General features: G+C 57.4%; 51 protein-coding genes and 1 tRNA gene (2 of these 52 only partly in view). 33 read left to right on the top strand and 19 right to left on the bottom strand.

Annotated elements, in window-relative coordinates:
• Positions 1–662, top strand: the 3' portion of a protein-coding gene (locus CJ187_RS05155; protein WP_233187412.1) for a 4-hydroxy-3-methylbut-2-enyl diphosphate reductase. 349 nt of this gene lie to the left of the window's left edge; 662 of the gene's 1,011 nt are visible here — the last part of the coding sequence; the start codon falls outside the window, past its left edge; it ends in the stop codon at positions 660–662.
• Between the two features lie 29 nt (positions 663–691).
• On the opposite strand, the gene CJ187_RS05150 is transcribed toward CJ187_RS05155, so the two are convergent.
• A complete protein-coding gene (locus CJ187_RS05150) occupies positions 692–1,705 on the bottom strand; it encodes a DNA recombination protein RmuC (protein WP_102217136.1) in 1,014 nt (337 codons plus the stop codon).
• A 119-nt stretch (positions 1,706–1,824) separates the two neighbouring features.
• On the opposite strand from CJ187_RS05150, the gene ychF reads away from it, so the two are divergent.
• Positions 1,825–2,910, top strand: coding sequence for a redox-regulated ATPase YchF (ychF, locus tag CJ187_RS05145; RefSeq protein WP_102217135.1), 1,086 nt, complete (start codon positions 1,825–1,827; stop codon positions 2,908–2,910).
• A gap of 187 nt (positions 2,911–3,097) precedes the next feature.
• On the opposite strand, the gene CJ187_RS05140 is transcribed toward ychF, so the two are convergent.
• A complete protein-coding gene (locus tag CJ187_RS05140) occupies positions 3,098–4,993 on the bottom strand; it encodes a potassium transporter Kup (protein WP_102217134.1) in 1,896 nt (631 codons plus the stop codon).
• 245 nt (positions 4,994–5,238) lie between these two features.
• Between CJ187_RS05140 and CJ187_RS05135 the strand changes: the two genes are divergently transcribed.
• The 5 genes from CJ187_RS05135 (at position 5,239) to CJ187_RS05115 (ending at position 11,190) form a co-directional block, all read left to right on the top strand.
• Complete coding sequence (locus CJ187_RS05135) at positions 5,239–6,222, top strand: ABC transporter permease (RefSeq protein WP_102217133.1); 984 nt, start codon at positions 5,239–5,241, stop codon at positions 6,220–6,222.
• Positions 6,223–6,224: 2 nt separating this feature from the next.
• Complete coding sequence (locus CJ187_RS05130) at positions 6,225–7,190, top strand: ABC transporter permease (RefSeq protein ID WP_102217132.1); 966 nt, start codon at positions 6,225–6,227, stop codon at positions 7,188–7,190.
• A complete protein-coding gene (locus CJ187_RS05125) occupies positions 7,187–9,334 on the top strand; it encodes an ABC transporter ATP-binding protein (protein WP_102217131.1) in 2,148 nt (715 codons plus the stop codon). The genes CJ187_RS05130 and CJ187_RS05125 overlap by 4 nt, the downstream gene beginning before the upstream one ends.
• A gap of 175 nt (positions 9,335–9,509) precedes the next feature.
• Complete coding sequence (locus tag CJ187_RS05120; RefSeq protein WP_199171126.1) at positions 9,510–11,009, top strand: ABC transporter family substrate-binding protein; 1,500 nt, start codon at positions 9,510–9,512, stop codon at positions 11,007–11,009.
• Positions 10,969–11,190, top strand: a complete 222-nt coding sequence (locus CJ187_RS05115) for a hypothetical protein (RefSeq protein ID WP_199171125.1) — start codon at positions 10,969–10,971, stop codon at positions 11,188–11,190. Before CJ187_RS05120 ends, CJ187_RS05115 begins: the two co-directional genes overlap by 41 nt.
• 169 nt (positions 11,191–11,359) lie before the next feature.
• Here CJ187_RS05115 and CJ187_RS05110 read toward each other — a convergent pair whose 3' ends face one another.
• Complete coding sequence (locus CJ187_RS05110; protein ID WP_102217130.1) at positions 11,360–12,010, bottom strand: PH domain-containing protein; 651 nt, start codon at positions 12,008–12,010, stop codon at positions 11,360–11,362.
• 128 nt (positions 12,011–12,138) lie between these two features.
• Between CJ187_RS05110 and typA the strand changes: the two genes are divergently transcribed.
• A complete protein-coding gene (gene typA, locus CJ187_RS05105; protein ID WP_102217129.1) occupies positions 12,139–14,058 on the top strand; it encodes a translational GTPase TypA in 1,920 nt (639 codons plus the stop codon).
• A 111-nt stretch (positions 14,059–14,169) separates the two neighbouring features.
• Here typA and CJ187_RS05100 read toward each other — a convergent pair whose 3' ends face one another.
• A complete protein-coding gene (locus tag CJ187_RS05100) occupies positions 14,170–14,460 on the bottom strand; it encodes a putative acetyltransferase (protein ID WP_233187410.1) in 291 nt (96 codons plus the stop codon).
• Positions 14,461–14,554: 94 nt separating this feature from the next.
• On the opposite strand from CJ187_RS05100, the gene fdxA reads away from it, so the two are divergent.
• The gene (gene fdxA, locus CJ187_RS05095) at positions 14,555–14,878 is read left to right on the top strand and encodes a ferredoxin (protein WP_102217128.1); all 324 of its coding nucleotides are present in this window, start codon (positions 14,555–14,557) and stop codon (positions 14,876–14,878) included.
• A gap of 109 nt (positions 14,879–14,987) precedes the next feature.
• Complete coding sequence (locus tag CJ187_RS05090) at positions 14,988–16,343, top strand: citrate synthase (RefSeq protein ID WP_102217127.1); 1,356 nt, start codon at positions 14,988–14,990, stop codon at positions 16,341–16,343.
• A 96-nt stretch (positions 16,344–16,439) separates the two neighbouring features.
• On the opposite strand, the gene CJ187_RS05085 is transcribed toward CJ187_RS05090, so the two are convergent.
• Positions 16,440–17,153 carry a Maf family protein gene (locus tag CJ187_RS05085; RefSeq protein WP_102217126.1) on the bottom strand — a complete coding sequence of 238 codons (714 nt, stop codon included), beginning with the start codon at positions 17,151–17,153 and terminating at the stop codon, positions 16,440–16,442.
• Positions 17,146–18,912 (bottom strand): DUF885 domain-containing protein, encoded by a 1,767-nt coding sequence (locus tag CJ187_RS05080; RefSeq protein ID WP_102217125.1) that lies wholly within the window; start codon positions 18,910–18,912, stop codon positions 17,146–17,148. The genes CJ187_RS05085 and CJ187_RS05080 overlap by 8 nt, the downstream gene beginning before the upstream one ends.
• Positions 18,913–19,219: 307 nt before the next feature.
• On the opposite strand from CJ187_RS05080, the gene CJ187_RS05075 reads away from it, so the two are divergent.
• The 3 genes from CJ187_RS05075 to CJ187_RS05065 all read left to right on the top strand — a co-directional run bounded on the left by CJ187_RS05075 (position 19,220) and on the right by CJ187_RS05065 (position 21,830).
• The gene (locus CJ187_RS05075) at positions 19,220–19,504 is read left to right on the top strand and encodes an HU family DNA-binding protein (RefSeq protein WP_102217124.1); all 285 of its coding nucleotides are present in this window, start codon (positions 19,220–19,222) and stop codon (positions 19,502–19,504) included.
• Positions 19,505–19,665: 161 nt separating this feature from the next.
• Complete coding sequence (locus tag CJ187_RS05070; RefSeq protein ID WP_102217123.1) at positions 19,666–20,028, top strand: DUF3039 domain-containing protein; 363 nt, start codon at positions 19,666–19,668, stop codon at positions 20,026–20,028.
• A complete protein-coding gene (locus tag CJ187_RS05065; protein WP_102217122.1) occupies positions 20,025–21,830 on the top strand; it encodes a DEAD/DEAH box helicase in 1,806 nt (601 codons plus the stop codon). Before CJ187_RS05070 ends, CJ187_RS05065 begins: the two co-directional genes overlap by 4 nt.
• A 4-nt stretch (positions 21,831–21,834) precedes the next feature.
• Here the strand turns inward: CJ187_RS05065 and CJ187_RS05060 are convergent, their stop codons facing one another.
• On the bottom strand, positions 21,835–23,172 hold the full coding sequence (locus CJ187_RS05060; protein ID WP_102217180.1) for a nicotinate phosphoribosyltransferase: 1,338 nt from the start codon (positions 23,170–23,172) through the stop codon (positions 21,835–21,837).
• A 58-nt stretch (positions 23,173–23,230) separates the two neighbouring features.
• Between CJ187_RS05060 and clpS the strand changes: the two genes are divergently transcribed.
• The 4 genes from clpS to CJ187_RS05040 all read left to right on the top strand — a co-directional run bounded on the left by clpS (position 23,231) and on the right by CJ187_RS05040 (position 25,831).
• Positions 23,231–23,539: an ATP-dependent Clp protease adapter ClpS gene (clpS, locus tag CJ187_RS05055; RefSeq protein WP_102217121.1), complete on the top strand. Its 309-nt coding sequence runs from the start codon at positions 23,231–23,233 to the stop codon at positions 23,537–23,539.
• 64 nt (positions 23,540–23,603) lie between these two features.
• Complete coding sequence (locus tag CJ187_RS05050; protein ID WP_158237761.1) at positions 23,604–24,212, top strand: DUF2017 family protein; 609 nt, start codon at positions 23,604–23,606, stop codon at positions 24,210–24,212.
• Between the two features lie 24 nt (positions 24,213–24,236).
• A complete protein-coding gene (gene murI / locus CJ187_RS05045; protein ID WP_102217119.1) occupies positions 24,237–25,037 on the top strand; it encodes a glutamate racemase in 801 nt (266 codons plus the stop codon).
• A complete protein-coding gene (locus CJ187_RS05040; RefSeq protein ID WP_102217118.1) occupies positions 25,034–25,831 on the top strand; it encodes an MBL fold metallo-hydrolase in 798 nt (265 codons plus the stop codon). Before murI ends, CJ187_RS05040 begins: the two co-directional genes overlap by 4 nt.
• A 38-nt stretch (positions 25,832–25,869) precedes the next feature.
• On the opposite strand, the gene CJ187_RS05035 is transcribed toward CJ187_RS05040, so the two are convergent.
• Positions 25,870–26,619, bottom strand: coding sequence for a non-canonical purine NTP pyrophosphatase (locus tag CJ187_RS05035; protein WP_102217117.1), 750 nt, complete (start codon positions 26,617–26,619; stop codon positions 25,870–25,872).
• Positions 26,619–27,422, bottom strand: a complete 804-nt coding sequence (rph, locus tag CJ187_RS05030) for a ribonuclease PH (protein ID WP_102217116.1) — start codon at positions 27,420–27,422, stop codon at positions 26,619–26,621. Before rph ends, CJ187_RS05035 begins: the two co-directional genes overlap by 1 nt.
• A 36-nt stretch (positions 27,423–27,458) precedes the next feature.
• Here rph and nudC point away from each other — a divergent pair, with 36 nt between their 5' ends.
• Together nudC and CJ187_RS05020 are read left to right on the top strand one after the other, a co-directional pair.
• Complete coding sequence (gene nudC, locus CJ187_RS05025) at positions 27,459–28,421, top strand: NAD(+) diphosphatase (protein ID WP_158237760.1); 963 nt, start codon at positions 27,459–27,461, stop codon at positions 28,419–28,421.
• A 134-nt stretch (positions 28,422–28,555) separates the two neighbouring features.
• Positions 28,556–30,565, top strand: coding sequence for an ATP-dependent helicase (locus CJ187_RS05020; RefSeq protein ID WP_233187409.1), 2,010 nt, complete (start codon positions 28,556–28,558; stop codon positions 30,563–30,565).
• Between the two features lie 91 nt (positions 30,566–30,656).
• Here the strand turns inward: CJ187_RS05020 and CJ187_RS05015 are convergent, their stop codons facing one another.
• Both CJ187_RS05015 and CJ187_RS05010 read right to left on the bottom strand, forming a co-directional pair.
• A complete protein-coding gene (locus CJ187_RS05015) occupies positions 30,657–31,616 on the bottom strand; it encodes a hypothetical protein (RefSeq protein ID WP_102217113.1) in 960 nt (319 codons plus the stop codon).
• A 106-nt stretch (positions 31,617–31,722) separates the two neighbouring features.
• Positions 31,723–33,177: a zinc-dependent metalloprotease gene (locus CJ187_RS05010; RefSeq protein WP_158237759.1), complete on the bottom strand. Its 1,455-nt coding sequence runs from the start codon at positions 33,175–33,177 to the stop codon at positions 31,723–31,725.
• A gap of 61 nt (positions 33,178–33,238) precedes the next feature.
• Between CJ187_RS05010 and CJ187_RS05005 the strand changes: the two genes are divergently transcribed.
• A complete protein-coding gene (locus CJ187_RS05005; RefSeq protein WP_233187408.1) occupies positions 33,239–34,432 on the top strand; it encodes a YlbL family protein in 1,194 nt (397 codons plus the stop codon).
• An 80-nt stretch (positions 34,433–34,512) separates the two neighbouring features.
• Here CJ187_RS05005 and CJ187_RS05000 read toward each other — a convergent pair whose 3' ends face one another.
• Positions 34,513–35,157 (bottom strand): PPA1309 family protein, encoded by a 645-nt coding sequence (locus tag CJ187_RS05000; RefSeq protein ID WP_102217110.1) that lies wholly within the window; start codon positions 35,155–35,157, stop codon positions 34,513–34,515.
• 90 nt (positions 35,158–35,247) lie between these two features.
• Here CJ187_RS05000 and CJ187_RS04995 point away from each other — a divergent pair, with 90 nt between their 5' ends.
• Positions 35,248–38,286 carry a UPF0182 family membrane protein gene (locus tag CJ187_RS04995; protein ID WP_102217109.1) on the top strand — a complete coding sequence of 1,013 codons (3,039 nt, stop codon included), beginning with the start codon at positions 35,248–35,250 and terminating at the stop codon, positions 38,284–38,286.
• 197 nt (positions 38,287–38,483) lie between these two features.
• Here CJ187_RS04995 and CJ187_RS04990 read toward each other — a convergent pair whose 3' ends face one another.
• Positions 38,484–40,313, bottom strand: coding sequence for a BCCT family transporter (locus CJ187_RS04990; RefSeq protein WP_102217108.1), 1,830 nt, complete (start codon positions 40,311–40,313; stop codon positions 38,484–38,486).
• Between the two features lie 545 nt (positions 40,314–40,858).
• On the opposite strand from CJ187_RS04990, the gene nrdD reads away from it, so the two are divergent.
• The 7 genes from nrdD (at position 40,859) to CJ187_RS04955 (ending at position 48,642) form a co-directional block, all read left to right on the top strand.
• Positions 40,859–43,021, top strand: a complete 2,163-nt coding sequence (gene nrdD / locus CJ187_RS04985) for an anaerobic ribonucleoside-triphosphate reductase (RefSeq protein WP_102217107.1) — start codon at positions 40,859–40,861, stop codon at positions 43,019–43,021.
• A gap of 15 nt (positions 43,022–43,036) precedes the next feature.
• A complete protein-coding gene (nrdG, locus tag CJ187_RS04980) occupies positions 43,037–43,645 on the top strand; it encodes an anaerobic ribonucleoside-triphosphate reductase activating protein (RefSeq protein WP_233187407.1) in 609 nt (202 codons plus the stop codon).
• Between the two features lie 108 nt (positions 43,646–43,753).
• Positions 43,754–43,827 (top strand) — tRNA-Met (locus CJ187_RS04975).
• Between the two features lie 170 nt (positions 43,828–43,997).
• The gene (locus CJ187_RS04970) at positions 43,998–45,260 is read left to right on the top strand and encodes an MFS transporter (protein WP_102217106.1); all 1,263 of its coding nucleotides are present in this window, start codon (positions 43,998–44,000) and stop codon (positions 45,258–45,260) included.
• Between the two features lie 479 nt (positions 45,261–45,739).
• Complete coding sequence (locus tag CJ187_RS09485; protein WP_434737344.1) at positions 45,740–45,982, top strand: IS3 family transposase; 243 nt, start codon at positions 45,740–45,742, stop codon at positions 45,980–45,982.
• Positions 45,983–46,417: 435 nt separating this feature from the next.
• The gene (locus tag CJ187_RS04960; protein ID WP_102217104.1) at positions 46,418–47,671 is read left to right on the top strand and encodes a Glu/Leu/Phe/Val family dehydrogenase; all 1,254 of its coding nucleotides are present in this window, start codon (positions 46,418–46,420) and stop codon (positions 47,669–47,671) included.
• A gap of 374 nt (positions 47,672–48,045) precedes the next feature.
• Positions 48,046–48,642, top strand: a complete 597-nt coding sequence (locus CJ187_RS04955; protein WP_102217103.1) for a pyroglutamyl-peptidase I — start codon at positions 48,046–48,048, stop codon at positions 48,640–48,642.
• A gap of 110 nt (positions 48,643–48,752) precedes the next feature.
• Here CJ187_RS04955 and CJ187_RS04950 read toward each other — a convergent pair whose 3' ends face one another.
• Entirely contained in the window at positions 48,753–50,390 is a 1,638-nt protein-coding gene (locus tag CJ187_RS04950) for an EndoS/ChiA family endoglycosidase (RefSeq protein WP_146003120.1), read from the bottom strand.
• Positions 50,391–50,604: 214 nt separating this feature from the next.
• On the opposite strand from CJ187_RS04950, the gene CJ187_RS04945 reads away from it, so the two are divergent.
• From CJ187_RS04945 to CJ187_RS04925, 5 genes are all read left to right on the top strand, one after another.
• Positions 50,605–51,102 (top strand): GNAT family N-acetyltransferase, encoded by a 498-nt coding sequence (locus tag CJ187_RS04945; protein WP_102217101.1) that lies wholly within the window; start codon positions 50,605–50,607, stop codon positions 51,100–51,102.
• Positions 51,103–51,296: 194 nt separating this feature from the next.
• Entirely contained in the window at positions 51,297–52,139 is an 843-nt protein-coding gene (locus CJ187_RS04940) for an ABC transporter ATP-binding protein (RefSeq protein WP_233187406.1), read from the top strand.
• Positions 52,136–52,789, top strand: a complete 654-nt coding sequence (locus CJ187_RS04935; RefSeq protein WP_102217099.1) for an ABC transporter permease — start codon at positions 52,136–52,138, stop codon at positions 52,787–52,789. Before CJ187_RS04940 ends, CJ187_RS04935 begins: the two co-directional genes overlap by 4 nt.
• Positions 52,786–53,481, top strand: a complete 696-nt coding sequence (locus CJ187_RS04930; RefSeq protein WP_102217098.1) for an ABC transporter permease — start codon at positions 52,786–52,788, stop codon at positions 53,479–53,481. The genes CJ187_RS04935 and CJ187_RS04930 overlap by 4 nt, the downstream gene beginning before the upstream one ends.
• A gap of 4 nt (positions 53,482–53,485) precedes the next feature.
• A complete protein-coding gene (locus CJ187_RS04925) occupies positions 53,486–54,436 on the top strand; it encodes an ABC transporter substrate-binding protein (RefSeq protein WP_102217097.1) in 951 nt (316 codons plus the stop codon).
• Here CJ187_RS04925 and CJ187_RS04920 read toward each other — a convergent pair.
• From CJ187_RS04920 to CJ187_RS04900, 5 genes are all read right to left on the bottom strand, one after another.
• Positions 54,429–54,950: a dihydrofolate reductase gene (locus tag CJ187_RS04920; protein ID WP_102217096.1), complete on the bottom strand. Its 522-nt coding sequence runs from the start codon at positions 54,948–54,950 to the stop codon at positions 54,429–54,431. The genes CJ187_RS04925 and CJ187_RS04920 overlap by 8 nt on opposite strands.
• Position 54,951: 1 nt before the next feature.
• The gene (locus CJ187_RS04915) at positions 54,952–55,746 is read right to left on the bottom strand and encodes a thymidylate synthase (RefSeq protein ID WP_199171130.1); all 795 of its coding nucleotides are present in this window, start codon (positions 55,744–55,746) and stop codon (positions 54,952–54,954) included.
• The gene (locus CJ187_RS04910) at positions 55,742–56,557 is read right to left on the bottom strand and encodes a hypothetical protein (RefSeq protein ID WP_102217094.1); all 816 of its coding nucleotides are present in this window, start codon (positions 56,555–56,557) and stop codon (positions 55,742–55,744) included. Before CJ187_RS04910 ends, CJ187_RS04915 begins: the two co-directional genes overlap by 5 nt.
• 142 nt (positions 56,558–56,699) lie before the next feature.
• The gene (locus CJ187_RS04905) at positions 56,700–57,107 is read right to left on the bottom strand and encodes an OsmC family protein (RefSeq protein ID WP_102217093.1); all 408 of its coding nucleotides are present in this window, start codon (positions 57,105–57,107) and stop codon (positions 56,700–56,702) included.
• Between the two features lie 85 nt (positions 57,108–57,192).
• Positions 57,193–57,671, bottom strand: the 3' portion of a protein-coding gene (locus tag CJ187_RS04900) for a DUF2505 family protein (protein WP_102217092.1). The gene runs 25 nt beyond the window's last position; the window shows 479 of its 504 coding nt (coding positions 26–504); the start codon falls outside the window, past its right edge; the stop codon is at positions 57,193–57,195.

Genomic DNA, 57,671 nt, shown 5'->3' with positions numbered 1-57,671 from the left:
AGAATGATTACGACATCATTTTGGTCGGCCACCAGGGGCACGAAGAGGTGGAAGGCACGCAGGGAGAAGCACCTGAACGCATACAGGTGGTTGGTACCCCTCAGGAAGTAGATCAGGTGCAGGTGCGGGACCCTGATCGGGTGGTGTGGCTGTCGCAAACTACGCTGAGTGTGGACGAAACGAAAGAAACGGTGGCGCGGTTGCGCCAGCGGTTCCCGAACCTGATTGACCCGCCCAGTGACGATATTTGTTACGCCACGCAGAACCGGCAGGAAGTGGTTAAGAGAATCGCCCCGAACGTGGATGTGATGATCGTGGTGGGGTCTGCGAACTCGTCTAACTCGGTGCGGCTCGTGGAGGTGGCGCTCGACGCGGGTGCCCCTGCGGCCCATCGGATTGATAAGGCCAGCGAGTTAGATGCGGATTGGCTTGCCGACGCCCGCTGCGTGGGGGTGACGTCCGGGGCTTCTGTCCCTGAGATCCTGGTGCGCGACGTAATCAAGAAACTACAGGGCTTAGGCTACCCGCAGGTGGAAGAGGTAAAGACCCGTACGGAAACCATTACGTTCCAGTTACCGCGCAACCTCCGGACAAAACTGCAAACTGCAGGGAAAACCGGGGCTGGGGCGAAACGCGTGCCGGGCCCCGACCACACCTGCTAAACAAGCAGCCACACCTGGGGGCGGGCTGGTTAGTTGTCGGTTTGCGGTTTCGGTTGGCGCAACGGCTCGTCCACATTCGGGGGAGTATCCGCAACCCGGTCTGAGACTGCTCGGATGCTGCGGGCGGTGACCAGTAGGCGACCTTCAAGCGACCCGATGGTTGCGTTGTAGTGTTTGGTGACGGCGCGGATACTGTCGCCTAGGCTCACCAGGTGGTTCGTCACCACATTTAAACGGTCAACGAGTGTGTTGCCGAGCTCGAGTAGAGCCTGCGCGTCGTCGTTAACTTCTTGTCGGGCCCATAGGCTACCTACTGAACGCAGCAAAATCATGAGGGAAGCGGGCCCGGCGATAATCACGCCGGCGCTCAGTGCTTGTTCAAACAGCGTGGGGTCTTCGTCGAAAGAGGCGGCGACAAGCGCTTCGGAGGGCAGGAACATGATGGTGGAATCCACGCTGCCTTCCACTAGTTGCGGGTAGGTGCGGCGCGCGAGTTCTTGCACGTGCCGGCGCACTGCCCGCACGTGTTCGCGCATGTAGGTGCCGGATTGCTCGTCGTCTTCACGGGCTTTCAGGTAGGCGTCTAGGGGGACTTTCGCGTCGATTACCAAGCTTGATTTTGCGGGGAGTTGCACCACCACGTCGGGGCGTTTCCCACCTGCAGAGACCTGCTGTTCGAAATCTATGTGGCGGGTTAAACCGGAAGCTTCCAGCACGCGCCGCAAACTAACTTCACCCCACGTGCCCCGTTTGGGGGATTGTCGCAATGCGGAGTCCAGCCCGCTGGTTGCCTCTAGGATCATCCGGTTGAGGTTCTGGGTTTGACGCAGTTGTTCCCCAAATGTGCCCATGCTCTGTCCTTGCGTGACTTCCATGTGTTGCACGTGTTGGCCAAGGGTGCGAATGGAGTCGTGAAGCGGGCCCAGGTCAACGGGTGGGGTTGGGGTGGTGTCGGTGTGGGGGCGGGAGCGTCCGAGCGCGTAGCCGACTGCACTGCCGATTAGCAGGCATATTAGGGCGATTATCCACGTTGCAGTTTCCATATGGTTATTGAATCAAGTTGGTCTAGTGGTGCCAAATAGGGGGGGTGGTTTGACGGCTGTTCCCAGTTTGGGGTGGGGGCGTTATTCGTGTTTTCTTATGTGGAGGGTAGACTGTTCGCGTGGCTTTAACGATTGGTATTGCAGGATTGCCTAACGTAGGCAAGTCGACGTTGTTCAATGCGCTCACCCGCGCAACCGTGTTGGCGGCGAACTACCCGTTCGCAACGATTGAACCGAACGTGGGGGTAGTGCCTTTGCCTGACGCGCGGCTCAGCCGGCTAGCGGAGATTTTTGATTCCGAACGGATCCTGCCAGCCACCGTGTCTTTCGTGGACATTGCGGGGATTGTGAAGGGCGCTTCCGAAGGTGAGGGGATGGGCAACCAGTTCCTTGCTAATATTCGTGAGGCACAGGCAATCTGCATGGTGACTCGTGCGTTCCAGGATGCTGACGTGACCCACGTGGACGGCAAGATTGATCCGAAGTCTGATATTGAGACGATTGAGACGGAACTGATTTTGGCGGATATGCAGACGTTGGAGCGGCAGATTCCGCGTCTTGAAAAAGAAGTGCGGGGCCACAAGACGGATGCGGCGGTGCTGTCGACGGCGCAGAAAGCCTTGCAGATCCTTGAGGATGGACAGTTAATTTCGCGGGCGCTACCGGGTTCGGATTTGGATCCGGAGGTTGTGGCCACGTTCCAGTTGATGACCGCGAAACCGTTCATTTACGTGTTCAACATGGATGCGGCCGGCATGGACGATGAGGCTGCGCAGGCGCAGTTGCGCGACCTAGTGGCCCCGGCAGAAGCAGTTTTCTTGGATGCTGAGTTCGAAGCGGAACTGGTGGAGCTCGACGAGGATGAGGCGCGGGAGATGCTACTCGAATCCGGGCAGGAAGAGTCTGGGCTAGACAAGTTGGCGCGCGTTGGGTTCGACACGCTGGGTTTGCAAACCTACTTGACTGCTGGGCCCAAAGAAGCACGGGCGTGGACGATTCACAAGGGGTGGACAGCACCTCAGGCAGCTGGTGTGATTCACACAGATTTTGAACGCGGCTTCATTAAAGCGGAAGTGGTTTCGTTTGAGGATCTGGATGAGCTCGGTTCGACCGCGCAGGCGCGTGCGGCTGGGAAGATCCGGCTCGAAGGTAAAGACTACGTGATGCAAGATGGGGACGTGGTCGAGTTCAAGTTCAACGTCTGAGCCGAACTTAACTACCCACGTTTTATCAACTCGATTATCCTCATTAACGCTCCCAGCGCGGTCGGCTGACGCAAGTAGCTTCACTAATGCGACCAGTGCGGCCGGCTAGCGCTGTTATGTCGTGATGCGGTTTGCACATACTTGCGCGTTAATCCCGCACGGGCTCATGCGCAAACTTGGGCACGCGTTAAACCTCCACTGACGCGCCCACTACGATGGTGCGGTCCAGTGGTAGTTTGAAACTTTGGGTTCGGTTCGCGCCCATGCGCTCTAACCAGCGGAACAGTTCACTGCGCGCGTACCTCACGCCCTTGTCCTTGCCCGGTTCAATCCGGTAGGTGGACAGCACGTACTGGGCAATCGTTGGGTCGATTCCGAACTCCGGGTGAGCACTACACATGAGCTGCACCGCGGCAGGTACGTTCTGAGAATCGTTGAAGCCCACCCGGTAGTTCATGTGGATAATCCCGTAGGTCTGGTCGCCGCGAGTCGTCACTTCCACTCGGCGGGTGTGGCGCACATGCGGAACCCCAATGTGTTTAATCGTCACAATCACAATGTGGTCGTGTAGCACGCGGTTGAACAGCACGCTTGAACGCAACGCTAAAGGCGCTGTGGTGGGGTTGCCGTGCGGGTAAATGGCGACGCCAGATACGCGTCGCACACCCCGGGCTTTAACGGTCGAAATGAAATCCGATAGGGGGCCTTCCAGTTCGGCGCGGCGGCTAAATACAATCTTGGAGCCCTTCTTCCAGGTCGTCATGATGATCACCATCATGATCGCCACCATGAGTGGGAGCCACCCGCCGGTCGCTAGTTTTGCGATATTCGCAAGGAAGATCGCAACCTCAACAGATCCAATTGCGAGCGCAACCAGGGCGATGCGCCAGATGGGCCAATGCCAGATTGTGCGTGCCATCAGCAGGAACAAGCTCATCTCTAAAATCAGTGTGCCAGACACCGAGAAACCGTATGCGGATGCCAAGTTCTGGGAACTTTGGAAGATCAAAACCAGGGCCATTACAGCGATCCACAGCATGTGGTTTACGGCCGGTAAGTAAATCTGCCCACCCATGCTCTTGCTGGTTTGCAGTACCTTTAAACGTGGCAGGAACGACAGGCGCGACGCCTGTCGGGACACAGAGAATGCCCCCGAGATCACGGCTTGTGATGCGATGACTGTGGCGAGGGTAGCGAGGATGACGAGTGGCAGCTGGCCCCAGCGGGGCGCGAGCTCAAAGAACGGGTTATTCAGCGCCTCGGGGTGTCGCAAAAGGTTCGCACCTTGCCCCAGGTAGTTCAAAATGAGCATGGGGAACGCGAGGGTGAACCACGCGATCACAATTGGGCGCCGCCCAAAATGCCCCATGTCGGCGTAAAGGGCTTCCACACCGGTCACAGTCAGCACCACGGCGCCAAGAGCTAAGAACGTGATAAACGGGTGCGAAACCGCCAGTCGAAGCCCCGGCATTGGGGAGAGTGCCCATAAAATCGATGGATTGTCAAGGATTGGGCCCAGGCCGAGCCCACCGAGGGTGAGGAACCAGCAGCACATGATGGGTCCAAACGCCACTCCAATGCGGCCCGTTCCCCAGCGTTGCACAAAAAACAGGAGCGAAAGAATCACGATCGACGCGGGGATCACCCAGTGGGAAAACTCCGGGTTCGCCACCTCGAGCCCCTCCACCGCACTCATTACGGAAACCGCAGGGGTAATCAGGGAATCACCATAAAATAATCCCGCTCCCATAATCGCTATGAACGTTGCAACTACGGCGCGGGGATCAGCTTTTCCAAGTCGATGTCGAATCAAAGAAACGAGCGAGAGAATACCGCCCTCACCTTTGTTATCGGCGCGCATAATAAAGGTCGCGTAACCAACCGACACGATAATAATTAAGCACCAAATAATCAGCGAAAGTACGGCAAGAATATCTTCTTCGGTAGGTTTTAAAGCCCCATTATGTAACGTAAATACTGCATGTAGGGAGTACAGAGGGCTCGTGCCCAAGTCTCCGAAGACTACGCCAAGAGCGCCTACCACCAGCAAGGGAAGAGGAGTTGACCCCTTTTTACTCAGCATGGAACAAAACTATACACCTGTGCCTGTAGAAAACATAGTGTGTAAATCATATGCAGAACTATCCGATTAATGGGAGTAAAAGGCGCGCCGTCCAATCGTGTGCTAGTCTGCAAAAAAACATCTGAAGAAGAGATGGATTCTTCTATAGATGTGCTTAGACAAGAAATGAAAATCCGTTGGTGCCCACGCACTCTCCCTTATACAATGTGGTGTTGCCAGGGGTGGCATATTTGAAGGACGGGCTTATGTTCTTCTATTTACTAAGAAGAATAGCGAACTATGCGGTGTTGCTTTTCGTTGCCGTGTCGCTCGCATACCTCATCGCGGCTGTTTCAATGGACCCGAAAGCAGCGTACGACCTGTCCAATCCCAACCTGGATTGGGCGTTAATTGAACGCACTTTGACTTCCTACAACCTTTCGGACAGCATCCCACTGACAGACCGCTACATGCACTGGCTGCAATCCATTGTGACCAGCTGGGACTGGGGGAAAACCCCGAAAGGAGAGTCGGTTAACGAGATCATTTCGATCCGCATTTGGGTGTCGGTTCGCCTCATCGTAATCGGATCGCTAATCGGCATGGTCGGTGGCGTGGCGGTTGGTGCGTGGACGGCTACGAAGCAGTACTCATTCGCGGACCGGTTGATCTCACTGCTTTCACTGGTGGTCATCTCCACTCCCGTGATTGTGCTCGCAACCCTACTGCAGGTGGGGGCCACACAAATCAACGCCGCTACCGGCACGCAGTTCTTCGAGTTCGTGGGGGAAACAGGGCAGATAGGCAGTTATCCGGGAGCGGCGATAGTAGATCGGCTCCAGCACCTGTTACTGCCCACCATCTCCATGTCCCTCACCGGTATTGCCAGCTATTCGCGGTATCAACGTAACCTCATGCTTGACACGCTGGGGGCCGACTACGTTCGCACTGCCCGCGCAAAAGGCCTGTTTAAAACGAAAGCGGTTATCCGCCACGCGCTGCGCACCTCCATGGTGCCGATGGCCACGTACTTCGCGTTCGCGGTTGCCACCCTGTTCCTGGGGGCCACGGTTACGGAAACGATTTTCGGCTGGCACGGCCTGGGCCAGTACTCGGTTGAATCAATTATGAAACAAGACATTAATGGGACGGCAGCGGTCGTGGCCTTCTCTGGGGTTTGTACGCTAACCGGTGCCATCCTCTCCGACGTGCTTGTAGTGCTCGTTGATCCGCGAGTGAGAGTGAGCTAAACATGTCCGAACAAGTAACTAGCGCAGCGCACGCGCAGCCCCCTTCAGCGGTGGAAGACGAGGCCGCTCAGGTAGTGGACCCCTCCACCCAAGAAGGCAAGCAGATGACCCGGCGGGCTCTGGTGATGCGGCGGTTCGCCAGGTCAAAAACAGCGGTGGTGGGCTTAATCGGGTTCTTCCTGATTGTCCTCCTAGCCATTATCGGCCCCTTCCTCAGCCCGTGGAACTTCGCGGATGTCGACAACGTCTCTTTCTTGCAACCCCCGTCGGGTGAGCACCTGTTTGGAACCACACAAGGGGGACGTGACGTGCTCGCACTAACCCTGGAGGGGCTGCGCAAATCCCTCCTAATTGGCGTGTGCGTATGTCTGATCCAAACCGTGGTCGCAGCCCTCGTTGGGTCCGCTGCGGCGTATTTCGGCAAAGTGGTTGACAAAGTCCTGCTATGGGTCGTGGACTTGCTGCTGGTGATCCCCTCGTTCCTGCTGATCGCTGTGATCTCGCAGCGCGGCGGCGCCTCGAAAGGTTCGATCGTGACGTTCATTATTCTGCTCGCCGCATTCGGGTGGATGCTCACCGCCCGCGTGGTGCGGTCGATGACGCTTGCGGTGAAAGATTTGGAGTACGTGCGGGCCGCGAAGTTCATGTCCGTCCCCTCGTGGGTGATTATCACGAAACACATTATCCCCAACGTGGCGTCCTACTTGATTATTGACTGTGCCCTGGGGTTCGTAACCGCTGTTATGAGTGAGACCGTCCTGTCTTACTTCGGTTTCGGGGTTCAGGCGCCAAACACGTCTTTGGGAAAGTTAATTGCTGAGGGTCAGGCGTCCGCCACGACGACCCCCTGGGTGTTCCTCGCGCCCGCCACAATCTTGGTGTGCACACTTATTTGTGTGAACTTCATTGGGGATGGGTTACGCGACGCCCTCGATCCCTCATCCAAATCAGGAGGTCATGCAGCATGAGCAGTAAAACTAAGCAGCAGGCCGCGACGGAAGCGGTTCCGCAGCGGCAAGAGGGCGTGCCTGTCCTCGAGATTGAAAACTTGAACGTAACTTTCCCCTCAGAAGACGGTAACGTGCACGCGGTGCGGGGGGTAAACCTGCACGTGAACGCCGGGGAAGTGCTCGGCATTGTTGGGGAATCCGGCTCGGGTAAGTCCGTGACGTCGATGGCGGTGATGGGCTTGCTGGAGGAGTCCGCGCGAGTTAAAGGCAGTGTCCGACTGCACGGAACGGAACTGTTAGGTAAGTCGGACCGGTGGATGTCGGATGTGCGCGGCAAGAAAGTGGCGATGGTGTTCCAAGATCCGCTGTCGGCCCTCACGCCCGTGTACACGATTGGTGACCAGATTGTGGAAGCCTTGCGGATCCACCAGAACATGACGAAGGCGCAGGCGGAAGAACGCGCGGTTGAGCTATTGGACCTGGTGGGGATTCCGAATCCGAAGGGGCGGGTGAAGTCGTTCCCGCACGAGTTTTCCGGGGGGATGCGCCAGCGCGTAGTGATCGCAATGGCAATTGCGAACGATCCGGATTTGATTATTGCGGACGAGCCGACCACGGCGTTGGATGTGACGATTCAGGCGCAGATTCTTGAGGTTCTAAAAACCGCGCAGCAAGAAACGGGTGCGGCGATCATTCTGATTACCCACGACCTGGGGGTTGTTGCGGGCTTGGCGGACCGGGTGGCGGTTATGTACGCGGGCCGGTGCGTGGAGTCGGGGACGGTGAATGACATTTTCTACCGTTCTTCGATGCCGTACACGATTGGTCTTCTGGGTTCTTTGCCGCGGCCGGATATGACGCGGGATGAGGCTTTGGTGCCGGTTGAAGGTAACCCGCCGTCTATGTTGACACCCCCTACGGCGTGCCCGTTTGTGCCGCGCTGCCCGTTGGCGAACGACGAGTGCCGCAAGGAGGAACCACCGTTGAAGGTGGCGCCGGAGGTGCCGGCGGAGCAGGCTGGGGAGCAGGACGTGCATCGGTTGGCGTGCGTGCGTGCCCCGGAAATTAGTGAGCACAACTGGCAGTACCGCGAGATTTTCCCGGTGCCGGAGGCGTACACTCCCTCTTCGCTCGATGAGGACCGTAATAAGCGTGAGGAAGTGCTGCGGTTAGAGAACGTCCGCAAGTACTTCCCCCTCATGAAGGGCGCGGTGTTTAAGAGGCGCGTGGGTACTGTGCATGCGGTGGATGGGATTTCGCTGGATATTAAGGCCGGGGAAACGCTGGGGCTCGTGGGTGAGTCCGGGTGTGGGAAGACCACCACGCTGCTTGAAATTCTGGATTTGAAGGCCCCGGAGGATGGTCGGATCGTGGTGCTCGGTAAGGATACGGGGCAGATGGACCGTTCGGAACGCAAGCGCGTGCGCCGGGATCTGCAGGTTGTGTTCCAAGATCCGATGGCTTCGTTGGATCCGCGGATGCCGATTTACGACATTATTGCGGAGCCACTTAAGTACAACGGGTGGAAGAAGAAGGATATTGACGAGCGGGTACACACACTGATTGAAACCGTTGGTTTGGAACCGTCGCACCTGAACCGGTATCCGCGCCACTTCTCAGGTGGGCAGCGTCAACGCGTGGGGATTGCCCGTGCGTTAGCGTTGCGTCCTAAGCTGCTGGTGTTGGATGAGCCCGTATCGGCCCTGGATGTGTCGATTCAGGCTGGGGTCATTAATTTGCTTGAGGAATTGCGGGCGAAACTGGATTTGTCGTACCTGTTTGTCGCCCACGACCTCTCGGTGGTGCGGCATATTGCGAACCGGGTGGCGGTTATGTACTTGGGACAGATTGTGGAGATCGGGGATGTGGATGAGGTCTTTGACCATCCGCGCCACCCGTATACGCAGGCGTTGCTGTCTGCGATTCCGATTCCGGATCCGAAGAAGGAACGGAGCCGTGACCGGGTGTTGCTGAAGGGAGATTTGCCTTCGCCTGCGAATCCGCCGTCGGGTTGCCGGTTCCGCACGAGGTGCCCCAAGTTCGCGGCTATGACGGATGAGCAGAGGCGGCCTTGCTTGGAGCAGATGCCGCAACTGAAATCTGTGGATCAGGCGGATAGTGCGAACGCGTGCCACTATCCGCAGACCGCGGATGTGTTCTAGCCGCAGTGCCGGTGGTGGGGAGCCACCGGCGCGTGAGGTTACATTTAGGTAAATTTCGATCAAAGAATGAGACAACGGCTTACAGGTGGCTGAACATTCTATACATTGCACCTAACGCGTTCCATCAACCCGGTGGGGTGCAGACGTGATTCATCGGTATGGAGGAGGTACTACGGTGAAACGAGTGACACGGGTACTGGCAGCAGCCGCAGCGGCGGGTGCGCTGGTACTGACGGGCTGCGCTAGCGGCGGTGGTTCTGGCAGCGGTAAAGGTTCCGGTGACGCCCCGGCAGCTAGTGATATTAACGCAATGGATCGCAGTAAGTTGAAGGAAGGCGGCAAACTGCGTCTTGAGATTGGCACGTTCCCCGCTAACTTCAACTACAACCAGGCGACGGGGAACACCGCTGATTACGGCACGATTCACGATTTCACGATGCCGACGAACTTTGATAACAGTGCGGACAATAAGCGGACCCCGAATCCGAACTTCATTAAGGATGTGAAGGTGGAGGACGGGCCGCCCCAGGTGGTGACGTTAACGCTGAATCCGGATGCGAAATGGGGCAACGGTGATCCCATTACCGCGAAAGATTACATTGCCACCTGGAAGGCGCTGAATGGTGAGAATGAGGGCTTTGAAGTCTCTAGTACGGACGGCTACCGCGAGGTTAAAGAAGTAAAACAAGGTAAGGACGAGTTTGAAGTAGTCACTACCTTCAAATCAACCTACCCGGACTGGCAAGCAATGTGGTCCACGGTAGAGAACGCGGAGGCTGTGAAGGACCCAGAGACGTTCAACACTGCCCGTCAGAAGGAGCCGCACCCGGAGTGGACTGCCGGCCCGTTCAAAATCTCTAAAGTGGATCAAGCGCAGAAGATGATTACGCTGGTGCCGAACGAGAACTGGTGGGGCGATAAACCACTACTGGATGAGATGACGTTCAAGGCCATGACGCCGGACCTGCGGGGGAATGCGTTTGCGAACAACGAAATTGACGTTGTGACCGCGATTGTCACGAAAGATGAGTTCGACAAGGTGCAGCAACGCAGTGGGGCGCAAGTGCGTGCAGCGAGTGGTTTGCAGTGGCGTCATATTACGTTTAATAACAATGCTGGGAACCTGAGGGACAAGAACGTGCGTCAAGCAATCGTGAAGGGCACGAACCGGAAGGCGATTGCCGCTTCCGACTTGGCGGGGCTTCCCGTTGACGTTGACAAACTGATGGTGGGCAACCACTTCTTCGCTCCCACCGACTCGGAGTACGCGGATAACTCCACGGACTTCAAGTACGATCCGAAAGCGGCCGAGAAGCAGCTTGACGACGCCGGGTGGAAGAAAGAGAACGGCAAAGATTACCGGATGAAAGACGGTAAGGAACTGGAGATTAAATACTCCATGCTGGTTGGGATCCCCACTTCGGAAAACGAAGGGAAACTCTTCCAAGACGACATGAAGAAGATTGGCGTTAAGGTCAACTTGGTGAACACGTCGCAAGAAGAGTGGCAGAATGTGCTGCAGAATCGGCAGTTTGAATCCGTGTCGTTCGCGTGGCAGTCCACGGTGTTCCCAATGAATAACATTACGCAGCTGTATGGCTGCGAGGCGCCTCAGAACTACTCGGATGCGTGCAATGAAACGATTAAGGAACCTCACACCGAAAGCAGATACTGAGCTGGATCAGAAGAAGCGTGCGGAAATTGTGAACGAGATCGATAAGGCAATTTGGGATGAAGTGATGGTTATGCCGCTGTACCGCCGCATGGACTTCACCGCTGTCCCATCTGACCTAGCGAACTTCGGTTCATTCGGGCTCGCTAGCCCGCGTGCAGAGAACATCGGGTTTGTTAAATAGGCCTGTTGTATAGGTTTGTTTATACAGGTTTGTTGAATGAACCCTAGGTTCATTTAGGTGCCCCGGGGTGCACAACTTGGTTTGCGATACTGCAGCCGGTTGAGTGCTCACCGGGGCACTTTTATTGCGCTAAGCATGGCACTGATTGAAAATCCATCGGGCCACCAGCTTAGATGAACCACAGGGAAGCCCAAAGAGCCGCCAGGGCAAGGCAGGCAAATAATGTGGGATAGTTTAAGCGCCGGCTCACGATGAATGGTGCGGGCGACCCAGGCTGGGAGTAACCCGCTTGTTCCGAGCGGGCGCGTTGTTGTTCATGCTCTTGCGTGCAGCGGATCTGCAACTGCTCGTGCTCACGCCTATACTGCAGGGTCGTCAGCAATTCCCGCCCCTGGTTCGCATCCAAATCGCACGTAAACTGTGGGCGTGATTCGTCAATATGAGGCACTGGCAGCGGAGTGCGATCCCCAATGCGGCGCAGGGAACTGGGAGGCTGGCAGGCAGACAAACGGTAGTGCTGACCGCTGGCGACAAGGACTAAGCCAAGCCGTACCTCTACTCCCTCAAGCGCATCCCAAGGAATAAACACGCGGGTCCAGACATTACGGGCCCACACGCCCTGCCCATCTACGACTAGCAGCGGAACCCACCACAGTAACCACGCGACAACTAAGACGGTGGCGATCACTGGAATGGAACGCCAGCCTTGACGAAACCCATCAGAAAACAAGAAAAACCCGCCGGCGAGCAGGCCAAAAGCAGCGAGCACCAGCACACCTATACGCGGCGTGCGCGCACGTGAAACAATGACGGGGAACATGCCAAGAGCATACCTATCGCGCCTGGCACGTGTCGAACGTCGCATCACAGTGGTTTCGGCATGACGCTGGCGAAAGACTAGAGTTATAACTGATTTTTAAGACAATGAGGAGCCCTGAGGAGATCCGTATGCACAGCCGTGAAGATATCCGTAACGTCGCTATCGTTGCCCACGTGGATCACGGTAAAACAACGCTGGTGGACGCGCTTTTGCGTCAGGCCGGTGCTTTCTCCGCCCACGAGGAGTCGAAACAAGAAGATCGGGTGATGGACTCTGGGGATCTGGAACGGGAAAAGGGCATCACGATTCTGGCGAAAAACACGTCGGTACACTACCGGGGGCATGCCGCGCAAAAACGTGGTTTGACCGATGGGGTGACCATCAACGTGATCGACACCCCGGGCCACGCGGATTTCGGTGGGGAAGTGGAGCGCGGCTTGTCAATGGTAGACGGCGTACTCCTGCTCGTCGATGCGTCCGAGGGGCCGCTGCCGCAAACCCGGTTCGTGCTGCGCAAAGCGCTAGAAGCGCGCATGCCCGTCGTGGTGGTAGTGAACAAAGTGGACCGGCCCGATCAGCGCATTAACGAAGTGGTGGACGAGACCACGGACCTGTTGCTTTCCCTCGCGGAAGACCTGGTTAATGAGGGGGTGGAGCTGGACCTGGATCGGCTGCTGGACGTGCCGGTAATCTACGCGTCCGCGAAACTGGGACGGGCCTCCCTGACGCAGCCGGAACCCGGCGAGGTGCCCGATTCAGACTTAGAGCCCCTGTTTGAAACCCTGCTTGAAACGATTCCGGGGCCGGTGGTGGACACGGATGCACCGCTGCAGGCGCACGTGACGAACTTGGATGCGTCTCCATTTTTGGGCAGGATTGCGCTGCTGCGCATCCACGCGGGCAAGCTAACTAAAGGGCAGAACGTGGCGTTAGCGCGCCGCGACGGCAGCATTGAAAACGTGCACATCACTGAGCTGTTGCGCACCGAAGGTCTGGAGCGGGTCCCAGCGCAAAGCGCGACCGCCGGTGACATTGTGGCGGTAGCTGGGGTTGACGACATCATGATCGGGGAGACGCTGGTGGATCCGGAGGATCCGCGGCCACTTCCGCTGATTCACGTGGACGATCCTTCCATTTCGATGACGATCGGTATTAACACGTCCCCCATGGCTGGGCGTGTGCGGGGAGCGAAGGTAACTGCTCGGCAGGTGAAAGACCGGTTACAGCGCGAACTAGTGGGCAACGTGTCGCTGCAGGTGCTGCCTACCGACCGTCCGGATGCGTGGGAGGTGCGGGGCCGGGGTGAACTGGCGCTCGCGATTCTCGTTGAGCAGATGCGGCGCGAAGGGTTTGAACTCACGGTTGGGAAACCGCAGGTGGTTACCCGCGAGATTGACGGGGTATTGAGCGAACCAATGGATGCGCTCACGGTTGACGTTCCGGAAGACTACCTGGGGGATGTGACCCAGCTTCTCGCGGCCCGCAAAGGCCGGATGGAAACAATGGCGAATCACGGAACCGGGTGGGTGCGCATGGAGTTCACCGTGCCGGTGCGCGGTCTGATTGGTTTCCGTACCGCGTTCCTCACGATCACGCGTGGCACCGGGATTGCGGCGTCGATCAGTGCGGGCTACGAACCGTGGCACGGGGTGATTGAATCGCGCAAAACCGGGTCTTTAGTTGCTGACCGGGCGGGGCAAGCGACCCCGTACGCCATGGTTAACTTGCAGGAACGGGCCACGTTCATCATTGAGGCCGGCTCCGAAGTTTACGAGGGGCAAGTGGTGGGGGAGAACCCGCGCAATGAGGACATGGACGTGAACGTGTGTCGCGAGAAGAAGCAGACGAACACGCGGGCTGCGTCTGCGGATAACTTCGAGGGCCTGGTGCCGCCGCGTCGGTTGACGCTGGAGGAGTCACTGGAGTTCGCCTCGAACGACGAATGCGTTGAGGTGACACCACACGACATACGGATCCGCAAGAACGTGCTTTCCGCCCAGGAGCGTTTCAAGATCGCAGCGCGGATCCGCCGGGGCGCACGCGGCTAGACAAAACGCGGGTCGGAACTCGGGCAGTAGGAGCTTGTACTACCACGCCGGTTTCCGCTGAACGCCATGGTTGCCTAAATACTGGCTGCGGCTAAGCCGCAGCCGGTGGGTTCACTGCCGCTGAGTGGGAGGCGCCGGTGGCACTCGTTTTCCTGTCACCATTGTTTGTGCCGGTACTGTAACTGGGCCGCGTTTAGTTTCAACGGTCACGGAGTGCGCATTTACGTCCGTTAGGTGCCCGAGTGCGTCGTGCAGACCGTCGGGCAGCCGGTAGCGCACCACTACGCGTTCGCCTACCTGCCACGCCATCCACGGTAATTGCGGGGCGGTCGCGTGATGTTCGCGCTGGGGCTTGGCTGCGCTGCGTTCTCTGCGGGGTCCAGTTGCGTTATGTTCGTTCATAAGTGAGATAATAGTAGACGCCGATTGAAGTGCTTTTTCTCCCGGTGCTTACGGCACCCGAAGTGCTTGGATCGATCGAGTAAGGAGTGGAGTTTTGACCTACATTATCGCCCAACCGTGCGTAGACGTTAAAGACCGCGCGTGTGTAGACGAATGTCCAGTGGACTGTATTTACGAAGGTAACCGTAGCTTATATATCCATCCTGAGGAGTGCGTTGACTGCGGTGCGTGCGAACCAGTGTGCCCGGTTGAAGCGATCTTCTACGAAGATGATGTGCCAGACGAATGGTCTGATTACTACCGCGCGAACGTGGATTTCTTCAAGGACTTGGGATCCCCCGGCGGTGCCATGGCGGTAGGCAAACAAGACTTCGACGATGAGATGATCGAGAACCTTCCACCTCAGAATCAAGATTAAGAAAAGAAGCGGCCTCGAACTATCGAAAAAACCTCGATTTCGAGATATTCTCACTATGAGGAGTGCCACAGCGGATCGTTGTGGCAACGATTTAGATGGGAGAGGCGTCATGGCTGACAAGAAGGTAGCTGACAAGGTGTCAGAAAAGAAATCTGATGCCCCAGTGGATGGCAAACTCATAGATGGGAAACAAGAGGTTCCTTTAACTCGGGTCCGTGGGAAGCGCGGCTCGGATGGTTTGAGTGTCGGTAAAGTACTGTCCACCACCGGTGATGTCGTGTACGACCCCGGGTTCACCAACACAGCTGCTTGTTCCTCAGCCGTCACTTATATTGACGGTGGTGCCGGCGTGTTGCAGTACCGCGGTTACCCCATCGAGCAGTTGGCGAAAAACTCAAGCTTCTTGGAGACCGCGTACTTACTGATCTATAAGGAGCTGCCTAAGGCGGCTACGCTCGAAGCGTTTTTGCGCAGAATTAAACGCCACCGGATGCTGCACGAAGATTTCAAAGCGTTCTTTACCGCGTTCCCACACAATGGGCATCCGATGGCTATCTTGCAAGCTGGGGTAGCGGGTTTAGCTACTTACTACCAAGAGACCTTGGATCCGGCGGACGATGAGGCTTTGGATTTAGCGTCGGTGCTGCTATTGGCGAAAATGCCGACCATGATTTCTTACATCCACAAGCGTGCAGTCGGCTTGCCACTGCTGTACCCGGACGCGCGTCGTTCGTACACGGAAGACTTCATCCGGATGACATTCGGCCTGCCTTACCAGTCCTACGATATTGATCCCACGATCGTTCGGGCCCTGGATATGCTGTTCATCCTGCATGCGGACCACGAGCAGAACTGCTCCACATCTACGGTGAGGGTGGTTGGTTCCTCGCACGCGAACTTGTACGCGTCTGTGGCGGCGGGGATTGGGGCCCTGTCTGGCCCGCTCCACGGCGGTGCGAACGAAGCCGTGTTGCGCATGCTCCAGCGGATTCGCGATTCGAAGCACGACGTTAAAGACTTCGTGAACCGCGTCAAAGACAAGGATACGAACGAGCGGCTGATGGGTTTTGGTCACCGCGTGTACAAGAACTACGATCCGCGTGCAGCGATTGTGAAGGATGTAGCGCACGACGTGCTGGATCGTTTGGGTCGATCCGATGAGTTACTTGAGATTGCCATGCAGCTTGAGGAGATTGCGCTTAACGACGATTACTTTATTGAACGCAAACTGTATCCAAACGTTGACTTCTACACTGGGTTAATCTACTCTGCGATGGGTTTCCCGATGAAGATGTTCACCCCCCTGTTTGCACTTGGACGCCTCCCCGGGTGGATCGCGCAGTACCACGAGATGGCGCGTGACCCGGAGACCCGGATTGGCCGGCCCCGCCAGGTGTACACGGGGGAGTTGGATCGCGAGTACGTGCCGCTGCGTCAGCGCACGATCCGCCCCGGCCAGGAATAAACTGATTCGCTCGCGGGCTAGTGCTTGTTATAAGGCGCTAGCCCGCGAGCTGATGTCAAGAGCCCATAGGCCGCTGGGCAAGTACGGACATGAGTGCTATCGACGCTCCGCTGCGAGTCTGGCTGCCCACAGTGAGGGCCAGGCTACCCCTAGTTGTCTCGCCATGGACCTCAAAAGTGGTAGGGAAAGGCCGACCACCGCATGGGGGTCACCTTCTACCCCGCGGATAAATGGGCCACCTAAACCGTCGATTGTGAAGGCGCCGGCAACTTCCAGCGGCTCACCCGTGTTGACGTATGCGCGGGCTTCCGCTTCGCTGATGTCCCCGAAATGCACCACAGTTTCCGCTTGCGCCACCACGTGGTCAACGGTTGAGACGCTGCCACTGGCGTGGTCAATGGACACCAGGTAAGCCGCGTGCCCCGTGTGCAGGCACGTGGATTTACCAGACTGCGCCCGGATCCGCTCGAGGGCAAGTTTAGGCGTATGCGGTTTTCCTACCAGCGCCCCATCGGTTTCCAACATAGAATCGCACCCAACCACCAGACCGCGGCTGGCTTTGGTCTGTGAAAAATCTATGCTCGTCAGTTCTGCCACCACCGCGCGAGCTTTTGCCTGCGCCAGCGCACACACTTTCTGCGCGGCCTGCTGAGCCCCATGCGGGTTCACGAACTGTTTTAGAATCGCCTCCTCATCCACGTGAGAGACGCGGACAATCGGGTCCAACCCAGCGCTGCGCGCCACCTGAGCCCGCCCGGGCGACTGCGACGCTAAAACAAACGCGACCGGGCCACTGAATGGGTTACTCATCGTTGTTCAACGCCCGGTCTAGTACGGATAGGGGTAAGCCACCCAAAGCGAGGGCCTCATCGTGGAACTGCCGTAAACTGCGGCGTTCACCCGTGACGGGGTCGGGCTGGGCCAAGTAGTGGTCGCGGGTTAGTTCCCACTGGTGTTGCCCCACCTTGTACGCCGACGCTTGCCCCGGCCACCCGAGGTAACGCGTAGTTTCGAACTGTAAGAACGCCGGTTGCATTGCGACGTTACTAGCCATGAACGCCCACAGGTGGTTGCGGTCCCACCCACCCGGCTGCGCGTCCACCTGCCCCAGGTTGCGGTACGGGGAGTCTTGCAAATGCGCCTCATATTCCCGTTCAGTTATCCCAATTTCTTGCAAATATGAGGTACTGGGCCGGCGCAGTTCGCAATGCAAGCCAATGTCGACCACCACCCGGGCCGCACGAAGACGCTGCGAATCGAGCATCCCCATGCGCTCACCGGGGTCCGTTAGGTACCCTAACTGGTCCATGAGCGCTTCCGCGTACAGGGCCCATCCCTCCCCGTGGCCGGGATACCAGCACACGTTTGCCCGCCACGTATTCAACCGGCCTTGCAGAGCGGTCGCTCGCCCCAGCTGCATGTGGTGGCCGGGCATGCCCTCGTGGTAAACGGTAGTTTTTTCTTGCCACGTGTGGAACACTTCTTGCCCAGGTGGAACCGACCACCACATCTGACCCGGCCGCGAAAAGTCCGCCGACGGTGCCGTGTAGTAGATCCCCCCGTCCGCAGACGACGCAATCATGCATTCAATGTGCCGGATCGGTTCAGTGACCGTGAAGTGCTTGCCCGCTAAATCTTCTATCGCTTGGTCCGCCACCTGCTGCATCCATTTCTTGAGGGCATCGGTGCCCCGCAGCTGATAGCGTTCCTCTTTGTCCAAGTTCGCCAGCGCCTGCGTCACAGTTGTGTTTGCGCCGTACAGTTCGCGCGCAATTTCTACCTGTTGCGCGTGGATGCGGCGCAATTCTTCTAAGGCCCAATCGTAAGTCTCCTCCGGGTCAATGCGCATTCCCAGAAACTCCATGGAATGCAGCCGGTAGTTTTGCCGCCCCACCGCATCCTGGTTCACCGCCACGGGCCGCACGCGCTCTTTAATCCACTGCGCGAACCCCGCGGTCGCTTCCGTAGCAGCAAGGCTTGCCTGCTGCAGCTGCGCATTCATGGGAGCGGGCGAGTTCGGGGTTTCAACCACTTTTTTGTACGGGTTAGAGTCACTTATTTGCGCCCTGAGGTCCTCTAGCAGAGCTTCGGTCTGCGTGCGGGTCGGCGCGTGGCCGTTGTCAATCGCAGTTTCAATCCCAGCGCGGTAGGTATCCAGCGCTTCAGGAACCGCGTGTAAGCGCCGCGAAATGTCCTCCCAGTCGCGCGTTGAAACAGTTGGCATTAGCGCGAAGGCGTCGCGGATACTCTGCATCGGGGTAGCTATGTTACCCACGTTCCCCACTGAAAGCCCGGCCTCATGCATAGCCAGTTCCCCGTTGAGGGACTGCACCAACGCCATCTTCGTCACCACATCGGTCGCGTCAGCGGTGGAAGTGTTCTGCACTTTCGACAGAGTGCGTTTGGCTAAGGTGGCGCGCTGCTCGGCTCCGAAGGCAGAATAATCCGCGAACGCCCGCTCTACCAGGCGATGGCCTAACCCGATCGCCAAGTCGGGTTCTAACTGTTGCAGCTGCTCCACGTACTGATCTGCAAGCTGGTCCAACGCGGACGGTTTACGACGACTCATAGCGCCCCTCAAGTACCTCAAGAATTAACCAAGTTATCACCGCCAGTTTAACCACCTACTTCTATCGCGGGAAACGCACGGAAAAACCGAGTGACATGGCGAGATTATGAGGAAAGGCTGGGGATAATAACAGAAAATGGGCGGCAACAGAATAAGCGCGTAGAAAAAGTTGCAATTTCTAACAAAAAGGCCACAGATTGAGCCTTAAACCTGACAACGAGCGCGAAAAGCTCTAATGTAACGGATGTGAGACGCGTTAAGCGTTCTTTCCCGATATTTAGATATCGTCTAATCGAAAGGTCTTTTCATGTCCGTTAACCGCACACAGCTCGTAGCTCAGATCGCAGAGAAAGCAAACCTCACCAAGGTGCAGGCTGACGCCGCCCTGGCTGCTTTCCAGGACACGCTCATTGAATCCCTGTCTGAAGGGGAGCCCGTAAAGGTAACTGGTCTTTTCTCGGTGGAGCGTGTTTCTCGTGCCGCCCGCACGGGCCGTAATCCGCAGACCGGTGAGAAAATCCAGATTCCCGCTGGCTACGGTGTGAAGATCTCCGCTGGCTCCACGTTGAAGAAAGCGGTTTCAAACAAGTAACACGGGTTTGAACTTGAACGCCTCGGGGTAATCCCCGGGGCGTTTTTGCGCGCCCAGCGCAGTGAGGCCGCCCGCAAGTGGTGCACCTGCAGGTGGTGCGCCCGCAAGTGATGCGTAGCCCCGGGGGTTGCCTCTGAGACAGCCTGCTTTAGGATGGAGGTATGTATGCCTCAGATAATCTCGACTCACCCGCCGCACCCGGTGGGCCAGACACCCCCGGTGCACCGCCGGTAGCGCCGCAAGGCGCCCCTCAGGGCGGTACATCCGTACTGGAACGCACGGAAACGAAAGAACAAAAAGACCCTGGTGACCGCGATCGGTTCGCTCATTTTGTGCGTAAAGACCGGGTTGGGCAGTCGATGATTTCTGGCCAACCCGTGATCGCCCTGTGCGGTAAGGTGTGGGTGCCGATGCGCGACCCCAGTAAGTACCCGGTGTGTCCGCGCTGTAAAGCGCTGCGCGACCAAATGGGGAAGTTCGGTAAGAACTGGCCGTACTCAGATGGAAACTCGGGGGATAAGTGAACGAAGGGGAGAACAAGCCCCACAGCTCCTACCCGCAACAAGCTTCAACTGCTGCTGCGCAGCAGCTACCACCCGCGTTCCCCGCGCGAGCCGCATGGGGGACTGCGGGTAATCTTCGTGCGTGGCAGGCACAGGCGCTGGCGCAGTATTTAGAATCTGGCGCAACCGATTTCTTGGCGGTAGCTACCCCCGGCGCGGGGAAGACAACGTTTGCGCTGCGCGTAGCGGTGGAGCTAATGGGCCGGGGCGTCGTTCGGAAAGTGACGGTGGTGTGCCCCACTGAGCATTTGAAAAGCCAGTGGGCGGATGCGGCGGCGCGTGTGGGCATCCACATTGACCCCGCTTTCACGAACTCGCAGGGTAGAGCCGGCGCTCATTTTGACGGCGTGGCCGTAACCTACGCGCAAGTGGCTGCGAACCCGCCGTTGCACGAGTTACGCACCCGCCAGTTCCCCACGCTGGTCATTTTGGATGAGGTTCACCATGCGGGGGACGCACTGTCTTGGGGTGATGGGATCGCGAAAGCATTCGGCCCCGCGGTGCGGCGCCTGTCCCTCACGGGCACGCCATTTCGATCGGACACCGCAGCAATCCCGTTTGTGCGCTACGAACGTGACGAGCAGGGAGTGCGCCGATCTAAAGCGGACTACGAGTACGGGTACACGCAAGCGCTAAAAGACGGGGTGGTGCGCCCGGTACTGTTCCACTCTTATTCGGGGCAGATGCAGTGGCGGACGCGACACGGTGACGAGGTCAGTGCTCGGCTGGGCCAGCCGCTGACCAAAGACATGATGAAGCAGGCGTGGCGCACCGCGTTGGATCCAAAAGGGGAGTGGGTTGCGTCCGTGCTGGCGGCCGCAGATCAGCGCCTATCCCAAGTGCGCCAGTCCGTGCCCGATGCGGGCGGGTTAGTGATTGCGTCCGATCAGAATGCGGCGCGGGCGTATGCGCGTCACCTGCGGATGATCACAGGTAGTCCCGCCACCGTAGTCATTTCTGACGACGAGGGAGCCTCCGACCGCATCGACGCGTTCGCTAACTCAACGGACCGGTGGATGGTTGCGGTTCGGATGGTGTCCGAAGGTGTGGACGTGCCCCGCTTGTCCGTGGGAGTGTATGCGACGAACGCGGCAACCCCTTTGTTTTTCGCGCAGGTGGTAGGCCGGTTTGTGCGCGCTAGGCGGCGAGGTGAAACCGCGTCTGTGTTCATCCCCTCGGTGATGGATCTGCTTGAACTGGCGGAGCAGATGGAGGTGCAGCGCGACCACGCGTTGGACCGGCCTGAGAAACAGGAAATGTTCGACGACGAAGTGGCGTTGCAGCAGGCTCAGAAAGAGGAACGAGCCAGTGAAGAACTACTGCCCGGCTTTGAGGCCCTGGGCGCGCAAGCGGAGTTCGACCGGGTGCTGTTCGACGGTGCCTCGTTCGGAGAAACCGCGGACGTGGGGTCTGTTGAAGAGCAGGACTACCTGGGGATACCGGGGCTGTTGGAGCCCGATCAGGTGACGCAGCTGCTGCGCGCCCACCAGGCGGAGCAGGCGCGGACGAAACGTCGTGAAGCCCGCAGTGCGCAAAAGCGAGCAGAGAACTCGGGGATGTCACTGCACCGGCAGCGGGCTGCTAAACGCAAGGAGCTTTCGCGTCTCGTGTCCACGTGGGCCCGCCGCTCCGGGCAGGCACACGCGAAAATCCACAACGAGCTGCGCCGCCGATGCGGTGGGCCAGAAGTACCTCAAGCGAGTGTGGAGCAGATTGATGCGCGCATAAACCTGCTGCGCTCCTGGTTCGTGGGCGGAAAGTAGGGCCTCACACGCGTTGGTAGCGGGTGGTGACGGCGGGTTCGCCCTGCGACAGTCGCCACCCCTGGTACGGCAGTTCGTTGCGGGCTTTAACGTGGCGTTCTTTCGCGGCTTGTAACGATTCTTTCGAACAGTACTCCGTTTGGATCTCACCGTCGATTACGAGCGGTACCTGCAGTGGACGCGCCCCCGCTTCTTTTAACGCCGCCATGGCCGCATCGCGCGGGCCCATCACGAGGAGTTCCTCGGTGGCGTACCCGTCTGCCCCGTAGACCCGACCGGCGTATTTACGGCCTCCCACAGTGGATTTTGAAGTGGAGTGCTTCGCTACGTCAACGCAGTTACCGTGCTCATCCCCACGAGCCACCATCTTGTAGACCAGTGCCGCAGTGGGCACCCCCGATCCCGTTACCAACCGGGTTCCCACCCCATAGGAATCGACGGGTGCCGCACCGAGTGCGGCAATGGAGTACTCATCCAGATCACACGTAACCGTGATCTTTGTTGACTTAGCGCCCAGAGAATCCAACAGGCCCCGCACTTTGAAGGCTTGTGCCACCAGGTCACCGGAATCAATGCGGACCGCTCCGAGTTCACCACCGGCCTCACGGGCAATACGAACAGCCCGCTCCACTCCCTCGTACACGTCGTAAGTATCTACCAGCAAAGTTGTGGAGGTGCCGAGCGCATCAACTTGTACTTTGAACGCGTCATCTTCTGTGTCGTGCAGCAAAGTGAACGCGTGCGCGGACGTGCCGATAGTGGGGATCCCGTAGCGGATCCCGGCTTCCAGGTCGGAGGTGCCCCCAAACCCACCGATCACTGCGGAACGGGCGGCAGAAACTGCGGCGCGCTCATGGGTGCGCCGCGCTCCCATGTCCATACACGGACGGCCGTGCGCGGCAATCGTCATGCGTGACGCAGCGGAAGCCACCGCGCAGTCGTGGTTAAAAACAGATAGCGCTAGAGTTTCGAGCATCACCGCTTCAGCGAACGTGCCCTCAACAGTGAGGATGGGTGACCCCTCAAAATAACACTCACCTTCCGCATACCCGTCAATGCGACCGCGGAACCGAAAATCTTTCAAGAAGTCTAGGCAATCGTCAGAAACAATGTGTTTTTCTGCGAGCCAATCGATCATCCTGGGGGTGAACTCGAAACGCTGCAGCGCTTCCAACACGCGTGCGGTACCGGCAACGACGCCGAAACGGCGGGTAGCGGGAAGCCTGCGGCCAAAAAGTTCGAATACACTACGACGTTCGTGGTGGCCGGATTTCAACGCGGCGTCCACCATCGTCAGCTCGTACATATCGGTTAGTAATGCAGTTGATTCTGAAGCAGCCATATATAAAGTATAGGCCGAAAGTGCCATAAATTGGTGATCCATTGCATAAGCTGAGATTATGCAGGTCGGTCCCCTTATCGATGAACAAAAACGCGAACAACCCGCAACCTCAGCATTCGAGCATGAGCAATGTGTAACTGTGGTGTGGGATGATCCGGTGAACCTAATGTCGTACGTAACCCGCGTGTTCCAACGCCACTTCGGGTATTCACCGCAGCGTGCCGAATCCCTCATGCTGCTAGTTCATAACGAGGGCAGAGCAGTGGTGGCGCGGGGCCTGCGCGAACACATGGAAGCGGATGCGCTGGCAATGCATGGGTACGGTCTGCAAGCAACGGTGGAACCTGCGGCCTCACGCGAATCTTAGAAAGACGCGCATTGACGAATCCGGCACGAGTAGATAGGTAGCGAAACGGGCAGTGTATATCAGCGTGTTTGAACGAGACGAACAGGGCTACCGGGCTGGGTTCGACGCGGATGTTGAAGCGATCTTCACCCAGCTTCTCGGCGAGGCACTGCAGGTATTAGACGCGCCGGTGGATCCGGTTACCAGCGTGCTGACCGCCACGGTGGAAGAAGAAGTGACTCGCCCTGAACCTCAAGATCCGGCGTTGCGAAAGCTGATTCCACCGCTCAGCTCGGACCCTCAAGAAGCGCAAAAACTTCGGGCTCTAACGGAAGAATCACTGCGGTACGACAAGAGCCAACGGCTCCACGCGCTCCTAGAGTGCCTGCAAGAGCGGGAATCACCAGACGAAATCTGGATCCCGCTGGGGCAAGAGTGGGAGTGGTTGGCTGCGCTGAATGACTTGCGGCTCGTGCTGTCCGCTCAACTGCCCGTGGATGACGCCGAGGTGATGGGCATTTTAACTACCCGGGCGGAGCAAATCCTCTTTGCGGGCGGGCCACCAAAGGCATCAGAGAATTCGGGGACGTGGTTGGATCAGGATCCGGATGCGCCGCAGCTTCAGTTCACCACCGTCATCTATGTCATGGTGTCTTGGTGGCAGGATTCACTCATTCAGATACTGCCCCAATGAGGTGCTTAACAGTACTCTAAGAGCATGGGGAACGCGCCGATTGGGATTTTTGATTCAGGCCTTGGGGGCCTTACTGTGGCGCGTTCTGTGATAGATAAACTTCCGCGCGAATCCATTGTTTACCTGGGAGACACTCGGCACACCCCGTATGGGGATAAGTCGCTTGAGGACGTGCGGTCACTAACGTTAAAGGCCCTGGATGAACTGGTTGAACGGGGCATAAAGATGCTCGTCATCGCGTGTAACACTGGGTCTGCAGCGGCTTTGCCGCAGGCTCGGGATCGCTATGACATTCCCGTTGTGGAAGTGGTGCAGCCGGCTGCGCGGCGCGCGGGCGCACTGACCCGCAACGGCCACGTTGGGGTATTAGCCACGGCCGCGACTGTGCGTTCCGGGGCGTACGAACGAGCGTTCTCAGCTTTCCCCGGGGTGTCCCTAACCCAGCAGGCATGCCCGCAGTTCGTGCCGTTTGTGGAACGAGGGGAAACGACCGGTGGGCGAATCCTACAGATAGCACGTGAGTATTTAGCGCCCGTGCAGGCAGCGGACGTGGACACCGTGATTTTGGGGTGCACGCACTACCCGCTGCTCACAGGGGTGCTGTCTTACGTGCTAGGGGAGGGCGTGAACCTCGTGTCCTCCTCCGAAGCCAGTGCCGACGAGGTGTATCACGTGTTGACGAACCGAGAAATGCTGCGCACCGAGCTGGACGCTCCCTCGTACGAGTTTTATGCCACTGGGCAAAGTGAAAGTTTTGAACCGTTGGCGCGCCGCTTTTTGGGGCCCGTTGTCTCTCACGTAAAACACTTGGAGGTACGTGAATGAAACTGACAGTTGTGGGATGCACTGGGTCGATGTCCGGCCCGTCCGCCCCCGCGTCGTGCTACCTGGTGCAGGCGCGCGGGATAGATGAGGTTTCGGGTAAAGACCGCACGTTCTCGGTGGTGCTCGACTTGGGGCCGGGTGCGTTTGGGCAGTTGTGGCGCTACATGGACGTGCGCAAGATCGATGCGCTCCTGCTTTCGCACACGCACGCCGATCACATGGGAGACATCATCTCAATGCACGTGCACCGCAAGTGGCATCCGGATGGGCCGCTTGGCCCGGTTATGCTCGCGGCCCCCGATGGGGTGTTAGATCGCGTGCGGGGCATTGATGGGGCCAGGCCCGAAGAGGAGTATGAGGGCGAGTTCGCGCCGTTCACCTTGGAAAATGAAGGGTCTTTTCAGGTTGGTCCGCTGAGGATAACGCCGTACTCGGCGCGCCACACGGTACCGGCGTTCGGGTTCCGCATCGAAGGGCCAGCCGAGGACGATCAGAATACTCGCGTCAGCCTCGCTTACACGGGCGACACGGACACGTGCAGCACGATTACGCAGATGGCGCGCGGCGTTGACCTACTGTTGTCCGAAGCGGGGTTCACCGACGCGGATGAGCCGCGGGGGATTCATCTAACCGGCGAACGCGCAGGGCAGCTGGCGCGTGAGGCGCAGGTGAAAACCATGGTCCTTACACATATTCAACCCTGGACTGAAGGCACCGTGGTGCTCGCGGAAGCGCGCCGGGCGTGGGACGGCCCCCTGTCCGTCGCCTATGCCGGCGCCACCTACGAACTGTAAGTACCCACGCGTTATTAGCCACTGAGGCAGTGGGAACGCTAAATATACTTCGCAATCGTTTTTGCTAACGCCCGGAATGCTTTCCCGCGGTGGGAGAGCTCGTTTTTGCGGGCCGCGCTGATTTGCGCTGAAGTTTGCTCGAGCCCCTCCGGCACAAAAATCGGGTCGTATCCAAACCCACCTTCCCCACGTGGCCGCTCGATTAGGTGACCGCGCATAATCCCGTGCTCCACTACCTCAACCGCACCTGACGGCTGGGCTTCCAACGGGTTTTGGGGCCCGTGTTGTGACCCTGGTTCCGTTATATCCTGAGGTTCGGTTATCTCTAGTTGTTTTGGTTTCTGAGCTGCGTTTGCCTCTAGTTTTTTTGGTTCCTGAGGCTCGGGTCGTCTCGGAACGACGAGTGCGGCTGCACAGTGGAACTGCGCGCCCCGGTGCGCTGGCGCAATGTCCGCGAGTTGGGCGAGCAGCAACTCCAGATTCGCCCCGTCGTCCCCGTGGGTGCCCGACCAGCGGGCAGAAAAAATCCCGGGCGCACCGCCGAGCACGTCCACGCACAACCCCGAGTCGTCCGCAACGGCCGCCAGTCCAGAAGCATTCGCCGCGGCCCGCGCTTTAATCAAAGCGTTCTGCTCAAACGTTAATCCGTCTTCCACAGGTTCTGGGTAACCAAAATCAGCGGACGTAACAATGTCCTCACGCGCTAAATCGGGAATCAACGGTTCCAAAATCGCGTGCAGCTCATCTGCCTTATGCGCATTATGCGTCGCCAGTATTAGCCGCGCCACTACTGCACCTGCTCCGCGGCAGCGTCATGCTGGGGAAAGCCGGACTCGGCCAGGGCCTGTGTTTGCAAACGCGTGAGCTCCGCACACCCCGTTTCCGCCAAATCCAACAGTGCCCCCAGCTCAGCACGGTTAAACGGCGCGTGCTCGGCCGTGCCCTGAACCTCAACAAAAGCACCCGAACCAGTCATAACCACGTTCATGTCCGTCTGCGCCCGCACGTCCTCTTCATACGGCAAATCCAAACGTGGCTGCCCATCAATAATCCCAACGGAAATCGCCGCAACAGAATCCTTGAGCACTTTCCGAGAAGCCGTATCGCGGCGAATCCACTTCTTCTTCTGCCCAAACGCAACCGCATCAGCTAATGCAACGTACGCGCCCGTAATCGCTGCGGTGCGCGTACCCCCATCGGCTTGAAGCACGTCGCAATCGAGCACAATCGTGTTCTCACCGAGCGCCCGCATATCTACCACCGCGCGCAGTGAGCGGCCCACTAAACGTGAAATCTCATGGGTCCGCCCACCGATTTTGCCCTTCACTGACTCGCGTGCGCTCCGGGTAGCAGTGGCCCGAGGCAGCATCGCGTACTCTCCCGTGACCCAGCCTTCACCACTGTCCTTACGCCACCGCGGCACCCCCTCGGTTAGCGACGCCACACACAAAACCCGCGTGCGGCCGAACTCAATCAACACCGAGCCTTCCGCATTGTCAATCCAGTTACGCGTAATCCTAACGGGGCGCAGCTGATCCACCTGACGGCCATCGGCCCGCACCGTTTTCTTTCCCTCATCTTGTTTAGCCATATGTTAAGACTATCGTTTTCCACTAGCGTGGTAAGTATGAGACTACAACTGCCGCTAGCGAGCGGAGAGTGGGAACCCTGTACCTACGCACGCGAGTACCTGGACCCCCGTGCGCTCGCCCAGAACCTCACGCAAAATAACGACCCGGAAGTCGAAACCGCGTTCCTGAACACGATTCGCACGCACTGCCCCGGACAGAACCCGCAACGCATCCGCGCGATCATAACCGCGGACAGTCACCGCTTCGCCATGGCGGGCCACGGGGTGCGTCACCGCGTACCAGACGTGGACTTGCGTTCAATCGCGCACGTGTTCTTCCTAGGCGTCGAACGAGACACCGCTATTTTGGGCATGGCGATGCGGCCGGGGAACACGGACGGATATTCGGATATTCGCCGCATGGGCCCCGACATGGATCCAACGGATGCGCAGCTGGTTGCAACCTGCTCCGGGCTGGCCTCCTGGCACGACCGCGCCCAGTTTTGCGCCCGCTGCGGAGGGCCCACGCGGTTCGAATTCTCCGGCTGGCAACGCACCTGCCGAAGCTGCGGTGCAACTGAATACCCGCGCACCGACCCGTCGATAATCACCGCTATAACCGACGCCTCAGACCGACTTCTAGTAGCCCACAACACGCTGTGGCGCCCCGGCTACGCATCTTTAGTGGCGGGGTTCATGGAAATGGGGGAAGCGCCCGAACAAACCGTGCGCCGCGAAACCAAAGAAGAAGTGGGGCTAGAGGTGGATCAGGTGCGTTACGTGGGGGCGCAAGCCTGGCCTTTCCCGCGTTCACTCATGCTCGGATTTACCGCGCGCACGACCACGAGCCAACCGGCCGTGCGGGTTGACGGCGTAGAAATCGACTGGGCCCGGTTCTACACCCGCGAAGAATACGCGGCTGCTCTAACCGCAGGGGAAGTGGGGGCTCCCGGCGCAATCTCAATCGCCCACGCGATGATCCGCCAGTGGTTCGGCGGGCCTTTGCCGCATGCGCACTAGTCTTGGCCTGCTACACGCGGCCTGTAAGGCGTGCGCTACCTCGATGCTCATCCGTGCAAGGGGCCGTGCCATAGTATTGGTTGGCGCTAAGTTTTGAACACCATCGCTCGAGCAGCATTTGAAAAGGAGTGGAAGTGGAAGCACAGCAGCTGCTGGAAGCCCTCGACGATCAGCAAAGGGCGGTGGCCCAGCAAGTAACTGGCCCCCTGTCGGTTCTCGCGGGCGCGGGCACGGGGAAAACCCGGGCGATCACGTACCGCGTGGCTTATGGCGTTGCAACCGGGGCGTTCGACCCCCACTCCGTCCTCGCGGTCACATTCACCACCCGTGCCGCCACCGAAATGCGTGCTCGCCTGCGCACACTCGGAGTGGGTGGGGCGCAAGCCCGCACGTTCCACTCCGCCGCGCTGCGGCAACTTCGGTACTTCTGGCCCCAAACCATTGGCGGGAACCTTCCGAGGATAATGGAACACAAAGCTCAGATAGTGGCGTCTGCAGCAGCGCGCCTAGGGATAAGGGTAGATAAAGTATCGGTGCGCGACATTGCTGCGGAAATCGAATGGGCAAAAGTCTCGATGATAAGCCCCGCCCAGTACGCACAGCAGCTTACCCGCCACCGCCGGGAACCACCCGCCGACCTGGATGCAACGACAGTGGCGGACCTGCTCACCGTGTACGAAGACGCCAAAAACGAGCAGGGAGTTATTGACTTTGAGGACGTCCTGCTGCTAATGGTCGGAATCTTGCAAGATAGCGAATGGGCTGCCCGCACCGTCCGGGCACAGTATCAGCATTTTGTGGTCGACGAGTTCCAAGACGTATCTAAACTTCAACACGAACTGTTGAACCTGTGGCTCGGAGGCCGCCACGACATCTGCGTGGTCGGTGACGTCGCGCAAACGATCTACTCGTTTACTGGGGCGAGTCCAAGGTACCTCGTGCACTTTGAAAAAGACCATCCCGGCGCGCGCCGCGTGGAACTTTACCGTAACTACAGATCCACGCCACAGATTGTCTCTATGGCGAACTCTGTGCTGCGGGGGCGGCGCGGCGCACTGCCCGATGGGGCGGTGAAACTGGAGTCTCAACGAAAATCCGGCAAAGCCGTGGCATTCAACACGTTCGACGACGTGACCGCGGAAGCTCGCGGCGTTGCCCGGCAGATCAAAGGTCTCCTCGAAACCGGGGTGGCCGCTCAAGACATCGCCATCCTGTTTCGCACAAACGCGCAGTCAGAAGCGTTTGAGGAAGCGCTCGCGGACGCGCAAGTTCCTTTCCAACTGCGCGGTGGGAAACAGTTTTTTGACCGTGACGAAATTAAGAAGGCAATTGTGCTGCTGCGCCAAATTGCCCGCACCACCGGTGATGCAGAAGACGCGCCCGTGGTGCAGATTGTGGAAGATATTGCCTCTGATCTGGGGTGGAGTGCGAAACCGCCGCAGACTCACGGGGCGGTGCGAGAGAAGTGGGATAACCTCGATGCCCTGGTGAGTTTGGCACACGATCGGGCAGAGCTGTCGCTTACGCAGTTCGCAGCGGAAATGCAAGATCGGCAGCAGACCCAGACGGCCCCCCAGATTTCGTCGGTAACGCTGTGTTCGCTTCATGCGGCGAAGGGGCTGGAATGGGATCACGTGTTCCTAACCGGGGTGTGTGAGGGGTTGATTCCAATTACGTACGCCAAATCTGCGGATGCACTTGAGGAGGAGCGGCGCCTGCTTTACGTGGGTGTCACCCGTGCCCGCGACCAACTGGTGATTTCTTACTCTCGGGCTCGTGGCCAGGGGCGGGCTGCGAATCAGAAGCCGTCCCGATTCTTGGAGCACGTGTGGCCGAATGCGCACACTAAGACGCGGTCGAAACCGCGGCGGCAACGCAAACGCGAAGAGATAGAAGAATTACCCGCCGATGCGAAACGCGTGTTTGACGCTTTGCGGCAGTGGCGCCTCATGGTAGCTAAAATCCGGTCCGTGCCCGCCTTCAAGGTGTTCACCGACAAGGTGCTGATCGAGATTGCGGTTGTGAAGCCGAAAACCATGACTCAACTGGGAACTGTCCGAGGGGTGGGGGCGACGAAACTAGACCGGTACGGTGGTGACGTGCTCGCCGTAATCCGCGAAACCGCAGCCGAATCCGAACCTTAAGACCGGCCGTATCTATCCGAACACCCGGATGGTCCGGCTGAACCGGAGCGCTAAGACCGGCCGGATCGATCCGAACACTATGACAGGGGCGTTAGGACACTAGGGTTTGGGCGCATTCGCAATCGGGGTTAGCGGGCCAGGCGAATACTTCCCACAGCAGGTCGCGACGCAGAAACCGAACTTGCCCCGGGGCAAGCCCACCACCATCAATCGCGTCCGTGCACGCGCGGGTCACTACAATGCGGGTGATTGCCTCTAACTGTGCTCCCGGACTGGGGAATGGCTGCGCGCTAATTTGCAGTAATAGCTGCGGCCAAGCGGAATCTACCGACGTGCAGTAAGCGTCAATACATTTCAAGCAGGGCCCGCGGTCGGGCTCCACCAGGGGGCCCACTTCTACGCCTTCCGATTGGAAGACCACCAACAGGTGGGGGACCACGGGTGGTTTCCAGTTGCATGCAGACGCCGCGTGCGCGAAGAAGGCAATCACAAAATCTGGCGCGTACACCCGGTCCCACTTCGCCGCCCCGCGCTCTCGTTCAGTCTCGGTAGGGGCGTCTGACGAACCTGCAAGTTCACCCAGGGCACTCAGTGGGAACCCGGGAATCTCCAGGCCCACCTGCCCGATCCCAGCGGCGCGTAAGTCATAGCGCAACCCCTCCAGAAAACCACGCAGTGCAACGGTTTCGCGCCTTGACTGCGACGGCTGTAGGTATAACTGCACGGCAAAAGCAGATCGCGCCCCCAAGGCCCGGTCTGTGCCAACGTCGCGTTGCAAACGCGCGCCCTCCTCAGACGGGCTCGGTACCTCATCAATGCGCAGCAAACCAGCATTGTGCAGGCGCGAGCGCAACGATTCTAAACGTTCCGCATCAATTCCCAGCCGTTTGGCGCGCGCAGCGAACCCAGCGGGGGAGCGTTCAGTGCGCAAGTCCAGCAGAATATCCCGTTCCTTCTCGGTTAATCCCGTGAAGTTAAGGCGAGAGTTAATCCCAAATTGAACTTCCCCATCGGGGCGGGTAAACACGGGAATCCCGGGGCGCAACTGCATGTGGGCTCCTAAGGTAAAACAGTCAGATTACGCAGGTTGGTTAGACAACTTCTACTGTGCCAAATCTGCGCGCTGCCCAAAAGAGCTCCCCAAGAGCTGTGGAAAACTACTCGTCGTCAGAATCGCTGGGTGGATGCGGATCCTGTTTCGCATCCCCCTCAGAATCCTGCCCGGGCTGCAGCCCCTCAGCCCACCCCAATGTGCCTTCCAGCAGCTGATTGAGCGCGTCATCGATCTCTTGATCTTCCGCATTGCGCTGCTCGCGCCGATCCAAGAACGCGGTGGGTTCCTCCAGGTCTTTTGCAGTCGGGGCCATATCCGGATGCTGCCACAGTGCATCCCGCGCTTCTTTCCCTTCCTTTTCGGCCACGTGCTGCCACAAGATCGCTGCGTTACGCGCCTGGCGGGGGCGCATCTGCAGGCCGATTAGTTCCCCCAGAATCTGTTCCGCAGGGGACCCGTCAATGCGACGCCGCCGCATAATCTCCCGCAACTGGTCCACGTGCGGTAGGTACGGACGCGCGGCCTCATGCGTTACGGTTTCCACCCAACCTTCCACGAGGGCCAGCAGGGTCTCTAAGTGCTCCAGCGCCTCGTTCTGCTTATCCGAACGCTGCCCGGCGAACAGGTTCGTGCTCATCGCGATCTCTAACTCATCGGGGTTAGTGGGGTTAACTGACATAGCGGCGTCCCGCATCGCTTCTTCATCAATCGTGATCTCACTGGCGTATTTGCGCACTGCCCCCAGGATTTCAACGCGCAACCAGGGGACGGAAGCGAACAGGCGCGCGTGCGCATCTTCTCGCAGCGCGAGGAACTGGCGGACCTCATCGGTTGGAATGTCGAACTCGTCCGCGAACCCATCCACGTTCGGAACCACCAGCGCCGTGCAGCCGCTGCGGCCGGGCACCCCCACGTCCGTGGCGCCCAACGCGGCGTGCGAAAGTTCACCCAGCGCTTTCCCCACTTGGGAACCAAACACGGCTGCCGACATTTTCTCAATCATCGGCCCAGCCTGGCCCATCAAAGAAGCCAGTCCCTCAGGCAAATCCGCCATTCCCGCGTTCGACATTTGATCCATCTGATCGTGCAACGTTTGCGTCAGCGCGTTCGCCAGATTTGACGCCACCGGTTCCACCATTTGCTTGAGGGTCTCGAGCGACTCATCCAACCAATCGCTGCGCCGCCACGCGTGGCGCTCACTCTTGGTCGGCTCCACGGTGGTTACCGCATCCAACCACAAGTCTGCGATCTGTAAGCTCTGCCGCACTTGCTCGCCTTGTGCGGAGTTGATTTGTGGATCCCCTTCACCCCACGCTTTCTGCCGCGCAATCTCGTGCGCCATCTTCCAGTTAACCGGGCCACTGTCGGTGCTCATGAAGTACTTGAACTGCGACATCATCTGCTGCATCTGGGCCGGATCCGTGGGGATAACCGCGCCCGACATCTGTGTCGGATCAATCCCCTGAGCCCGCATGGACGCCAACAGTTCATCAGCTGCCGCGTCACCGAGCAGTTCGCGGAGCATTTGTTCCCATTCAGGCTGCTTATTTTCACTCATAACCTCTAAACTACCGTGTTGCACCTTGGCGCGGGAAGTAGAACTGTCCGACAATAGGGGAGTGCACACGGAAGAACCTTTACAATCAGCCTCAACAGAGGGAACTGCCGGCGAATCTGACGCAGCAAATTCGCTAACCGCTAACCGCCTGCCCAACCAAGCCCCACGCCAATCGTTTCTGCGTAGGTGGCGCGGCGCACTCATCGCCACGGCAATAGTGTTCCTCGTTGTCGTCCTTGGGGTTGCGATCCCCATGCCGTACGTTGTGGAATCGCCCGGCCCCACGTTCGACGTGCTCGCCTCACGCGATAATGTCCCCATGATCGAACTGCAAACTAAAAATGTCGCGCCAAAATCAAATGGACAACTACGCATGGTGACAGTGTCTTCACACGGCGGACCCGGCCAGCACGTAACGGCCGCGGAAGTGCTGTGGGGGTGGTTGTCGCCCAAAGAAACCGTTACCCCCGTTTCCGAAATCTACCCGAGCGACATTACGCAACAGCAGGTAGAAGAACTAGCGAAAGCGCAGATGGTGAACTCCCAGTCCACAGCGGCAGCCGCAGCGCTGGAATACCTGGGGTACGACGTGCCTGCAAAAATCACCATCCGCGGGCCGGTTGCGGGCACCAAGTCGGAGGGCAAAGTGGAGGACGGAGACGTGCTCCAAGCAATCACCACACCAGATGGGGTGCGTCACCCGGTTAACCGCGCGTCCGTGCCATTCCAACTAAATCGCGAACTAAAACCCGGGCAAACCGTAACTATGCACGTGTTGCGAAACGGAAAAACTAAGGATGTGCGGATTGAAACTTATAAGCCCGACAATGTGCCGTCCGACTTTGTGGGCTCAAAGTTCGGCATGTACCTCACGGCGGATGTGAAACTTCCGTTCCCAGTGAAGATTCATTTGGAAAAAGTGGGTGGCCCCTCCGCTGGGACCATGTTTGCCCTCGGCATCATTGACCGGTTGACGGGCGGAAAAATGGTGGGGGACCACGTGGTGGCTGGTACCGGCACGATCTCCTACGCGGGTGAGGTGGGGCCGATTGGCGGGATCGTACAGAAAATGTACGGGTCCCGCGCCGATGGTGCCCAATGGTTTTTAGCGCCGCGATCCAACTGCGATGAAGTAGTTGGGAACGTGCCGGACGGCCTACAAGTTTGGCCTGTTTCCACGTTGGATGAGGCTGTGGATGCGGTCGCTAAGATCCGTACCGGTGACGTTGCGGGTCACCCGCAGTGCGCCCGGTAGGAAACTGATTCGCGGCGAGGCAGCTAGGTACAGCGTCGCGCTCGCCGTAGCGTGGATCGTTCTTCCCTAGAGGTGTAGTTCTAGCAGCCGCAGCCACCCGAACCGCAGCCGCAGCCACCGCCGCCGGAACCACAGCCACACCCGCCGGCGGCAGGCACGTCCCGGGCCTGCGCGGGAGCGAACGTGGCGAGTAGGGCGTCTACCAGGCCGGGCACCAGGTTCATGCCCTGGGCAACTTCGTCGTCCTCATCGTGCGAACGGGTGCGTACCGCACACCAGCTCTCCCCAGAACGCAGCACCCCGGTGACGATCCGCACTTCGTCGCGGTCCGGGTGGTTCGCAAAATACTCCACGGCCTCCTGCGGGTCCTCAGGTGCGGAATCTTGCACCTCAGGTGGCACCATTACCCGCTCGGTGCACACGGCGGCCCCCAAAACGGATTCGGGCCAGCCTAGTTGGGCGAGGGTTTCTTCAAGATCCGTTCCCGGCAGGTCCTCTTGAATCACGGCGGTGAGCGTGTGTGGTGAGTGATCCCACGTTGACTCCAACTGGTTGCGCATGTCTGCGGGGAGTTCGTCTAGTTCAAGTAGTTCCCCGGTCGGCACCAGGGCGTAAACCGTGCTGGCACGGTCCCATCCCAGTTGCGCGGCGGAACGTTCAATTTCTGTTACGGCAACTGTCAGGCCCTCTTCGGGGCTCGAAGCACCTAGTTGATTATCGTCCATGGTCGTATTGTTACCCCTTTAGCATTGGGTGCGCCAATCGGTAGAATAGAACGGTATAGGTGCAAGACCTCAAAGTTAGAAAGGTCTAACGTGACATTTTTTTCGTCTTTCCCACGTCCACCAGCCGGTGGGAGACCACCTTCTGGGCCGCGTAAACCCAGTGGTGGCAACCGTAAACGCAAGGGGCTCACGCCACTGCGACTCACCCTGCTGATTCTCGCGGTGGTGGCGGGGCTACTGTATTTAGCTTCCACGCTGGGGACGGAAGTGCTGTGGTTTAACCAGCTCCGTTCCGCGCGCGTGCTGTGGACTAAATGGTTATCAGTAGCCGCGATTGTGGTGGTGGCCACGGCGTGTATTGCCACGATCGTGGGTGTGAATATGACGTGGGCTTATCGCAAACGACCCCAGTCCACCCGCGGTGGGGTGGGGGCGTCACTGCGCGAGTACCAGCAGGTAATTGAACCGGCTCGGCGCGTGATCTTTTGGGGGATTCCCCTGGTTATCGGCCTGTTCACCGGCCTTGGGTTGGCGGTTGACTGGCGTCGGATCCTCATGTTTATTAACGGCACGTCGTTTGGACAAAAAGATCCACAGTTCGGGTTTGACCTTTCTTTCTACGTGTTCACTTTGCCGATTGTGCAGATGCTGCTGTCGCTGCTCACCACCGTCTTCGTTGTGAGTTTGATTGCGGTTGCAGTTGTGCATTACCTCTACGGTGCAGTTACGTTTACGCCGAAACTTTCGGTGACCGTGCCGGCCCGTCGGCAACTGGGGATTAATGCTGCGATTTTGTCGCTTATTGTGGCGTTGAGGTACTGGGTGGCTCGCTACGCTCTGCTGGTGGCGGAGGGGCGGCCTAACGACGGCGCGATGTTCACGGATGTGCATGCGCAACTGCCGGCACAGACGATCCTTGCGGTCACGTCCGTGCTGGTTGCGGTGCTGTTCTTGGTGGCAGCTTTCCGGGGGACGTGGCACCTGCCGGCCGCGGGAGTTGCGGTGACGGTTGTGTCCGCACTGGTGTTTGGGATGGCTTACCCTGCGTTGATTCAGCAGTTCAAGGTGAAACCGAACGAACGGGCGTTGCAGGCTCCGTACATTCAGCGCAATATTGACGCCACGTTGCAGGCGTATGGGATTGATGACGTGGATTCCACTACGTATGCGGCGCGGACGGATACGGAACCGGGGCAGTTGCGTGGGGACGCGGAGTCTACTCAGCAGATCCGCCTCATTGACCCGGATATTATTTCGCCCGCCGTGCGGCAGTTGAAGCAGTCGCGTTCGTACTACACGTTTGAGGACATGCTGAACGTGGACCGCTACGAGATTGACGGTGAAAAGCGCGATACCGTGATTGCGGTTCGGGAGTTGAACCTCGATGGGTTGGATGACCGGGAGCAGAACTGGGTTAACCACCACACGATTTTCACGCATGGTTACGGGGTGGTTGCCGCGTACGGTAACCGCGTTGGGCCGCGTGGTGAGCCACAGTGGTGGGAAGAAGGGATCCCATCTTCTGGCGATATGGGCAAGTACGAGCAGCGAGTCTACTTCTCACCTGAATCCCCGGAGTATTCGATTGTGGGGGCGCCCGAAGGTAGCGACCCGTTGGAGTTGGATTACCCCGATGAGCAGCATGATGGACACCAGGTGCCCACCACGTTCTCGGGTGATGGGGGTCCGAATGTGGGCTCGATTTTGAACAAGATCTTGTACGCCATTAAGTTCCAAGAGACGAATATTCTGTTTGCCTCGCAGATCAACCCGAAGTCGCAGATCCTGTACGATCGTGATCCGGCGCTGCGGGTTTCTAAGATTGCCCCGTACCTGACGTTGGATCGCCGGCCGTACCCGGCGGTGGTGGATACGGATGGGAATCCGAAGACGCCGAAGCGGCTGGTGTGGATTGTGGATGGGTACACGACGTCGAACCAGTTCCCGTATTCGCAGCATTTGGATGTGAATGAGGAAACGCGCGACGCGACCACGGCGAATACGCAGCAGTATGCGGCGAATGACAAGATTAACTACATTCGTAACTCGGTTAAGGCCGTGGTGGATGCTTACGATGGTTCGGTTCAGCTGTACCAGTGGGATAAGCAGGATCCGATTTTGAAGACGTGGATGAAAACGTTCCCCGGGCAGGTTAAGCCGCTGGAGGACATTTCGGGTGATTTGATGGCCCACATGCGTTATCCGCAAGACCTGTTTAAGGTGCAGCGTTCGATGCTGTCGGCGTACCACGTGACGAAGGCGGAGGATTTCTACACTGGTGGTGACCGGTGGCGTTTGGCAGAGAACCCGACTTCGAAGAAGGGCCCTGAGGGGGTTGCTCCCGCTCAGCCGCCGTATTATTTGACGATGAAGATGCCGGACCAGGACAGCGCGGAGTTCTCGCTAACGTCTGTGTTTGTGCCCGGTGGTAAAGCTGACCGCGAGCCCATGTCTGGGTTCTTAGCGGTGGATTCTGAGACGGGCAACGAGCCTGGGAAGATCCGGGAGGGTTACGGCAAGCTCAGACTGTTGGCCCTACCGTCTTCGACGACGGTACCGGGGCCGGGGCAAGCGCAGAACGACTTCAACTCGGATACTACGATTGGGCCGGCGTTGAACCTGTTGAACCAGGAGGGGTCGGAAGTTATTCTCGGTAACTTGCTGACATTGCCTGTTGGTGGTGGCTTGTTGTACGTGCAACCGGTTTATGTGCAAGGTACGGGTTCCACCAAGTACCCGGTGCTCGGTAAAGTACTGACGTCGTTTGGTGATTCGCGTGGATTCGCAGATTCGCTCGAGGAATCTTTGGACGCTACGTTCAAGGGTGACTCCGCAGCTCACCTGGCGGGTAATACCGGTGCTGAAGGTGGTGAGGCCATCGCTGGTGGTGAAGCTAAAGGCGAGGGCAAGTCGGATGCTCAGCGTTTAGCTGCTGCTCTTGAGGCGGCGGATAAGGCCATTAAGGATGGCCAGGAAGCCCTCAAGAACGGAGACTGGCAGACCTACGGGAAGAAGCAGGCGGAACTGCAAAAGCACATTTCGGAAGCCATGCAGGCGGATAAGAGTGTGAAGGAAGGCCAGCAGGCTGACGGTGACGCGAAGAAAAACACTGAGAAGAAAACTGAATAACCACTTCGATTACGCTCGCGCAGGCTTGCATTATTCTAGGTAGCTGCGGGGCAAGGAAGTAAAGTGGTAGTAAATGAGGGGCGCATCCGGGTTGTGGATGCGCCCCTCGAGTTTAATCAGTTCTACTTCAGCATTTTCATCATCTGAGCTGGTTCCAATATTTGAAGCATTTCCATCATCTGAACCGTGCGGTTGCGCTACTTATTGGAGTGGTTGGCGTCGCCTTTGCGCCGCTTGCGGTGCCGGCGGATTACACTCACGATTTCGGGAGCGATCGGAATTGGGCTAGAAGACCACTTGGTTCGCTGCTGCCCAGCGCCGTCCTCAAGGTCTTGGGTAACTTGTTCCGAAATGGTTTCAACCAGCATCTTGCGGCGCAGTTCTTTCATTTGCCGCTCGTGGAACCTGTGTTCAGCAGAAAGTGATTTCCACAGGCCCTGGCACATTCCGATCATTACGAAGCTGAATGGAAGGGCCGACAGGATCGCAAGGGATTGCAGAGCGGCCATACCGGTTTCAGAATCCGAGGTGCCCAGCAGGGTAGCGGTAACCAGACCAGCCATGGTCGCCCAGGTGAGGCGTACGTACAGCGGTGGGTTCGGGTTACCGGCGGTGGAAAGCATGGACAGCACGTATGAGCCGGAGTCGGAAGAGGTGATGAAGAAGATGGTCACGAGGATCATGGCGACGCCCGACAGGATGGGTGCCCCGGGGAGTGCTTCAAAGGAGTGGAAAAGGACGGTGTTGATGTCCACGCCGTCGGGGCCAATTAGGGAGTTGCCGCTGAACAGTTCTTGTGCGAGCGCGTTGCCACCCATTACGGCGAACCACAGGAACGTGACGAGTGTGGGCACAGCGATAACGCCGATTATGAACTCGCGGATCGTACGGCCCTTGGAGATACGGGCGATGAAGATACCAACGAAGGGGGACCAGGACATCCACCAGCCCCAGTAGTACGTGGTCCAGGACGTCAGCCAAGTACTGCCGTCGACGCCTTGGAAGGGGAGGGTTTGGAACGCCATTTCAAGGAAGTTCGACAGGTACATGCCTATCGTTTGGACGAATTCGGAGAGGATGAACACGGTGGGGCCCAGTGCGGCAACTGAGAATGCGAGTAGTGCTGCGAGAATCAAGTTGGTGTTCGACAGCAGGCGAATCCCATTGTCGAGGCCTGAGGCGACGGAGAGTGCGGCGAGTCCGGAGATTACGATCACGAGGATCACCAGCACAGTGCGGGTTGCGTTGAAACCCCACAGGTATTCCATGCCCGCAGCCACTTGGTTCACACCAAAACCTAGGGAGGTGGCGATACCGAGGATGGTGCCGATGGAGGCGACCGTGTCGATCACGTCACCGAATGTGCCCCGCACTCGTTTTTCGCCCATGACTGGTTCTAGGGTCCAGCGGATGGAAACGGGGCGGTTGCGGCGGAAGTGGGCGTAGGCGATGGCTAGTCCGACGATCACGTAGATAGACCACGCGTGCAAACCCCAGTGAAGGTAAGTTGCGGAAACTGCTTCGCGTGCCAAGATTGCGGGGCTGCCTGTCACGCCTGGGCGTGGGGCAGCGAAGTGCGATAGGGGCTCACCGGCACCGTAGAACACGAGGCCGATTCCCATTCCTGCTGCGAAAAGCATTGAGAACCAGGCGCCTCGGGAGTATTCGGGTTCCTCATCGTCACGCCCGAGCTTAATGTCACCGAAACGGGAGAATGCCAGGACTGCGGCGAAACCGACGAAACCGGTGGCGACTAGTACGTAGTACCACGAAAGGTTGTTAATAACGTGGGTCGACAGCCACGAGATTGCGGTGTTGAATCCCGTTGGAATAATGAGTGCGAGCGCGACGAGTGCCACCAGGATAATTACAGATGGATAGAAAACGCGTTTGGAGATGCCTTCTGGAATCTCATTCTCCACCTTACGTTTTGAGGCTTCGATGATCTCTGCGGCCTCTTGGGTTTCCTGTTCGGTGGGTTCAAACTCGTTAGCTAAAATAGTCTTGTCTTCTTCAGACAGCGACATAATATTACTTTCATTTTGCTTATAGGGACCTTCTAACTTTCTCTGAAAACCCGTTTGTATTCCACTTTTACCGGTTCAATCCTGGTTCCTTATGAGGCGTTTCACCAGTTACGTACCAGTGCTTTGGCTTAGTTTGGTGTTGCCAGGTGCGGGGCGCTCGAGGAGAGGGGGGCTGGGGAACAGGCGAGGACCGCGCACCAAGCAAAAAATCGATAGGTACACGGCAGACCGCGCGAGCGAGCGTTAGGCCGATGGGGGCAGACGCGCGAGCGAGCGTTAGGCCGATGGGGGCAGACCGCGCGAGCGTCATGCGTTACGCAGAGACTACGAGTTGGGAGATGCGTAATATAATTACCGCAGGCGCTCTAGCAGAAGTTCCTTCTGATGGAATATGTGGGGATAATCACTACGCGTGCTTTGTCTTGTCTTTACGCTGCAAACCGGGCGTTCGGAGTTGGTTTTAGGACGCGCGGGTCTTAGGTGGCAGAGAAAACGAATTCTTTTCAGTACTATATATAGTGTTGCAAAGATGTAAGGAGCACAATATGTGGGTTGAGTCGCCAGTTCGCACGCACGTGGAGACCGTGGTCACCAAACGCGATGGGCGCACCGTCAGTTTTGACGCGGCAAAGATATACAACGCTATTACCTTGGCCATGGAAGACCAGGGGATTGACGATGCGGATTTCGCCCTGGACCTCACGCGCGAAGTGGTGGACAACCTACCGGAAACAGATCTGGACATCCCCACGATTCAGCGGGTAGTGGAAGACCGGCTGATGGCGTCCCGCTATCCGGAAGTGGCGCGGGCTTACATTGAATACCGTCATGACCGCGATAAAGAACGTGAACTGGCGATGGATATTCCCACCGCTTTGCACCGCTTGATTGCGCGCGACAAAACTGTGGTGAACGAGAATGCGAATAAAGACGCCACGGTGTTTAACACGCAGCGGGACTTGACGGCCGGGGCGGTTGCGAAGGCATACGCCCTCAAGCACATGATGCCGCCAGCGGTGGCTAACGCGCATATTAAAGGGGAAATCCACTTCCACGACCTGGATTACAACCCATTCCAACCGATGACTAACTGCTGTCTGATCGACATTGCGGGGATGCTGCGCGACGGCTTCCAAATTGGGAACGCGCGAGTGGAATCACCGCGTTCAATCCAAACCGCAACAGCGCAGATCGCGCAGATCATCGCGAACGTGGCTTCCAGCCAATACGGGGGCTGCTCGGTAGATCGAGCGGATGAAGTGCTCGCCCCGTATGCGCAAATAAACTACGAGAAACACATGGCAGACGCGAAACGCTGGGTCCCTCAAGAAAAATGGGAAGATTACGCGCGCACCAAGACCAGTAAAGATATTTACGACGCCATGCAATCGCTGGAGTATGAGATCAACACGCTCTACTCCTCGAATGGGCAAACCCCGTTTGTGACCCTCGGGTTCGGTTTAGGCACGGGGGAACTGGAGAGGGAGATTCAGAAGGCGATTTTGAAGGTCCGGATTAAGGGGATCGGTAAGGATCACTACACGGCGATCTTTCCGAAACTCGTGTTTGGGCTACGCAGGGGCGTGAACTTGGAGCCGCAAGACCCGAACTACGATGTGAAGCAGTTAGCATTGGAATGCTCCACTAAACGCATGTACCCGGACGTGTTGTCCTACGATAAGCTCACTGAAATTGAGGGTGACTACAAGGTGCCGATGGGGTGCCGTTCCTTCCTGCCTAAATGGGTGGATCCAGAAACTGGCGAGGCCGTGAATGCTGGGCGAATGAACCTGGGTGTGTGCACGTTGAACTTGCCGCGCATCGCGATTGAAGCGCGTGGAGATGTAGCGAAGTTTTGGAAGCTTTTTCACGAGCGAATCCAGATTGTGCGTGAAGCTTTGATGTTCCGCGCTGGGCGCTGTGAGGAAGCGGTGGCGGATAACGCACCTATTTTGTATCGCCACGGTGCGTTCGGTAAGCGGGCGCCGCAGGGGGTGAATTCTGTTCACGAGTTTTTCGCCAGCCAGCGGGCAACCGTTTCGGTGGGGTACATCGGGTTGTATGAGACCGCTACCGCGTTCTTTGGGCCGAAGTGGGAGACAAACCGGGAGGCGAAGGAGTTCACGCTCGACATCGTTCGTGCTTTGACGGATTATGCAAATAAGTGGACGAGTGAAACCCCGTATTGGTTCTCTGTGTATTCCACGCCTTCGGAGTCTTTGACGGACCGGTTCGCGCGGATGGATCGGCAGAAGTTTGGGGCGATTAAGGATATTACGGATAAGGAGTACTATACGAACTCGTTCCACTATGACGTGCGGAAGAAGGTCACGCCGTTTGAGAAGATCGAGTTTGAATCGGAGTATGAACCGTTCACGAAGGGCGGGTTCATTCACTACTGTGAGTATCCGAAGTTGACGCATAACCCCGAGGCGTTGGAAGCGGTGTGGGATTACGCGTACGACCGGGTGGCGTATTTGGGGACGAACACGCCGATTGATCGTTGTTACGAGTGTGATTTTGAGGGCGAGTTTTTGCCGACGGAGGATGGGTTTAAGTGCCCTCAGTGTGGCAATACGGATCCGGATACGTGTGACGTGGTGAAGCGTACGTGTGGTTATTTGGGTAATCCGCAGAAGCGTCCGATGGTGCATGGGCGCCACGTGGAGATTTCTTCGCGGGTTAAGCACATGGATTTGAATGAGTAGGGTTGCTGGTGCCGCGTGAGTGCAGTGGCTGATTCGGTGGTGAACGTGGATGCCCGGGCGGAGGGTGTTCACGTTCCTTCTCCGTGCCAGTGGGACGGGCGGCGTTTGTCCGCAGGGTATGTTGCGGATTATAAGCCGTTCAATTTTGTGGATGGTGAGGGGGTGCGCTGCTCTGTGTATGTTGCTGGGTGCCCGTTCCGATGCCCGGGGTGTTATAACGTGGCGGCGCAGTCTTTTCGTTACGGGACGCCGTATTCGCATGACTTGGAGAATCAGATTCTTGAGGATCTGGCGCAGCCATATGTGGCGGGGCTGTCTCTGGTGGGTGGGGAACCGATGTTGAACACCCCGGTTTTGAATCCTTTGGTGGCGCGTGTGCGCGCAGAGTTTGGGCCGGCGAAAACTGTGTGGTGTTGGACGGGCTACACGTGGGAGCAGTTGCAGCATGAGACGGATGACAAGCAGGCGTTGCTGCGAGGTGTGGATGTGTTGGTGGATGGGCCGTTTATTCAGCGTCTTTTTGATTCGTCTTTGGCGTTCCGAGGGTCTTCGAATCAGCGGATCATCGATGTGGCGGCGTCCCAGCAGGCTGGTGAAGTGGTGTTTTACCGGCATTACCGGTAGGTGTCGGCGCGGTTCGCGGCGGATCTGGTTGCGGGCGAGTGTGGTGATGAAACACACTCTGAACTGGTTTGATCTTGCTGTGTGAACGCATTAAAGTAGATGTGTCGACGCGGGGTGGAGCAGTTCGGTAGCTCGCCGGGCTCATAACCCGGAGGTCGTTGGTTCAAATCCAGCCCCCGCTACTACTTCCCCGGTACCAACAGGTGCCGGGCTTTTTTCATACCCGGGCTGATTTCGTATGGGAGTGTGTCAACTCCTATTTCGGGTTGTGCATTTAAACGTGCTTGGTTACGTTTGTCAAAACGCGAGGAAGCATTCCAGATCCAGTGCTCTTTTTTTGCTGAGGAGGGGCATGAGTTCTTTCAATAAGGCGTCTAGAACGCTGCGTAAAGCGCGTCGCTTCATGGTTGTCGGCTTAATTGCTTCGGTGTTTGGAAACCATGTAATTGAATCGGGGTTCAGTGCTCTCACGGCTTCTGGGATGATTGCGGTTTCTTCTCTAGTTGTTTTGAAAACCGTTGAGCAGATAATCGTTTTTGCGTTTCCACTTTACGCTCGTGTAGTTGGACGTTTCAGCCCTGATAAGGCGCTTATCACTGTCGACCTGTTGGAAGCTAGTGTGAGTACTCTGTGCCTTGTGTTGGCGCTTATAAAACCGGGTTATGCCGCGGGGTTACTGTTTGTTTACATGGTGTTTGATACGTTCGTTGCTCCTGTGAGTGATCTTGCGGATGAGTTCTATGGAGCGGTGCTGGCGACGGTGGATGCGAAAGCTGCGTTAGCTTTTAACGCAACGTTATACTCCGCACTCGCGTGTTTGGGATTCGTAGTTGGGGGTCCGCTCGGTTCTTTTTTCGCATCAATATCTGTTGAGGCGCTGCTACTAATCAATATCTTCTTGTCGTTGTGCGGTGCTGCAGTGCGGTTCTTTGCTCGCACAAAGTTCGCTGCAAAGCCTCCGTTGGAAGTTGATGAGGAAGAGTATGAAGTTACTGGAGCAAAGTTGCCTTTGAAGAGGTTCGTGCGGGACTTGTTCGCCTCCGGTCCGGCGTCACCTCTTTTATCTCTAGTGATTCGCATTGCTAGTGCGATGACGGGTGAGCTCTTTCTACTTTGGGTCGCGGGTGCCTCAGCAAAAAGAGACACTGATTTGAGTGCTTTCTCTGGAATGGGACTCGTCCTTGCCGTTTTTGGATTCGGAGCAACGTTTGGGCCAATGTTAGGCCGTTGGGTTAGTAGAGCTCATTCGACTAGGACAACACTTTTCGCTTCTGCAGTGCTTTCGGGCGTAATCGTGTTGTTATTTGCGGCGTATGAAGCAGTGGTTGGTAGTCCACTGTTCTTGTCGCTGACGTTGGTTTTTCTTATAACCACGCTTAATAGGGCTCGGATAGTGATTCTAGAAACCTATCGGCAAACACAATTTAGGGGAACGCGGTTCGTTCGCATCATGAGCTGGTCATACTCCTTTGGTGCGATAGGAACAATTCTCGGTCTCCAAATTGGATACTGGTTAAAATTAAGTTCAAACCCACTGCCGTGCTTAGTGATTGGTGGAATTCTGTGGATCTTTATAGGTGCAATAGTTACTCGGCAGATAAAAGACAAAAACTGAAGTGGTCCAGATTTTCTTCGGTTTGATTTGGTTGGATTGTTTAGGTTATGCCGTTGATGTTTGATCAGTCCGAGAGGATCGTGTGGCCGGCTTGGTTGGGGGTTGGATCCGTTCGGAGGGGGTATCGATATAGGCTGCGTGATACGAACGAGCTGTTGAAAGCAACGTCGGCTTTTTTCGCCTCCTGTATCGGCCCCCGAGGTCGGAAATGATCGCTGTTACCAGTAAGTATTGTGATCGTTTTGGTGCCCGTGTTCATCTGCGCGACATTAAGTAAGGAGCGTGAGGGAGGTTTCATCTCCTCGCGTAGATACCCTCGCGTGTATACCGCGACGTAAAAAGGACGAGGGCCTTATACGTGTCTGTGGCTTACCATGAACGTCTAACCGCTGCTGGGATTAGTGAATCGACCGGGACTGTAGGAGACTCCATGCGCTAATGCGCTAGCCGAGAACGTCAACGGATCGTGTAAGAATGAGCTGATCCACACGCGCAGGTGGAATGACGTGCTTGAGGTCGAGATCGCGACCTTCGAATGGGTGACCTGGTGGAACACCGGCCGCCTCCACAACAAGCTCGACTACCGTACACCTTGCGAGGTTGAGAATGAATACTGGCAACAACACAAGCCAGCGGGAATAATAAGAAACAAGGTAAAAACCAAGGAAGGAAACCCACACCATTTCGTAGGTAGTTCCGACTGGTCCTTACCGTGTTTCTAATTACTTACTGATGGGACCCTTGGGGATCTGCCCCGGCCCAAGCGGAGAACCCACATCAGTGGTACTACTGGTTTCTTCATTAAGCGCGTTCCATTTCCACCTGCTACCCGTAGGGCCCACGCTTTTTGCTCAAAAAGTAGGAGCTTCTAAATATCGCTTTTGTTTAATAATTTTAGGAATATTTTTTTACGCACTTGTAGAGGAACTGGTAGAAATAGTTTAAAAATAGTGCCTCGTATAGACCGGTATTACCCTTGGAACGCGGTTGCTAAAACAGGGCTTTACCTGCAAAAAGACCATATTGTGGCGGAAGATTTCATTCGGGTTACATTGCGTACGATTGCATGCAATAATCCTCAAGTACCGCCAATGTTGCAGGTGCAACCGGTCGTTTCTAATGCCACGCAAGAAGGTGGCGAAAGAGAGGGGACATAGATGTCAGAACATCGCGCCAGTCCGTACGAGGACGCGAAGAAGCAGCTGAAGGAGGCTCAGAAGATCCTTGGTTTCACCGACGCGGAATACGAGATGCTCGCTGCCGCTCGGCGCGAACTGAGCGTGTCAATACCATTCCGCCGCGACGACGGCAGCGAGGAAGTACTTCACGGCTACCGCGTACAACACAACCTCACCCGGGGCCCCGCAAAAGGCGGTATCCGGTTTGATACCCACGTAGACATCGATGAGGTTCGCGCCCTCGCAATGTGGATGACGTGGAAGTGTGCGCTCGTGGGCCTACCCTACGGTGGTGCGAAAGGTGGGGTCACGATCGACCCCAGCAAGTACTCGCAAGCGGAACTGGAACGCGTAACCCGCCGCTACACCTCAGAAATCCTCCCCATAATCGGGCCAGAACAAGATGTACCCGCCCCAGATGTCGGCACTAACGAGCAGACCATGGCGTGGATAATGGACACGTACTCGCAGTTCAAAGGCTACACAGTCCCCGGGATCTGCACGGGCAAACCAGTCTCCCTAGGTGGTTCCCTAGGGCGCGCGCAATCAACCTCCCTGGGCGTAGTGATCATGGTTGAGGCCGCTCTCAAACAGGCGGGCCACAGCATGGAAGGTGCTTCACTTGCCGTGCAAGGATTCGGGAAAGTCGGTCGGGGAGTAGCGCATATCGCGCACGAACGCGGCGCAAAGATCGTGGCGGTCTCCGACATTTTTGGTGGCCTCTACAACGAAGATGGCATTGACATTCCTGCCCTCGAAAAACACGTGGACAATACCGGTAAGGTAGTTGAATTTGACGGAGCAGAACCGCGCGACGGCGACGAACTCTTAACGTTAGACGTCGACGTGCTCGTACCTGCAGCTGTCGAAGGGGTCCTCCATAAAGGGAACGCCGGCAAAGTACGCGCCCCCATTATCGTGGAAGGTGCTAATGGGCCCACCGACGGGGACGCAGACAAGATTTTTGAAGAAAATGGGGTCACCGTTGTGCCTGATATTCTGGCGAACTCCGGTGGCGTGATCGTGTCTTACTACGAATGGGTGCAGGGGCGCGACAACTTCTTCTGGCCACTAGAGCGGGTAGAAAGCGAACAGCGTGAACGCATGATGGCCTCGTGGGAAGACGTTAACCGCTATGCGAAAGAAAAGGACGTCACCCTCCGCGTGGCAGCAACCGTACTAGCTGTGGAACGCGTGTTGGACGCACACAAACTACGCGGCCTCTACCCGTGATCGCGCTCGCGGTGATGTAAAACGCGTCTACTTCGATTAGAGGCAGCGCAAGCACCGTGAAATTGTATGTCAAAACCCCAGTTGCACGCACATAACATGCGCGTTATCGTTTCTTCAACGAAAACTTTTGCGCACAAACCGCGTGTAGCTGGGGTTTCGCATTTCTCAATGCAGCCCCTGTGGCACGCAGCGCACAGCGTTAACACCTGGGTTTAGGCACGCGGCCGCTGCCGGCAAGAACAGCGCCAAAGTGCCTGCACAGACGTGGGGCGTGGCGGCGGATTAGATTTTTAAAAGAATCGTCCTAGTTGTATCCCGCCACGTCCCACCTTTTACATCCCACGTTTCACACCCAACCTTCTTGGAGGATACTTATGACGCGGATTCTACTCACCGGATTTGAACCGTTTGCCGGCAACAAAGTGAACCCCACCGAACGAATCGTCGAAGTTTTTGAAGGCCGCCACGAGCTCGTCACCCACGTGCTCCCCGTAGAGTTTGATGGGGCACGCACGCAACTAAAAACAGTGTTGGCGCAAACTAAACCAGACGCAGTCCTCGCTCTGGGCCTAGATGCGCACTCTGAGCAAGTGAAACTAGAACGAGTAGCACTGAACCTCGCGGACAGTACTAAGCCCGATAACGCGGGGGCACAGCCGGTGGATAAACCTTTAGAGGCGGGTGGGCCGGCCGCGCGGTTTTCTTCTTTCGAATGGCGACGCATACTAGAGCAGTTGCATTCGGTTGAAATTCCCGCTGCCGCCTCCTTGTCGGCCGGAACGTACGTGTGCAACGCGGTGCTGTACACGCTGCTGGAATATACAGAAAGCCACCCACACGCAGTGGGTGGCTTCATGCACGTTCCCCCTTTAGAACGCATCAACCTAGATACCCAGGTGCGGGCCACGGAGATCGCCCTGTACGAACTCGACCGCACAATCCACGCGGCCCACACTAACAAGCCGGCCTAGTTAATCTTGGCGGGAGGCCCCGCAACAACAACCTGAACCAGCTGCTTGCCGAGCCGATACACCTAGGCTAACTACTTGCGCGGTTGCTCTTTAGAGTGACCCAGCACTGTCTACTGGTGCCGGCGCCGCATCGCGGTAGCAGCTGCTCCAACGGCTAGGACACCGAAGCTGAGCGTTGCCAACAGGCCAATGCTTGAACCGGTCCGTGCCAGCTTCTTCACCTTGGTCGTTTTCTTCGCAGGCACAGATTTGCCCTGTCTTGCTTTCGATGTGCTGTGCTCGCTTTGCGTACCTGGCTTGGTGCTTGTGCCCGGTGTGGACTCTGCGCCAGGGGTGGTGCCTGCGCCCGGATCCGTGGTTTCGTTCCCCGGGGGAGTAGTGGTCTCCGGGCTAGACGGTTCCGGAGCTGGGTCCGTTGGTTGCGCCTGCTCATTAGCCATCAGTAGGCGCTCATAAGTGGGGTCAAACTTAGAGGAATACCCATCGTTATCACTCCCACCCAGCACGGCCTTGAAAACCTCATACAAATTACTGGCTTTATCTACGTCTGATCGAACATTAGCGGGAACAGGTTTATCGCCTTCGGAGCGTTTAAGAAAATGCTTCGCCGCCGCTTTCGCCTGCTGCAAAGTCATGCCTTGCGACTGCGCAATCGCGGTTTTTGTCCACAATAGGTTAGAAGGAATAATGTGGTTCCAATCGTGCTCATCATACGTGCGGCCATCGCGGTCGAACGCGTACAGGAACATTCCGCCCAGATCGTTTTCATTGACGTAGGTTGACACGCTATTAATGTGCGAGGATTCATACGGCTCCACCGCATCGAGCCAACGGTTAACCGGATCCTGCTCCTCCGGGAACGTTAAGCCCGGCACAATCTTAGAAGCCGGCACGATTTTCGCGAAGGCATCTATCACGTTGCGGGTAGTTGTCGCATCGTAACCATACTGTTGGAAGGCAATGTAATTGAACGCATCCGCAACATTCTCAAGCGGACCGGGGAAGGCCGTGTTCGTGTCATACAGCAGCATCGTGTTATCCGGGTTGTTAGAAAGCGGACCCAAGCGTTTCGCGAGCGCGCGAATAATCTGATCCGACACCTTCACCTCATCCGCATCCGGGTAGGTTTCCATGTCAATATCCAACCCGTCCACGCCAATGGATTCCACCTTGTCAGCAATGAGCTTATCCGCGTACGCTTCGTAATCGGCTGCCTTCGCGTCCGCTGCTTCGACCCCGCGTTCCTTGAGGAAGTCGTAGAACTCCTCAACCATTGAATCGTAGCCAAGACCTCGAACCAGGCGAATGCCCCGCTTGTGCAAGTACGGGCCGTAATCGTTCTTCAACTTGTCGTAGAACGGTTGCGCCTGCTTCTCCTGCCCCGGTGGAACGTAACTGAAAATGTTCACCACATCCACGCCGTAGGGGATGTCGTACATAGAAATCCAGTTCTCGTCCGGCAGATCCGTGTTCACGCCGCGCATCGTCACGTCGCGCCACGCCCGGTAGTACACCTGGAAGTGTTTATCCGCCCCGGGGTTCACGTTGTGGATCTGGTCTACCGGAGTGTCGCCCAGCGCCTGCGCCGTCGGGGCACTGAACCCAAGTACGGCCAACAATCCCACTAGAGCGGTTAGAACTGTTGCGCTCAGCCCCACTCTGCGTTTACTACTTACCGGGCTGCTACTGCTTGCCAGGCCGCTTCTGCTTGCCGGGCCGGGGTGCACCGCCCGCTTCTTTATTTCCATATGTCACCTCATCTTCGAGTGATAAAACTCTAAACTAAAAGGGTTTAGTAATTTGAGGTTACCATTTGCATCGCAGGCATGGGGAGTATTTGCGCGCAAAATGTGGGAAAAACACAGCGGAGATTCATGGAAGGGCTGCAGTTTATTCACTCAATGGGCGTGTTTAGTGATTGTTTAGTAGAGGTGTTCAGGCCCGCTGCCATACACTTTTGGGATGGTTCATTTTCGTTCATTTGAGGATTTCACTGATTCCGCGGTGCCCCTACAGTACCTGCAAGATGCCAAGTGGGGCGCGGGGAAGTTCTTACACAAGTACCTGAAGGCGGGGACGTTCCACGAAAGGTTCGGAGCCTACGCGCAACTGTTCTTTGCGCAAACCGGGCAAGAAGAATCTACGCCCATCATCGGGTTCGGAGCCCTGGTGGATCAAGATTTCATTCCGATTGCGCGCTACCGCCCGTGGGTAGCGTTCATATACGTCGACTCGGCGCACCGCAAGCAGGGGTTGTCTAGGAAAATAGTTTCATTTTTGGAAGCCCACGCAGTTGCGCACGGTTGGGAAGAAGTGTACATAGTTACCCAGCATGAGGGCCTGTATGAGCGCTTCGGGTATTCATTTATCGAACAGGTGGCTGAACCCGTGCATGAACGCGACTACGTGTACCACAAGTCTTTGACGTATGCGCCTCGAAGTCGGTCGGGCGGGCACTGATTTTGTGCGTTCCCTCCGCGGACTACATCCGCGCGCAACCTCCGCGAGCTTCCTCTACTGGTAAGCCCCGGGAGCTTCCTCTACTGGTAAGCCCCGGGAGCTTCCTCTGCTGGTAACCCCCGCGGGCCACTAAGAAGAACTGTTTACCTATCTTTTGCGTGGCCGCGTGGTGCCCGCTAGTCTAAGCAGACTACTTGGCATCGATAGATGGGCAAATAATGATCGAGTTTCGATCGGTTACAAAAAAATTTGAGGGCACCGACAGCCCGGCAGTAGATAACTTTAACCAAACAATAGATTCGCGCACACTCCACGTGTTCCTCGGTTCCTCAGGCTGTGGAAAAACCACGCTACTCAGAATGATTAACCGGATGGAAACGCCCACCGAAGGCACCGTCCTAATCGATAACGCAAATGTGGCGGACGCCAACCCCGTGGAACTGCGTCGCTCCATTGGCTACGTCATGCAAAGCTCCGGGTTGTTGCCGCACCGCACTGTACTCCAAAACGTCACTACAGTACTGCGTTTACAAGGCAAAAAGAAGGCACAGCGGCGCGAACGCGGGTTAGAAATGATGGAACTCGTCGGGCTCGACCCGAACCTCGCAGACCGATACCCCACGCAGCTGTCCGGCGGACAAGCCCAACGCGTTGGGGTGGCGCGGGCACTCGCACCGGAGCCGAATATAGTGCTCATGGACGAACCGTTCGCAGCCGTCGACCCCGTCGTGCGCCGGCAACTGCAAGACCTCACGTTTAATCTGCAACGCGAACTGGGCACCACAATCGTATTCGTAACCCACGACGTAGACGAAGCCCTCCGGCTCGCAACCCGCGTGGTCCTGCTCGCCGAAGGCGCGCACATCCGAGCTGAAGGCAGCCCCGAAGAAATCCTCGCGAACAGTGACGACCAGTTCGTCGACAACTTCCTCGGACTTCACCGCGGCCGGCAGCTACAACGCAAAGGCGACATTGTCCTCGACGACGTCGGTCGTCCGCTCGGGCGGATAAACGGCACCGAAGGAGACCGCGCATGACGTGGATCCGCAACAACTACGAAATCATCCTTCAAGCCTTCACTTCACACCTGTGGCTCGCGATTCCCGCGATTATAGCGACCCTAATCATTTCCGTACCCGTTGCAAAACTGGCGATCACACACCCGCGGATCCGGGAAGTCACACTCACTTCCACCGGGTTACTATACGCAATCCCATCGCTGCCACTATTCATATTTATTCCCCTGATTTTCGGGATTCCCCTGAGGTCCCCAACCAACGTTCACATCGTGCTCACGGTACACGGGTGTGCCCTCATGGTCCGCGCAACCGCAGATGCACTCGGGTCGGTCAACGCCGATCTGCTAGACGCAGCCACGGCCTCGGGTTACTCGAACACCCGCAGGTTCTTCATGGTGCAACTGCCACTAGCTGGGCCAGCCATACTGGCTGGTTTACGGGTGGTAGCTGTGTCCACTATTTCACTCACCACCGTCAGCGCGGTCCTTGGAATCAAATCGCTGGGCACACTTTTTACCGACGGGTTTCAACGCGGTATCGTCATCGAAGTGCTTGCCGGCATTATCCTCACTACTTTGCTGGCGTTTGTCATAGACGCACTGCTCGTGGTCCTAGGGCGAATCATCATGCCCTTCCAAAAACACCTCACGGCGGAGGGTAAAAAATGAACTACTTACTAGAAGCTCTGCAATGGCTCTCCACCGGCGCGAACTGGACGGGAACAGACGGGATCCTCATGCGCACGTTCGAACACGCGTGGTACTCCATGCTGGGTGTGCTGCTGGCAAGCCTTATTGCGATTCCGCTTGGCATATGCATTGGTCATACCGGCCACCTCCGCACCCTCGCGGTGACCCTACTTGGTGGGATGCGATCCCTCCCCACATTGGGTGTGCTCACGATTTTCGGGATCTGGCTCGGCATAGGTTTAGCGGCACCAATGATCTCCTTCGTTGTCCTCGCGATCCCATCTATCTTGGCGGGCACCTACTCGGGAGTTGAAGTGGCGTCCCGCGACATTGTCGATGCCGCCCACGCGCAGGGAATGACAGGCCGGCAAGTGATTACGCAGGTTCAGCTACCGCTGGGAATCCCTTTGATTATTGGTGGTTTAAGGTCCGCATCCCTGCAGGTGATAGCCACCGCAACCCTCGCTGCCTACGTGGGATCCGGAGGGCTCGGACGCTACCTGTTCTTGGGGCTGCGCACCCAAAACTACGCGCTCATGGTGGCGTGCTCGCTGCTGGTCGTCGCGCTCGCAATAGCTTCCGAAATCTTATTCATGGCGATAATGCGGTACTTCACCCACAAGAACCCCGGGCTAGCTGCAATCGCCGCAACCACTCAGAAAGTGGGGTAACCTCATGCGCAAACACAAATCAACCCAGAACACCGCCAGTAACGGAACCGTCTCTAGGCGGACCGCCCTGATGGGCGCGCTACTGTCTCCAGTGGCGCTGGCCGCTTGTTCGAACGCGGACCCGTTCAGACAGACCGATTCAGACAGCGCGAACCCCACGTTAGTGGTGGGATCCTCACAGTATTATTCAGCAGAAATAATCGCGGAAGCCTATGCGCAAGGCCTCGAAAAAATCGGTTTCAAAGTCCGCAGAGAAATGCAGATTGGATCGCGCGAAGTGGTGATGCCAGAAATGGAGGCCGGCGCAATCGACATTTTCCCTGAATACGCGGGAAACTTGCTGCAATACTACGACAAAGATTCGAAGGCGCGGACCTTTGAGGAAATCTGGCAAGACTTGCCGCGGGTGCTACCGAAACAGATCCACGCGTTTTCGTATGCCCAAGCATCTGACCAGGATTCCTACAACGTCACCAGTGAAACTGCCGAAAAACACGGGGTCAAAGCAATCGGTGACCTGAAGAAACTAGGGGGCACGGTAAAGGTTGGGGCGAATGCGGAGTTCAAAGACCGTCCCTACGGCACCGGTGGGTTGAAGCGTGTTTACGGGGTGGAATCTACTCTGGTGCCCATTCAAGACTCCGGTGGGCCCCTCACGGTTAAAGCGCTGCTTGATAAGGACGTGCAGGTGGCGAATACTTTCTCAACCGACCCGGCGATCAAAAAGAACAAGTTCGTCACCTTGGAGGATCCGGAGTCGATGATTTTGCCGCAAAACGTTATGACCCTCGGGTCTGATCGGGTCCCCTTGAAAGCAACCGCGGTGGTGGAGCGTATCAACGCGGCCCTAGATCAGGACACACTGATTAACCTAAACGCCCGCTCCGTCGACGAGCAAGCGGCGGCGTCCACGATTGCACGCGACTGGCTGGAAAGCCTCGAGCTTCTTAAATAACTGCGGGGGCGCGGCGCACAAAAGTAGTGACTTTCCAACGCGCGTCACCCGACTGGGCTCGCCACTGGGAATCTGAACGCTGCGGGTCGGCGCGCCACACATCCAGGTCCACCGCGGGTGCGTACACCCCCTCGGTATGCGCCACTTCTAAGTCCAAGTCGGTGACAACGAGCTCGTCGGCAAACTCCATGCCCTGCTCGTAAACTTGCGCCCCACCGGTAATCCACACGGGCCGGCCCAATCCTTGGGCAACCTCAATGGCTTGCGGAAGCGAATGCGCCAAATACGCGGGGTCCGCTGCATAATCTTGCTGAGAAGTGATTACCACGGATTCACGTCCAGGTAGATTCCGCCGCCCCAATGCTTCCCACGAGCGGCGGCCCATAATTAGCGTGGACCCCATGGTTTCACGTTTAAAATGCGCAAAATCTGCCGGCACGTGCCACGCCATCGCCCGGCCCGTTCCCAGAAAACGGTGTCGGTCCTGCGCCCAAATCATCCTCAGCATGGCCATGTTAAACCGACACTTTAGCTTTGATCGTGGGGTGGTGTTGATAATCCACCACTTCCACGTCCTCAAACTTGTAATCAAATATTGAGGGGGCGTGGTGCAACTTCAGGTGGGGCATGTCGAACGGTTCGCGCGCCAGCTGGGTCTTTACCTGTTCGAAGTGGTCGTTGTAAATATGGCAGTCCCCACCGGTCCACACCAGTTCCCCAACTTCTAAACCAGCTTGCTGGGCGAACATGTGAGTCAGCAGCGCGTACGACGCAATATTGAACGGAACGCCCAGAAACATGTCGGCACTACGCTGATACACCTGCAGGGAAAGCTTGCCTTGCGCCATGTATAGCTGGAAGAACGCGTGGCACGGCATTAACGCCATGTCTGACAACTGGGCGACATTCCAGGCGGACACCAGGTTCCTGCGCGAATCCGGATTTTCCCGCAGTGTCTGCAGGGCGGACGCGATTTGGTCTACGTGTTCGCCACTGGGGGTGGGCCAGCTGCGCCACTGAACCCCGTAAACGGGGCCGAGCTCACCGTTCTCATCTGCCCACTCGTTCCAAATCCGCACCCCGTGCTCTTGCAGCCACCGCACATTCGAATCGCCCGAGAGGAACCACAAAAGCTCGCCCACAACAGATTTCAGGTGCACGCGTTTGGTGGTGACGAGTGGAAAACCTTCCGCCAGGTCGAACCGCATTTGCCGGCCGAACACGGATATTGTTCCCGTTCCGGTGCGGTCATCTTTCGCCACTCCGTTGGTGAATACGTCCCGCAGCAGGTCTTCGTATGCCGTATTAATTGCCACTGTCAGACTCCGCCTTTGCCCGGTCTGTATCTACCACGTCCACCTGCACGTCGACCTGTATGGGCTGCGTAAACTCGGCCGGAGCTTGCCCGAGCGCTGCTTCCGTTCCAGAAATGACGTTGTTAGCCATCGACCGGCCCACGAACCAGCCCACTGCCGCACCAATTCCGAACGGCATTAAGCGGCCCAGTGTTGCGGACGCACCGCGCTTAGCTACCTGGCGTTTAGCCACTTTGGTGAGGGACTTATTGACCCGGCGCAAGGCTTGTCGCTGCAGGTCTGTGGCGTACCCACGCAACGCCGTGAGGGTAGAAATCCCCAGCTGTTTCGAAGCTAACTCGGCGCCGTCCTCGCCCAGTAGCGCCGTCAACACGAGCAGGCGACGCTTGTCCACATCCTCGGTGGGAACGCCGTAAATGTATGCCATTTCTAGCACGTAGTATCCGGCTTGGCTTATGAACGCGGCGAGCTGCGCAGTAGATAACGCCACGCCAGCAACAGTTCCGATGCCGGGGGAGGCCGCGCCCGCACCTACGGCCCCGGAAGAGACCGCGGCAATTCGGCGGAACTGCTTGGTGACGATGTGCGCCAGATCCGCGGGTGTGGCTTGCGGGTTTTGGCTGCGCAGGTCAGCGATCTTTTGTTCAATCGCTTCTTGCGGGACGTCCATCATGATGTCCACCACGTCCGTGAATGAACGCGCGGAGGGCAGCTTCTTGATCGCATTGCCCGCGTTTTTTAGTGTCACGGCTGCTGAAGAACTGGTTTTCTTGTTAAAAAGTGGCACGTTGAAACCTTCTTCCATAACTATTTAGGAGCGGCAACTGTATAGTTTACTGGACGTTTCTTAACCCATTAGTCCGCACGCCCGCGCGCCTGTCTAGCGACGGTTACCACCGGGCGGCTATTACCTACCTGGACGTACTTTTACCACGCCAAGGTTGTGGTCAGAAGTCGGAGGAGAACTGCAAATCAGAGTCCATCCCCTGCGTCAGGGTGTGGCCCACGGTGCACTGCCGGTCAATGGCGGAACGGGTGCGCCGGTGGAGTTGCTCCCGCTCCTCATCAGACAGCTGGGTTGTGTCGGCGACGATTTCAACGTCCATGTGCGTGTAGCGGTTCGACTCTTTATCGTAATCGGAGCTAATCCCAACGGTCGCATCGTAGTCGTCGCCTAAAGCGGCTGCCAAACGCGCGTCCCCAGACATAATGTTGCAGCCGGCGAGCGCAATCTTCAGCAGGTCCCCGGGGCTGAACATGCCCTCGGCCTTACCGATTTTCACTTCCGCACCGTCCGAAGTTTTCCCAACAAACGTGCCCTTGCCTGTACGTTCAACCCAAATTGCTTTACTCATAGCTATATCTTCTCAATGGGCCCGCGAGTTGGCTAGCGGTTTCGCTTAGAACGTATGTCGCGACCACCAGCGCAGCTGGGCCCGGTCAGTTTTGTTGTAAATACTGCTGCGCCGCTTGTTCCTCCGCGCGCATCATTCGCGGCAGGTACTGGCCCGCTTTGCTTTCCAAACTTTTTCCCATGAGGGGCACCGCAATGGTTAGCGTTCCAGTGAGTTTACGCTCCACCTCTTCGCGCGCGCCGTCTGCACGCACTGCAGCGAGCGCGGATTCAACCTGCGCGCGAACTGGCAAGATAGTGTCTATTGTCGTTTTCCCACGCGCGGTCTTGAGGTCCCAGACCTCTCTAACCGTGAGCTCTACCGGGCCGCGTGGCAAGAACCTCAGGAAACTGGAGGGGAGTGGGGACGCTTCAGGATCCCCGGTAAGTTGGACCGCAACCTCTAGCTCGTGAGGAGTGCGGTGGACCTCCACGTCTTCCACAGTCACCGGGGCGGAGGTTAAACGGGTGCGGTGGAACTGCTCATCAGCGAACATATCCCACACGTTCGGCAACGAAGTGGGGT

The organism is Gleimia hominis, from assembly GCF_002871945.2.
Classification (GTDB): domain Bacteria; phylum Actinomycetota; class Actinomycetes; order Actinomycetales; family Actinomycetaceae; genus Gleimia; species Gleimia hominis_A.
The sequence above is the reverse complement of the archived record's forward strand: the minus strand, read 5'-3'. Positions and strand labels throughout refer to the sequence as shown.

Coding starts and splice junctions, on each gene's coding strand:
- CJ187_RS05150 (WP_102217136.1), bottom strand. CDS start 1,705: ATGGAAACTGCAACGTGGATAATCGCCCTAATATGCCTGCTAATCGGC.
- CJ187_RS05140 (WP_102217134.1), bottom strand. CDS start 4,993: ATGCTGAGTAAAAAGGGGTCAACTCCTCTTCCCTTGCTGGTGGTAGGC.
- CJ187_RS05135 (WP_102217133.1), top strand. CDS start 5,239: ATGTTCTTCTATTTACTAAGAAGAATAGCGAACTATGCGGTGTTGCTT.
- CJ187_RS05130 (WP_102217132.1), top strand. CDS start 6,225: ATGTCCGAACAAGTAACTAGCGCAGCGCACGCGCAGCCCCCTTCAGCG.
- CJ187_RS05125 (WP_102217131.1), top strand. CDS start 7,187: ATGAGCAGTAAAACTAAGCAGCAGGCCGCGACGGAAGCGGTTCCGCAG.
- CJ187_RS05115 (WP_199171125.1), top strand. CDS start 10,969: ATGAAACGATTAAGGAACCTCACACCGAAAGCAGATACTGAGCTGGAT.
- CJ187_RS05110 (WP_102217130.1), bottom strand. CDS start 12,010: ATGTTCCCCGTCATTGTTTCACGTGCGCGCACGCCGCGTATAGGTGTG.
- typA (WP_102217129.1), top strand. CDS start 12,139: ATGCACAGCCGTGAAGATATCCGTAACGTCGCTATCGTTGCCCACGTG.
- CJ187_RS05100 (WP_233187410.1), bottom strand. CDS start 14,460: ATGAACGAACATAACGCAACTGGACCCCGCAGAGAACGCAGCGCAGCC.
- CJ187_RS05090 (WP_102217127.1), top strand. CDS start 14,988: ATGGCTGACAAGAAGGTAGCTGACAAGGTGTCAGAAAAGAAATCTGAT.
- CJ187_RS05085 (WP_102217126.1), bottom strand. CDS start 17,153: ATGAGTAACCCATTCAGTGGCCCGGTCGCGTTTGTTTTAGCGTCGCAG.
- CJ187_RS05080 (WP_102217125.1), bottom strand. CDS start 18,912: ATGAGTCGTCGTAAACCGTCCGCGTTGGACCAGCTTGCAGATCAGTAC.
- CJ187_RS05075 (WP_102217124.1), top strand. CDS start 19,220: ATGTCCGTTAACCGCACACAGCTCGTAGCTCAGATCGCAGAGAAAGCA.
- CJ187_RS05070 (WP_102217123.1), top strand. CDS start 19,666: ATGTATGCCTCAGATAATCTCGACTCACCCGCCGCACCCGGTGGGCCA.
- CJ187_RS05060 (WP_102217180.1), bottom strand. CDS start 23,172: ATGGCTGCTTCAGAATCAACTGCATTACTAACCGATATGTACGAGCTG.
- clpS (WP_102217121.1), top strand. CDS start 23,231: ATGCAGGTCGGTCCCCTTATCGATGAACAAAAACGCGAACAACCCGCA.
- murI (WP_102217119.1), top strand. CDS start 24,237: ATGGGGAACGCGCCGATTGGGATTTTTGATTCAGGCCTTGGGGGCCTT.
- CJ187_RS05040 (WP_102217118.1), top strand. CDS start 25,034: ATGAAACTGACAGTTGTGGGATGCACTGGGTCGATGTCCGGCCCGTCC.
- rph (WP_102217116.1), bottom strand. CDS start 27,422: ATGGCTAAACAAGATGAGGGAAAGAAAACGGTGCGGGCCGATGGCCGT.
- nudC (WP_158237760.1), top strand. CDS start 27,459: ATGAGACTACAACTGCCGCTAGCGAGCGGAGAGTGGGAACCCTGTACC.
- CJ187_RS05015 (WP_102217113.1), bottom strand. CDS start 31,616: ATGCAGTTGCGCCCCGGGATTCCCGTGTTTACCCGCCCCGATGGGGAA.
- CJ187_RS05010 (WP_158237759.1), bottom strand. CDS start 33,177: ATGAGTGAAAATAAGCAGCCTGAATGGGAACAAATGCTCCGCGAACTG.
- CJ187_RS05000 (WP_102217110.1), bottom strand. CDS start 35,157: ATGGACGATAATCAACTAGGTGCTTCGAGCCCCGAAGAGGGCCTGACA.
- CJ187_RS04990 (WP_102217108.1), bottom strand. CDS start 40,313: ATGTCGCTGTCTGAAGAAGACAAGACTATTTTAGCTAACGAGTTTGAA.
- nrdD (WP_102217107.1), top strand. CDS start 40,859: ATGTGGGTTGAGTCGCCAGTTCGCACGCACGTGGAGACCGTGGTCACC.
- CJ187_RS04970 (WP_102217106.1), top strand. CDS start 43,998: ATGAGTTCTTTCAATAAGGCGTCTAGAACGCTGCGTAAAGCGCGTCGC.
- CJ187_RS04960 (WP_102217104.1), top strand. CDS start 46,418: ATGTCAGAACATCGCGCCAGTCCGTACGAGGACGCGAAGAAGCAGCTG.
- CJ187_RS04955 (WP_102217103.1), top strand. CDS start 48,046: ATGACGCGGATTCTACTCACCGGATTTGAACCGTTTGCCGGCAACAAA.
- CJ187_RS04950 (WP_146003120.1), bottom strand. CDS start 50,390: ATGGAAATAAAGAAGCGGGCGGTGCACCCCGGCCCGGCAAGCAGAAGC.
- CJ187_RS04945 (WP_102217101.1), top strand. CDS start 50,605: ATGGTTCATTTTCGTTCATTTGAGGATTTCACTGATTCCGCGGTGCCC.
- CJ187_RS04935 (WP_102217099.1), top strand. CDS start 52,136: ATGACGTGGATCCGCAACAACTACGAAATCATCCTTCAAGCCTTCACT.
- CJ187_RS04930 (WP_102217098.1), top strand. CDS start 52,786: ATGAACTACTTACTAGAAGCTCTGCAATGGCTCTCCACCGGCGCGAAC.
- CJ187_RS04925 (WP_102217097.1), top strand. CDS start 53,486: ATGCGCAAACACAAATCAACCCAGAACACCGCCAGTAACGGAACCGTC.
- CJ187_RS04920 (WP_102217096.1), bottom strand. CDS start 54,950: ATGGCCATGCTGAGGATGATTTGGGCGCAGGACCGACACCGTTTTCTG.
- CJ187_RS04910 (WP_102217094.1), bottom strand. CDS start 56,557: ATGGAAGAAGGTTTCAACGTGCCACTTTTTAACAAGAAAACCAGTTCT.
- CJ187_RS04905 (WP_102217093.1), bottom strand. CDS start 57,107: ATGAGTAAAGCAATTTGGGTTGAACGTACAGGCAAGGGCACGTTTGTT.